General features: G+C 43.5%; 65 protein-coding genes and 2 pseudogenes (1 of these 67 only partly in view). 50 read left to right on the top strand and 17 right to left on the bottom strand.

From position 1 onward, the window contains the following. From ENTHG_RS08185 to ENTHG_RS08155, 7 genes are all read left to right on the top strand, one after another. Window positions 1–824, top strand: the 3' portion of a protein-coding gene (locus ENTHG_RS08185; protein WP_052332679.1) for a recombinase family protein. It extends 979 nt beyond the left edge of the window; 824 of the gene's 1,803 nt are visible here — the last part of the coding sequence; the start codon falls outside the window, past its left edge; the stop codon is at window positions 822–824. Between the two features lie 545 nt (window positions 825–1,369). Beyond that, on the top strand, window positions 1,370–1,729 hold the full coding sequence (locus ENTHG_RS08180) for a hypothetical protein (RefSeq protein WP_044177736.1): 360 nt from the start codon (window positions 1,370–1,372) through the stop codon (window positions 1,727–1,729). A 391-nt stretch (window positions 1,730–2,120) separates the two neighbouring features. Beyond that, complete coding sequence (locus ENTHG_RS25815) at window positions 2,121–2,273, top strand: hypothetical protein (RefSeq protein ID WP_187371639.1); 153 nt, start codon at window positions 2,121–2,123, stop codon at window positions 2,271–2,273. 70 nt (window positions 2,274–2,343) lie between these two features. Beyond that, window positions 2,344–4,404, top strand: a complete 2,061-nt coding sequence (locus tag ENTHG_RS08170; protein ID WP_044177731.1) for a DEAD/DEAH box helicase family protein — start codon at window positions 2,344–2,346, stop codon at window positions 4,402–4,404. 164 nt (window positions 4,405–4,568) lie between these two features. Next, window positions 4,569–4,961 carry a GIY-YIG nuclease family protein gene (locus ENTHG_RS08165; RefSeq protein WP_044177728.1) on the top strand — a complete coding sequence of 131 codons (393 nt, stop codon included), beginning with the start codon at window positions 4,569–4,571 and terminating at the stop codon, window positions 4,959–4,961. A gap of 48 nt (window positions 4,962–5,009) precedes the next feature. Next, window positions 5,010–5,339, top strand: a complete 330-nt coding sequence (locus ENTHG_RS08160; protein WP_044177725.1) for a hypothetical protein — start codon at window positions 5,010–5,012, stop codon at window positions 5,337–5,339. Window positions 5,340–5,368: 29 nt separating this feature from the next. Beyond that, complete coding sequence (locus ENTHG_RS08155) at window positions 5,369–5,599, top strand: hypothetical protein (protein ID WP_145973651.1); 231 nt, start codon at window positions 5,369–5,371, stop codon at window positions 5,597–5,599. Window positions 5,600–5,640: 41 nt separating this feature from the next. Here the strand turns inward: ENTHG_RS08155 and ENTHG_RS08150 are convergent, their stop codons facing one another. Continuing rightward, the gene (locus tag ENTHG_RS08150) at window positions 5,641–6,372 is read right to left on the bottom strand and encodes a hypothetical protein (RefSeq protein ID WP_044177719.1); all 732 of its coding nucleotides are present in this window, start codon (window positions 6,370–6,372) and stop codon (window positions 5,641–5,643) included. A 163-nt stretch (window positions 6,373–6,535) separates the two neighbouring features. On the opposite strand from ENTHG_RS08150, the gene ENTHG_RS25810 reads away from it, so the two are divergent. Genes ENTHG_RS25810 through ENTHG_RS08140 form a run of 3 tightly spaced genes read left to right on the top strand, consistent with a single transcriptional unit; the run spans window position 6,536 to window position 7,492 of the window. Beyond that, window positions 6,536–6,712, top strand: a complete 177-nt coding sequence (locus ENTHG_RS25810) for a hypothetical protein (protein WP_187371644.1) — start codon at window positions 6,536–6,538, stop codon at window positions 6,710–6,712. A 41-nt stretch (window positions 6,713–6,753) separates the two neighbouring features. Further along, entirely contained in the window at window positions 6,754–7,017 is a 264-nt protein-coding gene (locus tag ENTHG_RS08145) for a helix-turn-helix domain-containing protein (protein ID WP_044177717.1), read from the top strand. Window positions 7,018–7,033: 16 nt separating this feature from the next. Further along, on the top strand, window positions 7,034–7,492 hold the full coding sequence (locus tag ENTHG_RS08140; RefSeq protein WP_044177715.1) for a hypothetical protein: 459 nt from the start codon (window positions 7,034–7,036) through the stop codon (window positions 7,490–7,492). A gap of 316 nt (window positions 7,493–7,808) precedes the next feature. Here ENTHG_RS08140 and ENTHG_RS08135 read toward each other — a convergent pair whose 3' ends face one another. Beyond that, entirely contained in the window at window positions 7,809–8,123 is a 315-nt protein-coding gene (locus ENTHG_RS08135) for a hypothetical protein (RefSeq protein WP_044177713.1), read from the bottom strand. A 162-nt stretch (window positions 8,124–8,285) separates the two neighbouring features. Here ENTHG_RS08135 and ENTHG_RS25445 point away from each other — a divergent pair, with 162 nt between their 5' ends. The 22 genes from ENTHG_RS25445 to ENTHG_RS08045 all read left to right on the top strand — a co-directional run bounded on the left by ENTHG_RS25445 (window position 8,286) and on the right by ENTHG_RS08045 (window position 31,272). Next, the gene (locus ENTHG_RS25445; RefSeq protein ID WP_148380067.1) at window positions 8,286–8,855 is read left to right on the top strand and encodes an EAL domain-containing protein; all 570 of its coding nucleotides are present in this window, start codon (window positions 8,286–8,288) and stop codon (window positions 8,853–8,855) included. A gap of 396 nt (window positions 8,856–9,251) precedes the next feature. Beyond that, a complete protein-coding gene (locus tag ENTHG_RS08125; protein WP_044177711.1) occupies window positions 9,252–9,749 on the top strand; it encodes a hypothetical protein in 498 nt (165 codons plus the stop codon). 722 nt (window positions 9,750–10,471) lie between these two features. Continuing rightward, the gene (locus ENTHG_RS08115; protein ID WP_237567460.1) at window positions 10,472–11,023 is read left to right on the top strand and encodes a hypothetical protein; all 552 of its coding nucleotides are present in this window, start codon (window positions 10,472–10,474) and stop codon (window positions 11,021–11,023) included. 180 nt (window positions 11,024–11,203) lie between these two features. Then, complete coding sequence (locus tag ENTHG_RS08110) at window positions 11,204–12,853, top strand: terminase gpA endonuclease subunit (protein ID WP_237567459.1); 1,650 nt, start codon at window positions 11,204–11,206, stop codon at window positions 12,851–12,853. 10 nt (window positions 12,854–12,863) lie between these two features. Next, complete coding sequence (locus tag ENTHG_RS23710) at window positions 12,864–13,412, top strand: hypothetical protein (protein WP_052332677.1); 549 nt, start codon at window positions 12,864–12,866, stop codon at window positions 13,410–13,412. Then, window positions 13,412–14,935 (top strand): phage portal protein, encoded by a 1,524-nt coding sequence (locus ENTHG_RS08100; protein ID WP_044177705.1) that lies wholly within the window; start codon window positions 13,412–13,414, stop codon window positions 14,933–14,935. Before ENTHG_RS23710 ends, ENTHG_RS08100 begins: the two co-directional genes overlap by 1 nt. After that, window positions 14,877–16,841, top strand: a complete 1,965-nt coding sequence (locus tag ENTHG_RS08095) for a phage major capsid family protein (RefSeq protein ID WP_044177703.1) — start codon at window positions 14,877–14,879, stop codon at window positions 16,839–16,841. Before ENTHG_RS08100 ends, ENTHG_RS08095 begins: the two co-directional genes overlap by 59 nt. 5 nt (window positions 16,842–16,846) lie before the next feature. Continuing rightward, entirely contained in the window at window positions 16,847–17,167 is a 321-nt protein-coding gene (locus ENTHG_RS08090; protein WP_044177701.1) for a hypothetical protein, read from the top strand. Beyond that, window positions 17,167–17,565, top strand: coding sequence for a hypothetical protein (locus ENTHG_RS24140; RefSeq protein ID WP_071825829.1), 399 nt, complete (start codon window positions 17,167–17,169; stop codon window positions 17,563–17,565). Before ENTHG_RS08090 ends, ENTHG_RS24140 begins: the two co-directional genes overlap by 1 nt. Window position 17,566: 1 nt before the next feature. Next, the gene (locus ENTHG_RS25440) at window positions 17,567–21,115 is read left to right on the top strand and encodes a pyocin knob domain-containing protein (RefSeq protein ID WP_145973649.1); all 3,549 of its coding nucleotides are present in this window, start codon (window positions 17,567–17,569) and stop codon (window positions 21,113–21,115) included. A gap of 52 nt (window positions 21,116–21,167) precedes the next feature. After that, complete coding sequence (locus ENTHG_RS08085; protein WP_044177699.1) at window positions 21,168–21,626, top strand: phage tail tube protein; 459 nt, start codon at window positions 21,168–21,170, stop codon at window positions 21,624–21,626. 47 nt (window positions 21,627–21,673) lie between these two features. After that, a complete protein-coding gene (locus ENTHG_RS08080) occupies window positions 21,674–22,015 on the top strand; it encodes a hypothetical protein (RefSeq protein WP_044177697.1) in 342 nt (113 codons plus the stop codon). Between the two features lie 100 nt (window positions 22,016–22,115). Then, window positions 22,116–22,361, top strand: a complete 246-nt coding sequence (locus tag ENTHG_RS08075; RefSeq protein ID WP_145973648.1) for a hypothetical protein — start codon at window positions 22,116–22,118, stop codon at window positions 22,359–22,361. Next, complete coding sequence (locus ENTHG_RS08070; protein WP_052332676.1) at window positions 22,351–24,042, top strand: hypothetical protein; 1,692 nt, start codon at window positions 22,351–22,353, stop codon at window positions 24,040–24,042. Before ENTHG_RS08075 ends, ENTHG_RS08070 begins: the two co-directional genes overlap by 11 nt. 5 nt (window positions 24,043–24,047) lie before the next feature. Next, window positions 24,048–24,740 (top strand): hypothetical protein, encoded by a 693-nt coding sequence (locus ENTHG_RS23705; RefSeq protein ID WP_145973647.1) that lies wholly within the window; start codon window positions 24,048–24,050, stop codon window positions 24,738–24,740. A 57-nt stretch (window positions 24,741–24,797) separates the two neighbouring features. Beyond that, a complete protein-coding gene (locus ENTHG_RS08065; RefSeq protein WP_044177694.1) occupies window positions 24,798–25,355 on the top strand; it encodes a hypothetical protein in 558 nt (185 codons plus the stop codon). Further along, window positions 25,355–25,981, top strand: coding sequence for a hypothetical protein (locus ENTHG_RS08060; protein WP_044177692.1), 627 nt, complete (start codon window positions 25,355–25,357; stop codon window positions 25,979–25,981). The genes ENTHG_RS08065 and ENTHG_RS08060 overlap by 1 nt, the downstream gene beginning before the upstream one ends. Beyond that, window positions 25,981–26,385, top strand: a complete 405-nt coding sequence (locus ENTHG_RS08055; RefSeq protein WP_044177690.1) for a DUF6950 family protein — start codon at window positions 25,981–25,983, stop codon at window positions 26,383–26,385. Before ENTHG_RS08060 ends, ENTHG_RS08055 begins: the two co-directional genes overlap by 1 nt. Then, window positions 26,370–29,960, top strand: coding sequence for a fibronectin type III domain-containing protein (locus tag ENTHG_RS25025; RefSeq protein ID WP_044177687.1), 3,591 nt, complete (start codon window positions 26,370–26,372; stop codon window positions 29,958–29,960). Before ENTHG_RS08055 ends, ENTHG_RS25025 begins: the two co-directional genes overlap by 16 nt. Window positions 29,961–30,007: 47 nt before the next feature. Further along, window positions 30,008–30,307, top strand: a complete 300-nt coding sequence (locus ENTHG_RS25435) for a hypothetical protein (RefSeq protein ID WP_145973646.1) — start codon at window positions 30,008–30,010, stop codon at window positions 30,305–30,307. Between the two features lie 9 nt (window positions 30,308–30,316). Next, window positions 30,317–30,964, top strand: coding sequence for a hypothetical protein (locus ENTHG_RS24135; RefSeq protein ID WP_071825828.1), 648 nt, complete (start codon window positions 30,317–30,319; stop codon window positions 30,962–30,964). A 32-nt stretch (window positions 30,965–30,996) separates the two neighbouring features. Then, window positions 30,997–31,272 carry a hypothetical protein gene (locus ENTHG_RS08045; RefSeq protein WP_044177685.1) on the top strand — a complete coding sequence of 92 codons (276 nt, stop codon included), beginning with the start codon at window positions 30,997–30,999 and terminating at the stop codon, window positions 31,270–31,272. Window positions 31,273–31,281: 9 nt separating this feature from the next. Here ENTHG_RS08045 and ENTHG_RS08040 read toward each other — a convergent pair whose 3' ends face one another. After that, entirely contained in the window at window positions 31,282–31,734 is a 453-nt protein-coding gene (locus ENTHG_RS08040; protein WP_044177684.1) for a glycoside hydrolase family protein, read from the bottom strand. A gap of 41 nt (window positions 31,735–31,775) precedes the next feature. On the opposite strand from ENTHG_RS08040, the gene ENTHG_RS08035 reads away from it, so the two are divergent. The 3 genes from ENTHG_RS08035 (at window position 31,776) to ENTHG_RS08025 (ending at window position 33,383) form a co-directional block, all read left to right on the top strand. Beyond that, window positions 31,776–32,204 carry a GIY-YIG nuclease family protein gene (locus ENTHG_RS08035; protein WP_044177682.1) on the top strand — a complete coding sequence of 143 codons (429 nt, stop codon included), beginning with the start codon at window positions 31,776–31,778 and terminating at the stop codon, window positions 32,202–32,204. Window positions 32,205–32,219: 15 nt separating this feature from the next. Next, on the top strand, window positions 32,220–32,783 hold the full coding sequence (locus ENTHG_RS25805; protein WP_237567458.1) for a hypothetical protein: 564 nt from the start codon (window positions 32,220–32,222) through the stop codon (window positions 32,781–32,783). 306 nt (window positions 32,784–33,089) lie between these two features. Then, a complete protein-coding gene (locus ENTHG_RS08025) occupies window positions 33,090–33,383 on the top strand; it encodes a 3TM-type holin (RefSeq protein ID WP_044177678.1) in 294 nt (97 codons plus the stop codon). Between the two features lie 341 nt (window positions 33,384–33,724). On the opposite strand, the gene ENTHG_RS25430 is transcribed toward ENTHG_RS08025, so the two are convergent. Further along, window positions 33,725–33,934, bottom strand: coding sequence for a hypothetical protein (locus tag ENTHG_RS25430; RefSeq protein ID WP_145973645.1), 210 nt, complete (start codon window positions 33,932–33,934; stop codon window positions 33,725–33,727). A gap of 40 nt (window positions 33,935–33,974) precedes the next feature. Then, a complete protein-coding gene (locus tag ENTHG_RS24125) occupies window positions 33,975–34,223 on the bottom strand; it encodes a hypothetical protein (protein WP_071825827.1) in 249 nt (82 codons plus the stop codon). Between the two features lie 45 nt (window positions 34,224–34,268). On the opposite strand from ENTHG_RS24125, the gene ENTHG_RS08020 reads away from it, so the two are divergent. From ENTHG_RS08020 to ENTHG_RS08005, 4 genes and pseudogenes are all read left to right on the top strand, one after another. Next, window positions 34,269–34,997: a class I SAM-dependent methyltransferase gene (locus ENTHG_RS08020; RefSeq protein ID WP_044177676.1), complete on the top strand. Its 729-nt coding sequence runs from the start codon at window positions 34,269–34,271 to the stop codon at window positions 34,995–34,997. A 53-nt stretch (window positions 34,998–35,050) separates the two neighbouring features. Then, a pseudogene (locus ENTHG_RS08015) lies at window positions 35,051–35,392 on the top strand (phosphatase); the annotation flags it as partial. A 21-nt stretch (window positions 35,393–35,413) separates the two neighbouring features. Further along, window positions 35,414–35,968 (top strand): TorD/DmsD family molecular chaperone, encoded by a 555-nt coding sequence (locus ENTHG_RS08010; RefSeq protein WP_044177673.1) that lies wholly within the window; start codon window positions 35,414–35,416, stop codon window positions 35,966–35,968. A gap of 101 nt (window positions 35,969–36,069) precedes the next feature. Then, window positions 36,070–36,540, top strand: coding sequence for a DUF1097 domain-containing protein (locus ENTHG_RS08005; RefSeq protein WP_044179140.1), 471 nt, complete (start codon window positions 36,070–36,072; stop codon window positions 36,538–36,540). Between the two features lie 180 nt (window positions 36,541–36,720). Here the strand turns inward: ENTHG_RS08005 and csgG are convergent, their stop codons facing one another. From csgG to csgD, 4 genes are read right to left on the bottom strand one after another with little or no spacing between them, the layout of a single operon-like run. Next, entirely contained in the window at window positions 36,721–37,554 is an 834-nt protein-coding gene (csgG, locus tag ENTHG_RS08000; protein WP_044177671.1) for a curli production assembly/transport protein CsgG, read from the bottom strand. Between the two features lie 26 nt (window positions 37,555–37,580). Further along, complete coding sequence (gene csgF / locus ENTHG_RS07995; protein WP_044177668.1) at window positions 37,581–37,997, bottom strand: curli production assembly/transport protein CsgF; 417 nt, start codon at window positions 37,995–37,997, stop codon at window positions 37,581–37,583. Window positions 37,998–38,022: 25 nt separating this feature from the next. Beyond that, window positions 38,023–38,412: a curli production assembly/transport protein CsgE gene (gene csgE, locus ENTHG_RS07990; RefSeq protein ID WP_044177666.1), complete on the bottom strand. Its 390-nt coding sequence runs from the start codon at window positions 38,410–38,412 to the stop codon at window positions 38,023–38,025. A gap of 3 nt (window positions 38,413–38,415) precedes the next feature. Beyond that, entirely contained in the window at window positions 38,416–39,066 is a 651-nt protein-coding gene (gene csgD / locus ENTHG_RS07985) for a biofilm master transcriptional regulator CsgD (RefSeq protein WP_044177664.1), read from the bottom strand. A 490-nt stretch (window positions 39,067–39,556) separates the two neighbouring features. Here csgD and ENTHG_RS07980 point away from each other — a divergent pair, with 490 nt between their 5' ends. The 7 genes from ENTHG_RS07980 (at window position 39,557) to ENTHG_RS07950 (ending at window position 43,874) form a co-directional block, all read left to right on the top strand. Further along, a complete protein-coding gene (locus ENTHG_RS07980; protein WP_044177662.1) occupies window positions 39,557–39,823 on the top strand; it encodes a hypothetical protein in 267 nt (88 codons plus the stop codon). 4 nt (window positions 39,824–39,827) lie between these two features. Beyond that, the gene (csgB, locus tag ENTHG_RS07975) at window positions 39,828–40,283 is read left to right on the top strand and encodes a curli minor subunit CsgB (RefSeq protein WP_044177660.1); all 456 of its coding nucleotides are present in this window, start codon (window positions 39,828–39,830) and stop codon (window positions 40,281–40,283) included. 40 nt (window positions 40,284–40,323) lie between these two features. Beyond that, entirely contained in the window at window positions 40,324–40,773 is a 450-nt protein-coding gene (csgA, locus tag ENTHG_RS07970) for a curli major subunit CsgA (RefSeq protein WP_044177658.1), read from the top strand. Window positions 40,774–40,829: 56 nt separating this feature from the next. Next, entirely contained in the window at window positions 40,830–41,159 is a 330-nt protein-coding gene (csgC, locus tag ENTHG_RS07965; protein WP_044177656.1) for a curli assembly chaperone CsgC, read from the top strand. A gap of 108 nt (window positions 41,160–41,267) precedes the next feature. Then, window positions 41,268–41,630 (top strand): type 1 fimbrial protein, encoded by a 363-nt coding sequence (locus ENTHG_RS07960; protein ID WP_052332674.1) that lies wholly within the window; start codon window positions 41,268–41,270, stop codon window positions 41,628–41,630. Between the two features lie 101 nt (window positions 41,631–41,731). Continuing rightward, window positions 41,732–42,274 (top strand): O-acetyl-ADP-ribose deacetylase, encoded by a 543-nt coding sequence (gene ymdB / locus ENTHG_RS07955; protein ID WP_044177654.1) that lies wholly within the window; start codon window positions 41,732–41,734, stop codon window positions 42,272–42,274. Between the two features lie 127 nt (window positions 42,275–42,401). Beyond that, on the top strand, window positions 42,402–43,874 hold the full coding sequence (locus ENTHG_RS07950; protein WP_275404587.1) for a phospholipase D family protein: 1,473 nt from the start codon (window positions 42,402–42,404) through the stop codon (window positions 43,872–43,874). A 12-nt stretch (window positions 43,875–43,886) separates the two neighbouring features. Here the strand turns inward: ENTHG_RS07950 and mdoC are convergent, their stop codons facing one another. After that, window positions 43,887–45,035, bottom strand: a complete 1,149-nt coding sequence (gene mdoC, locus ENTHG_RS07945; RefSeq protein WP_044177652.1) for a glucans biosynthesis protein MdoC — start codon at window positions 45,033–45,035, stop codon at window positions 43,887–43,889. Between the two features lie 274 nt (window positions 45,036–45,309). Between mdoC and mdoG the strand changes: the two genes are divergently transcribed. From mdoG to ENTHG_RS07930, 3 genes are all read left to right on the top strand, one after another. Beyond that, window positions 45,310–46,845: a glucans biosynthesis protein MdoG gene (gene mdoG, locus ENTHG_RS07940; protein ID WP_106403200.1), complete on the top strand. Its 1,536-nt coding sequence runs from the start codon at window positions 45,310–45,312 to the stop codon at window positions 46,843–46,845. Continuing rightward, on the top strand, window positions 46,838–49,366 hold the full coding sequence (mdoH, locus tag ENTHG_RS07935) for a glucans biosynthesis glucosyltransferase MdoH (RefSeq protein WP_044177648.1): 2,529 nt from the start codon (window positions 46,838–46,840) through the stop codon (window positions 49,364–49,366). Before mdoG ends, mdoH begins: the two co-directional genes overlap by 8 nt. A gap of 68 nt (window positions 49,367–49,434) precedes the next feature. Continuing rightward, window positions 49,435–49,665 carry a YceK/YidQ family lipoprotein gene (locus tag ENTHG_RS07930; RefSeq protein WP_421957877.1) on the top strand — a complete coding sequence of 77 codons (231 nt, stop codon included), beginning with the start codon at window positions 49,435–49,437 and terminating at the stop codon, window positions 49,663–49,665. Here the strand turns inward: ENTHG_RS07930 and ENTHG_RS07925 are convergent, their stop codons facing one another. The 3 genes from ENTHG_RS07925 to ENTHG_RS07915 all read right to left on the bottom strand — a co-directional run bounded on the left by ENTHG_RS07925 (window position 49,666) and on the right by ENTHG_RS07915 (window position 52,528). Further along, the gene (locus ENTHG_RS07925; RefSeq protein ID WP_044177646.1) at window positions 49,666–50,040 is read right to left on the bottom strand and encodes a MysB family protein; all 375 of its coding nucleotides are present in this window, start codon (window positions 50,038–50,040) and stop codon (window positions 49,666–49,668) included. A gap of 81 nt (window positions 50,041–50,121) precedes the next feature. Then, window positions 50,122–51,372, bottom strand: coding sequence for a multidrug efflux MFS transporter MdtG (gene mdtG, locus ENTHG_RS07920; protein WP_044177644.1), 1,251 nt, complete (start codon window positions 51,370–51,372; stop codon window positions 50,122–50,124). A gap of 235 nt (window positions 51,373–51,607) precedes the next feature. Then, the gene (locus ENTHG_RS07915) at window positions 51,608–52,528 is read right to left on the bottom strand and encodes a Kdo(2)-lipid IV(A) acyltransferase (protein WP_044177642.1); all 921 of its coding nucleotides are present in this window, start codon (window positions 52,526–52,528) and stop codon (window positions 51,608–51,610) included. 217 nt (window positions 52,529–52,745) lie between these two features. Here ENTHG_RS07915 and trhO point away from each other — a divergent pair, with 217 nt between their 5' ends. Next, entirely contained in the window at window positions 52,746–53,795 is a 1,050-nt protein-coding gene (trhO, locus tag ENTHG_RS07910; RefSeq protein WP_044177638.1) for an oxygen-dependent tRNA uridine(34) hydroxylase TrhO, read from the top strand. 37 nt (window positions 53,796–53,832) lie between these two features. On the opposite strand, the gene ENTHG_RS07905 is transcribed toward trhO, so the two are convergent. The 4 genes and pseudogenes from ENTHG_RS07905 to solA form a co-directional block, all read right to left on the bottom strand. Next, on the bottom strand, window positions 53,833–54,408 hold the full coding sequence (locus ENTHG_RS07905) for a YceI family protein (protein WP_044177636.1): 576 nt from the start codon (window positions 54,406–54,408) through the stop codon (window positions 53,833–53,835). Between the two features lie 2 nt (window positions 54,409–54,410). After that, complete coding sequence (locus ENTHG_RS07900) at window positions 54,411–54,977, bottom strand: cytochrome b (RefSeq protein ID WP_044177634.1); 567 nt, start codon at window positions 54,975–54,977, stop codon at window positions 54,411–54,413. A gap of 269 nt (window positions 54,978–55,246) precedes the next feature. Then, window positions 55,247–55,360, bottom strand: coding sequence for a YceO family protein (locus ENTHG_RS07895; protein WP_044177633.1), 114 nt, complete (start codon window positions 55,358–55,360; stop codon window positions 55,247–55,249). Window positions 55,361–55,469: 109 nt separating this feature from the next. Continuing rightward, window positions 55,470–56,269, bottom strand: a pseudogene (gene solA, locus ENTHG_RS07890) (N-methyl-L-tryptophan oxidase). Window positions 56,270–56,318: the final 49 nt, after the last annotated feature.

Below are 56,318 nucleotides of genomic sequence, written 5' to 3'. Positions count from 1 at the left end.
GTCATTGTGGCGGTACAATGATGGCTATGCGTCACGGTGATACTATTCGTTATCTTTGTGAGAAAGGTAGAGGATACCATCACGATTGTAAAACTTGGTCATTGCCAGGTATCTTAGTTGAACATACTTTAATGCTAGTAACTACTATTGCCTATATCGAACTACAACAAAAAGGGCAGGGTGCTAAAGCTGATTACACACAGCAGATTAACGCAATGGAAAGTACTATCAATGGTTATAGTACTCAGATCAATAAAGCAACTAAATTAGCTATTGCTCTTGATGATGTTGACGTTGATGAATTGGCAGAAACTATTAAGGAACTTAAAGCTAAAAGAGACAATGCCATAATTGAACTTGAAGTACTTCAGCGTAAACAATTGTTAGCAAATGATAGTACCTTTGAAACAATCATGATGGACTTCTTTACTTATGCTCAGTATGGAGTACTTCAAAATCCCGTACATGAATACCGTAGTAAGTTACGCGATGTTGTATATAGTGCCATAAGTGATGTACGAGCGTGGAAGCATGATAGAAGACTATTCATCAGTTTTCAGATCAAAGGGAATGACGAATATTATAACTTCTCCGCAGGTAACACACCTTATGAATGGGGGTGTTATGTAGGTGCTCTACCGTTCTCACAGCAAGAGCTTGAAGTAGCTGATGGGGATGTACCAGAGGAAGTATTAGAACGCGTTAGAGAGCGGTACGCAGAGCTACATGCAGCCAATATGATGATGTTACACCAAGCGAAAGAATTGCTATCGCATGTGGGTTATCCAGAACTTGATAGTAAAATGTTTTGGCCTAGAAAATAGCTAACTTCATCTACTTCACATTTGAAAGTATATTTTCAGCCTCGTAGGATTGCCCCTGCGAGGTTTTTTTATATGTAGTAATGCGGGTTGAATGGGTTAGGGCTTGAACTGCTTAGAAAGCGTTACAGGAGGAATTATAAAGTTTAGCATTGGGAAGGTTTTGTGATTGTTCAATTATCAACCATCTAGTGGGGGGTGAAGAAAAGCAAAACAGAATTATAACTACTAAAAAGTACCGTACAGAGTGTTTTATACTTTTTTTAGAATCACACATCATGCCAAAAGTCAAGATATAAAATTAGTATAACGTACCCGGTGGGCTAAAGTGTTCAGATTCGCATAGTAAAAGCTACAGGCGAAATAGTAAAGATAATTTAGTTTAGGGATCGTAATCGATATGAAAATTGCTTTAGTAAAGGAATCTGAAGGTCTACATCATGACTGCTAAATGTCAAATCAGCCTAAAAGCGGGTTTTTGACGGCATGTTATACAACCAGTACTATTGATTCCATTGTTTGGGCTGGTAGTGAAAAGGGGATTAAAAATGTCAAAAAAAGAATGTTCGATCAGTCAGTACTTTCCAGATGGATACAATTTCACGACAAATACTAAAGAAAAACCTCAATTGACGATTTTCACAAAAATTCAAGATTCGATTAACGAGCAGATTTATACGTATCAGTTTGAGCATGGGATGATCGTTGCTACCAGGCTATTTGTTGATACTTCGGAAGTACTAACTAAAACGTTTCCCATCTCTGATTTAGGGTGCCAGGCTTGTAGTGCAGTTTTCAACCCTCATAAAATTACAATGGAACTTATTAAAGCTATTCAAGAGATGAATTGTAGTGTAACTGGTACTGTTAAATATACATCGTTTGGTTTCGGTAGTTTTTGGAGCTAAATCTATAAATACTTCTATAAAGGGGTGTTTATGAAAAATTTAGCTTTATTAACAATTATATTGATAATTACAATCATAACGGGTCTATTCAAGTGCTTTGTGATAGGCACGTGTATACTTGTGCCAGTACTGATACTTTCCCATATGTTGTTTCCTGTTTCAGTACAGAAAAATGAAACATAAATAAATATAATGGTATAATATGCAAGAGTTATTTTTCATTTAGCTATAAATAAATGAAACGAAAAAACTTATTGTGGTATAATCATAGTATAAACCTTTTAACGTCAGGTCAGTACGTTAGCATTATAAACTCCAATCCTATTGTATAAGAATAGCCCCGCAATGGGGCTACCTTTTGTATAAAATTTATCGAGAAAAGCATGACAAAATGAAAAAAGAAAATAAAGACATTCGTGTGTCTGTACGCCTTAGCGAATCACAGGTGCAAGCATTACAAAAACAATTAATAGATACAGGAAAAGCCAAAGGGCAATCTGCCGCAATTCAATATCTAATCAATGAAATGATGATCAAGGGGTAAATGCTACTGGCCTTACAAGTAGTAGCAACGCGATTACAGGAAGTAACGCGATAATATAAGGATATACAAAATGGAAGAGGAACTATTACTACCGCGTGTAGTAGACCGTGCAGCACTTAAAGAAGAGGCAGATAAATTACGTCAGGCTGTGATGAATGGTACGGTGGTTGATAGAGTACTATCAAATGCTCTCAGAGAGGAACTAGCGGGAAATTCATCAATTTATGATCGTGAATGGAACTTAGAAGAGAATCAATACATTAGTGACATTTATAGCAGTATGGATCTTTCTTATGGTGTAAATCTTATTAACTCATCAGTGGGAACTGGTAAGACTACACAGTTTATTGAGACTAAAGAAAATGAGAGTAGGGCAAAACCAGGTTACATCGTATTAGTACCGTTAACATCAATCCGCTTATCATTCAATGGTGATAATGATGTATTCAGTACTGGGATTTGTACATGGAACCAGATAGAAACTATTCTACGCCATGATAATCAAGAGTACTTTTCTGATAAGACACTAGTAATTGATGAAGTTCACGGATTCTTCTTAGACTATGGTTATAAGGCTAACGTTATTAACCGTCTAATTGCCGCTTTCCCATTGTTTAGAAGTGTAATTATGATGTCAGGGACGGCTTCACCTGATGATTTTTCTGGTATTCAGTTTAACAAAGTATACAAGGTCTATAAAGCGAGTAAGGCACGTAAAGTACTTAGTACTGTAGTAGCCTCAAAGGTTCAGGATCTAGTACTAACTCAATTGAATACAAGTAAACGCAAAACCATAGTATTACTAAATGATAAAGCACAGTGTGAAGCACTAAATCAAATGTGTACCCGTACTGGCTTAGTTGTAAACGCTGATAAGAAAAATGATGATGATGTAGTAGATTTATATGTCAGTGGTGAAATGAAGTTTGAAGTGCTTTATGGTACGTACAGTATCGTTGAAGGACTATCAATTGAAAACCAATTAGATGAAGTAGATGTAATTATCGTTGGTGATGAACATCCCGCACGAATTGAACAATTCACCAACCGTTTCCGTAAGATCACAAACCTAAAGAGCGTTACTTACTACGTGAACAGAAAAGAAGTGGTGGAAGTTGGTTTATTTAATCGTGCTGAAGTAGTTGCGGATGCTAAAGTAATGAAAGAACTTCTACAAACTACATATGAAGCCCTTCAAACAGATGAAGCAAAGTATTCATTTACTAGTCAGTACCGTAAAGATATTGCTGGGAGTATGGTGTACTTCCATGAAGGAAAGTTTGAAGTATCATTTACTGGTATTGATTACGCATACTCTGAACACAGAACACGTGAGTACGCTAATGATTTCTCACTCCTTAGCACAGAACTGAAAAAATATGATTTCGTCGTTCAACCGCTACGATTTGAAGATGGTGATGGAGACAACAACGCAGTCATTACCGATACTGCTAAGAAGCTGAAAGACGCCGCTATAGACGCAGAGAACGCGATTATAGAAGAGTACCTATCTGATGCCATCAACGGGAACGTGAAGCCCGTAGAAGAGGCTACAGAGCTTTATACAGCGGTTGATCAGAGTGCTGAGAAACTACTAGCACGTGGTCTACATAAGGATGATTTTGAAGCACTAGTGAAAGGGTTCATTGATGATCGTACCTTTTTCTATCGTGCTCACATGGACGCAGATTACTTCCCAACAGGTAACACTATTCGTGAACTGATCGTAGGGATGGTAGCGGATAGAACGAATCTAGACGCTTTCGCGATCCGTGACATTGCAGATGCCGTGATCCAGAAAGTACTACATGAGTACTTTGCGGGTAATACAGCGTTGATGTTGAAACATCCTATGTGGTCAAAATGCGTAACGATGGGGAGTACTGGGTTAGAAAGCAACTCATCTAAGGGGGCTAAAGCGATTCTAGAGCGTTACATTACTCTTAGTAAGGGTAAGAACGCAAAGGTGAACGGTAGCGTTATCAAGGTATGTGAGGTGATCCACCTATCGCTAACAGGCTTACGTTTCACTAAGCCAGCCTTCACGTCATACGTAGGTGCTACCGAACACGTGGAAGCAAGGCAATCTCTGGAAGGGATCAAAGCGAAACTAAATCAGTTACGTATGTAAGTATAAAAGGTAGCGGTTAGTAATTAAGTATTTTATATAATAGATATCCTAACCGCTACCTCTACTAAAAAGCAGTACTAAAAAACAAAAGGCGATAAAAAAGGCAGCCCGAAGGCCGCCCAGTGTTAGCGTACTATTTATCGCCTCAGAAATGAGGATAAAAAATGGAGAAAGAGCAATTCATTTATATGTGTAATGTAAGGAATATTCATACTGGTTCTTGCTATGTAAAACTAGGATATACCAGTGATATACTGAAACGTATGGATCAACTAGAAAAAAGGAACGTACATTATGAGTACTCACACTTTCGTTTATTCAAGCATGACGTAAAATCTATTGGTTACATTCATGATGAGCAGAAAATACATAATGCTAATCTAAAGTACCGGGCTGCTGTTAAACGTGACTCAATGCCAGAGGGTTATACTGAATGCTATGAATATGGGTTTACAGATGATCTAGTACGTCAACTATCTAAACTAAATTATAAATGTGTATTTGACCATGAGGTTTATCAGCAAGAGAAAGTACAACCCATGTTTGAATGGGTCTAACTAGATAAACATACCGTCATAACTATAAATATCTGTAGAGGTAAATCTATGGATATAGAAAAATATAACTACTCATTTGGTACAGAGTACCGGGTGTTCAAAGATAAAGTACTGATTGGCATTGTCCTCCAGGTAGGTGATACCAGTTACTACTGGAATAAGCAGTACACACGAATCAAAAACAGCTTTCATGAGTTCGATATGATTTACAGTGACGTATTCGGGTTACGTTTCCTGTCAGATGAACAGGAGTATGGTAAAGAAGCACTAAAGATACTGTTCCTACAGGGCATGAAAGCTAATCACAATATTGAATCATATGATTTAGAATATGCAGAAATAACACATAAACTATTTAAAAGGGATCAAGTACTATAATTTTTAGTACTCCAAGACAAATAAAAAATATGAAATTAGGATTTAGTGTTAACGGAATTGAAGTGCCAGCCGAACAAGATGTACGCCACATTAATGAACATATTGATGTAGCCAATCCAGAAGTTAAGGCATACGTTGAGAACCTTGAGGATTGCTTAGACTGGGCGTATCGTGAACTACTCAAGTACGAGCCGGATAACGATTTTGTACTTGAGCAGTTAGAATTGAATAAAGAAAGGGATAAACGCACACGAAAATAATTAACTAAAATGACGTGCTAAAAAATGTCCGCTCTAATGATTCATTTCTTGACCGAAATAATAAACTCTTCAACAGGTTTATTATCAGCAGCAATTTTACGAGCAAACTCATTGAATGAATTACTTAAATCTATAGTTCGGACTTTGAGAGACATTATAGTATCTAAATGTTTCTGAGAGTCTGTTTCGTCGGATAGATCAAAATCTATTGCATCTAAAGTACTAAACAAAATTTCTGAATCTAATGTATTGTAATTAGAGGCAATCTCAATTAATTTGTTATATATAATAAGTGTATATTCAGTAAATTCAAATTGATTTCTTTTTATTGTTCGTAGTTCATTCTTCATTGATGTTGCTAACGTAAATAACTCATTAAATGTATTATCGAGCTTTGACCGGTTTTCTTTTAACATCTGATCATTTATTACCTTTCCATTTAATGAATCTACCAGTTGTCTGTTTATCAAAAAGTATCTGGTTTTATACTGCGAGCAAAGCTTGCTTAGCTTTGGTAAGTCATTAAATATAGTTTCATTAATAATATAACTCGCAACTTCATAACGTTTTTGAAGTAGCCAGTCAGGAGCCTTAATAAAAGCACCATATGCTACGAGTAAAGTACCGAAAGTACTTAATGAACTTAACCAATCACTGACATTCCCCCATTCAAAATTATCTTTGTTGTAATAGTATATAATCCCTACAGATGCGATAAAGGCAAGCATAGAGCAGAATACAATTAATATTGGTTTTTTATATTCAATTTTCATTTATTGCAACTCTCATTATTTTTTTAAACATGATGATACATAAAGGAAGTTTACAGTAAAGGAATTTTGATTAAATTATCCTTTGCAATGTAGCACCAAAGGGGCTATATTATCTGTACAGGGTAGCGAATAGTCGCAGCCCGACAACCCGAAAGGAAGAACGATGAGTACTAACGAAATGACACAGGCAGAGTTAGCGAAAATCAATGCTGAGATTGCCAAGCTGATCGCAGAGACGAGTAAACTCAACAGAGAATCATCCTGGTATCCGATCCTTGTTAGTACATCTTTGATTGCGTCAGTAAGTACCATAACTGCACTACTCATAAAATTTATCTAACATGAAGCCCCGCAAGGGGCTTTTTGCTTTGTAGGGAACATATGCGACTGATTGACCAATACACGCCTCCCAGTACTGACGATCTTAACGAACTGAAAACTAAGCTGGGTTACACGGGAAACCAGATGGCCGATCTTGCTGGGGTATCGGGTAACAATCAGTGGCGTAAGTACACTGGCGGTACAGCTCCCCGCGATATGTCCCTACACATACTGTTCTACCTGGCAGCACAGCTAGCACTATCACCAGAGGAACTCGCTAAGGTGCTGGATAAGATGAAAGAGATTGGGGCAGAAATCAAATAGGGGTAGGGTGCTATAAATGGAAGTATTCAATTATTTTAAAGATTCTACAGCCATAATAATTTCGATTATATCTCTTATTGTAGCTGCAAAATCATTGAATGTAGCTAAACAAGCGGTCACTGAAGATAGAGCTATACTTAAAATAAATTCACGCTTAGTATTTCATAGTCATTCTGACCGAGCTTTATACATAGAGATAATAGTAACGAATGTTGGAAGGCGTGACGCAGTACTTGAAGGAGTTTTGCGACATTATGAAGAAGGCCATACAAGCTATGAAGTTGAAGAAAATGGTATAACTCTAAGAGAAAAGAACAGGGTTAAATTTAAAATCAGTTTGCACGATTTTATATTGAGTGGCGATGAAGGCGAAGTTTATGCATTAGAGGATTTGACAATTCTAGATGAAGAAAATAAAGAGCATGAAATTCCTAATTCTCAAGAATTAATTAAAAGATTCAGAGAAAATAATTAATAAGCATTGTCTAGATTGAGTACTTTAGTTAGAATGCATTTGTGCCACCCTCAAGCCTAATGGGTAGGTTTGTTGGTGGCTTGAGGGTGGTTACGTGGATCTCTTTTTCCATATCATTAACAAAATTAACAATCATGCTCCAGTACTGTACCTACTGATGGCCTACGTTTACTTCAAATATTCGGTAGAAGCATTTTTACTTAGCGGTGTAGTAGGTGGGGTAACAATAATCGTTTATTACCCCTTAGAAATTGCAGCCTGGATTGTTGGTAGTCTTATGGCTGCACCGTGTTTGTACGGGTTTCTACGGATAATATTAAAACGGTAGTTCTCCCTGATCACAGAACCAATCATCCTGTTCTGCTAACTCTTTCATCCTCTCTACCTGCCCATCATACCCCAGGGCATCAAGCACAGTACTGAACGCTTCCTCTCCAATGAACATAAAGCAATCACGCTCAATAATACCGATCCAGTACTTACCCGCCTGGTTTTGAAAAAGTACCTTCTCGCCTATTCTCACATGCTCCAGCCCTGACCCGTAGAAGCAAATCCTATAGTACCGATCCAGGTGCTGGAACGCCTGTACACCACATGTCTGTGATGGATCAAATCCTACCTTGCTTGTCATTCTGTATCCCTCCTTATCACTGTATGTATGTACAGTATTAATTAATTCCTTTTGCTTGTCACTCATGGACCATTAGATCTGGTGGTCCAGCGTGATAAAGGTTGACTCAGTACAGATAAAAAATGATCTATATCAGTAACTTAAGTGCAAGTGAGAAAGGAAATGATAGTTGATCATTGGGCATTACCGATTACATCTACGGATGGAAAACTTCTAGGTATGGAGATGAGAACAAGGGCGAACATCAACGGCTGCCCGGTGATCATAGGTAAGGGGCGAGAATCCAAACACATGTTAGAGGAAGTACATACTCAGCAGGTACGCGAGATTGAACGTAAGGCCGATTGGTTCCAGGAGCATAACTTGTTCTGTGTGCTAACTACTCAGACCGATTCGAGAGCTTACAAACTACCGTTCGTAAAGTACTTCACTACTGACAATAACTCTTCAGAAAAGATCTGGCTCGATGCTGTGGGTGGTGATCTATCAAGTACTTTACCGTTAGTGGCTGGCGTGGTAGAAGTCGCCCGTCTGGATCGTAGGTTTACTGATGAACACATCAACCGGGATATCTTCCCGATCATCCTTAAGAACCTTCTCCAGTACTGTGAGAAGGTCATAGTGCCAGTACAGGACAGATACTATCTATCAGCACTACGTAGAGCAGGTGTATGGGCGATACAAGGCGAGTACAGGCCAATTTGCTTCTCTCAGGTACATACGCTGATATAACTCAAAATAATGATTTACAAAATGTCGAATTTAGGGAGGTAGGTAAGTAAAAACAGAGTTTTGTACTAGGGAAGGGAAGTAAAACAGATTAGATCTTAATGATTCTTATCAAGCTCAAGATGGTTTGTCAAGGGAAGTTAGCTAAATTCCCGCACCCTCTTGGGCTTTTTTGTTTCGTGCAAGCATCTTATCAAACGGCGAGTATAATTGTCAAAAATGGCACTTAAATCATACGAATTATATAAGTGCTTATATAAAATTTTAGATTCGTCGGAAAAAGTCATGTCAAATCGGCCAGATAAAAAGGCCAGCATAAACCACTTGGACAAAATCATTACCAAATTATATCGTTTTCCTCAGCTATAACAAATTTGAAAATTTAGAGGAAAGCATCATATGTTTAATCAAAATGTATTAAAAGAAAGGTTTAAATGCACAACTACCGAAACAGGGCTTGATATACGGTTTGATGGTGACTTGTACAAATATGACGAAGATAAAGATGTCATTACTTTTACAGAAGAAGATAATGTATATACTTTATTCGATAATGGTGAGGTGGATTCTCTATTGAAAGGACATGGGAGTAATTTACCACTGATCTGGGAACTTTATAAAAATGGTTTATGCCTCTTTGAACTTAAATCTAAATACCCGTTGGGGATAAAGGATGAAAGTCTAGTGCATAATGATCCAGACGGTTTTTGTTATTACGTAGCAAGTAATATCTTAGCTCATATAAATCGTAAATGGCTAGGCGTAATTTGGATCAATGATAATGATGAAAACTTTGAATTTATGGTGAATAGTCCTAACGATTTTACAAAAATAGATAATGATAAAGATAGGGCAATTGTTGAAAAACTAATGAAAGAGATTGAACCTTACTTCTAATTCCATTAGCTCACTGTGTTAATGGGTCTAAATACCTCATAGGCTAAACAACTATGGGGTATTTTATGGAAATCTTCAAACACTATTCAAATGGAACATCACACATTGATAGCGATGGTCAATACCACGGCTATAGCCCATCACGTAATGAACTGATCCTATCAGTACACATACAGACTGATGATTACCAGATCCACATATACCCCGATGGAATCTCAGTACAGTACAAGTACATCCGAGTACAACCAACATACTACACGATAGGCCGCTGGCGATACCACGTAGACGCTCTACAAGGCTCAACATTCAACGAAAAGAAACGAGTAGTACACATGTACGGCATTCTTCAAGAGATGCTCTTAGAACAGCGTATAGGTGGCCTAGCGATCAATGATTGGTCAGTGATCAAAGTCATTCAATCACACGCTTAAGAGACTAAATAGATGTGAATCACTACCAGTACTACCAGCAATGAACAACACTATGAACAGTACTGATAGTGAATTAATATTCAATAAAGTGAATGGAACTGATCAGTACTGAACAGATGAGAATTAACATCGGAAACCAATAAATTCTTATATTTCAATAGGTTCCCCTATACCCCTCAGTACAGAGCGAGTTTTCGGCAGCACTTTATTTTAAATATATATCAAGAATAAATATAAAAACGAACTGAATATTTATTCAGCTACGGATTATTTTAATGAATAGGAATTTAAATGAGTAAAAAACTAAGTATGTTACAGCTATCAAAAGATTATGGCTATAACGAAACTACTGTAAGGAATATATGGGTTCCTGCTGGTTTGGATATGAACTGGCCTGAAGCACAGATACGCAAATGGGTGGCAGATAATGTTATTACACCATTACGCAATACAAATATTAAAGAACAAATAGAAAAAGAACGTTTAGCAAAACTAACTGCCGAACGGAAACTAAGTGAACTTGAATTAATGGAAAAAGAGAACTTAGTAATAAATAGTGAGTACGTAGAGACAGTACTGACTGCATATCTACACCAAATTAAAACTACAATACGTTCAATTCCAAATAAGATTTATCTTGAGTTATTTGCCATGACAGATTCAAAAGATCTACGCGATAAACTACGAGAAGTTATTGATACATCACTTTATCAATTAGGTGAAATGGAATTTGAATTACCTAACGATGAAGAGATACTAGAGGATGAGCAACAAGAAGAAACTAACGACATTATTGAAGAAAGTACTTCCGACGATCAAACCGCCGAAGATTCAGAAAACTAGTGATTGGATTAAAGCTGGTGGTGTAATGAAGTTGGTTGATGGGCCGGGTATGGGTTTAGACTTTGTACCGTTTGCCTTTCAATGTGAACCGATGGATATTGCCCAAGATAGAAGTACTAAAAAATAGTGATTCAGGCATGTTCCCAGCTCCTAAAAACTCAAGTTATGACTGCAATAGCCATGAACATGATGGCAAACAATCCGGCCAACTTTGCTTTCGCATCATCCAGTGCTGATGAAATCAAAAAATTTCGACTTGGTAAATTCATGCCAGTAGTTGAAAGTAGTCCAGTACTTAAACCATTAGTTACCGACAAGGCAGATAAGAACGCAGCCAATAACGCAAAACAAACAGAACTAAAGAATGGCACATTCATTTACTGGCTAAACCTTAATACACCCGGAAACCTTCGTGGGATCACGTGTAGTACTGTACTACTGGATGAAGTATCAAACGTAGAGATTGGGGAAGAAGGTAATCCAATTAAATTAGCAGAGGCCAGAACGTCCACATTTGGTTCAGATGCCCTTGTCGTAGTTGCCAGTACCCCACTGTTTAAGAATGACTTAATCAACGCAGAATTTAACCTATCAGATCAACGGTACTGGTACGTTACACATACTTGTGGACATGAATATAAATTTGAATGGGAACAAGTTAAGTTTCAATTCAAACAACTTGAGAATGGTCGTGCTATTCCAGATGCCACTACCGCAAAATTAATATGTCCACATTGTGAAAATGAAATTGATGAACATACACGTCACCAGATGGTAGACAATGGTAGATGGATTGCCACTAATCCAAATGGTGAAAAGGGTGTAGTAGGTTATCAAATCAGCCGTATGTACTCACCGCTTGGTACTATTGAAGAAATGGTATCACATTATGCTGATGCCCTGTATTCATTCAATCTTCAAACTTTCTATAATAATGAATTGGGTGAAGTATATGAAAACGAGTATGAAAAAGAACTTGATATTATTCAGCTTGAGCAAACGCGTGATGACAGTTTTCATATTCATAACATTCCAGAACAGGCATTGGGAATTTGTATTAGTGCCGATCAGCAACTTGATAGACTTGAAGCAACTGTAACTGCCTTTGATGAAAAGAATGTATGGGTACTTGGTCATGAATTCTTCTATTCACATGACTGTACTAAGTTAGAAGCACCTGCCTGGAATGAACTTGATAAGTTCTGCCGTCAGCAATTTAAGACGCCATCACAACGCATAGTTCCAACTCTCGCAGTGTTTGTAGATAGTTCGAATGGCAATGCTACTGAAACAGTTAAACGCTTTACAGGACGTTGGGCGAAGTATCATCCCATTAAAGGTAGTTCATCAACCACAAGCCCACTATTCAAGAAATCAACTGAGGCTGGTTATAAACTTCAAGTACTGAACGTTCATGAAGGTAAATTAACTATTCGTAAATTACTAAATCACATGCTTAGTGATACTCCAGAGTTAGCACCAACGCAATTACATTTTAGTAGTTCATTACCACATGATTACTTTGAGCAACTTACCGCAGAAGAATTAAAACCAAAGGGTGGTAAATTACAGTGGAGATTAAAACAAGGACAGAAACGTAATGAAGCATTGGACTGTTTAAACTACTGCCTAATAGCACGTGAATATGCTGTAAGTAAACTTGGTACTAATCAGCCATATAGAAAGTTACGTGAACATAAATCTGAACTTAAGGAAGAAATAAATAATCCTCCAGTGATAAATAAAGAAGAAACAAAACCAATTCCAGTACAGACGCGTAAGAATATACTACGTAAACCACGTGTAGGTAATAATTGGTTCGGCAAATAAGGAAATAAACATGGCAAATGTATTACCAGAGAAAATCTATATGACCATGAACCCATATGATTTTTATGTACGTATGCCTCCACACTCAACACTAATTGTTAACTATCTATCAACTGGTAATAGTACAACAATTGATAACTTTGCAAGTACTGAGGAAGCAACTCTAATTACTTTCCAGATTGATTCACCTAATGATAAGTTATTCTGTATTCTCTTTGATAACGCAAAGGGAACTAATAGTAACTTCGTAAGTGAATTGATTAATCCGGCAAAGTATACAAGTGAATATGCTCAACTAATCACATTGATTAAAGAAATTGATGACGTTATTGCAGCTAAAGTTGCTGGTGGTGGAGTATATAGTACAACAATTAATAATAAAACGTTAGTGTCAGAATCGTTAACTAATCTTGAAAACATGCGTATCCGTTATATCAAACGTGCTAATGCTCTTTGGGCATCCATGAATGATCAACCAGTAAATGGTAATGGTAAGCCATTTAAATCAGTAACTGTTTTTCGTGACCCTAACTATCCGAACAGATGGGGGACACGATAATGTTTTGGAAGAAACCAAAAGAAGAAAAACCAGTACTACAACCACAGGCAAGCAAGAAACGTTTTATCGATTCTCCACAAAAGAACTTGAAGCGTGACCTACAGGCAGTACGTGGAATGAGTACACCAGTAATTAGCTTTGGATTCACTAGCGGTACTGGTTCATCAAACATCAATAACATCATCCGTTGGTTCTTACCTGAATGGCGTAACGCAAGCCGTGATGCAGTAATGAAAACTCCCATTGGACGTAAGTACATGAACTTGTCCGTAGATGGCGTAGTAGGTGCTGAGGGTGTTTACGTTAAGCCAGCTCCAGAACTTGATGATATGGATGCTGATGAACTTCATGAACTAAGTAAGAAACTTGAAAAACGTTTTGATCGTTGGGCTTATGACGCAGACCGCTTTAGCCTTGATGGTTCCATGACTCTTGATACATTCCAACAGACAGTTGAAAAGATTCGTGTAACTGATGGTGAATGCTTCATTCGTATTCACAACGTTAACGGTACTGTCAAAATTGAGATTATCGACGCTGCACGATTAACGCAATTGAATAACCAGTGGCTTGATAATGGGAATTACATTTCAAATGGTGTGGAATGGGATAAAAATCATAAACCAGTTAATTACTATTTCTGTATCTATAACCCAATTACATATACCTATGACGCAACAGCATTTGACATTATTCCAGCAAGTGAAATTTGTCACTATATGATTAGTGATTCAATGGGACAGGAACGCGGTATTCCAGATATGATTAGTACTACTAAGACAATGGAAGACCTAAAGAACTTCACTGAGGCAACATTAATAGCTAAACGAGTATCCGCAAGTACTACCGCCTTTATTACTAATAACAATAATGATACCGATCAGGTTGAGTTAGTTGCAGGTGAAGATAACACTACTGCTACCTACACTGAATACCTTGAGGCAGGGGCAGTATTTGAACTTGGTAAGAATCAGGACATTAAGACAGTTAACCCACAATCGGGTGTAGATCGTATTGGTGAATTTACTGATGAACTAATGAATCAAATCAGTATGGGATTAAACGTTACTAAGCAATCACTAATGGGTAGTACCGCTGATGCTTCATTCAGTGCTGCTAAATTGGCAGAACGTCTACAGGCAACAACTTTCCGTACTCGTACTAATACCCTAATCAGTAAAGTACTTAAGCCAATTTATCGTGAATGGCTAAAGAATGAAATGATAAATAACAATAGTCTTAATCTTTCTTTCTCAGATTTTGATGAATTAATTTGTGCTCGTTATATTCCAGTAAAACCAATCTCACTTGATCCAGTGAAGGATATTCAAGCGGAGATTATGCTACTTGATGCAGGACTTAAATCTAAAACACAAATCATTAGTGAAATGGGTGGTGATCCACGCATTACGCTTGAGGAAATTGCTAAGGAGAAAGACATACAAAATAAGGAAATGAATTCAAATGGATTTGAAACTAAAGAATCAGAAGAGGGAACTAACGATTCCAGTTCGGGCGATTGATGAAACAGCCCGTACTATTGAAGTTGCTTTTTGTTCTGAAACTCCAGTAAGCCGTATCATTGATGACAATCTATATTACGAAATCCTTCTTTGTGGTGATGAAAACGTAGACCTACACCGCCTTAATAACAAGGGGGCAGTACTTTTTAATCATGACAGAGATAAGCTAATTGGTGCTGTAGTTGATGCACGAATGGATGCGGATCGTGTTGGTCGTGCAACATTAAAAATTAGTAATGTAGGACTTGGTTCAACTATGTGGGGAATGATTCAGGAAGGAATCTTATCACATGTAAGTATCGGATATAACATCTTTGATTATCGCATGGATGGTAACAATATTATTGTTACTGACTTTGAAATATATGAAATCTCATTAGTAACTGTACCCGCAGATGAAACAGTTGGTATTGGTCGCTCACTTGGTGGTGATCCATCTAGTGCTATGCGTGAAGTACTACAAGATGAATTAGAAGAAGCCCATGAAGATGAATCACTAAATAGTAGTAATGAAACTACTACAGAGGAAAGACTCATGGAAGAACAAGAAGGCATGGAAGAAACCCGCCTAGATAATGAATCATATGACATTAAAGAAACTCTAATTGATAATGATGAAAATGGTGGTGTAGCTAACATTGAACTTAGTGATGGTGAATTAGAAGAGATGCTATCTAAGCGTCCAGACCTATTAGCTAAACTACAAAATAAAGGTGTTGAACCTGAAACACTAAATAGTAATGAACCAACTGAACAAGAAGATAAACGCGATATTGGCGAATTCTCTGATGCTGATGGAAACGCAGAACATCCAGAAGAAATGGAAGATGATGCAGAAAAAGCAGAACAAGAACGTAAACGCGAACTTACTTCAATTGGTAAAGTACTAAACGTGGATGTATCAGAAGCAATTGCTAAAGGAATTAGCATTTCTGATTTCAAACGTTCACTAAATAAAGAAAACAAAAATCCTATTAACGTTAAGGAAAACAAAATGGAAAAATCCGTAATTAATGGTCTAATTCGTGCTGCTGCTGAAGGTAAACCATTTGATGGTGCTCGTGTTGAAGTACCTGTAAACCAACTTCGTGCTACATCTACTGCTCCGGCTACTGGTGGTGCGTTAGTTAAAGAAGTTTATGTAGATTCATACATTGATGTACTTCGTGCTAATTCAATCTTTGCTCAACTACCTGTACAAACCTTTAGTGGTCTTGAGGGTGAAGGTGATTTGGTAATTCCAAAATTGGTAAGTGATTTTACTAATATGTTCGCATTCATTGCCGAAGGTGCTAATTCACCAGAAGTTGATGCTTCATTTGAACGTTTAGTTCTTAAACCACAAACTTTCTCCGGTTCTGTACCAATTACCCGTACTCTAATTAAGAGTGCTGACACTGCTGAACGTTATGTACAAGATGCTATGGTTCGTGGTGCTGGCTTGAAACTAGAACGTGAAATTCTAACTTCTATCGTAACTGCTGCTCCATCCGATACTTTAACTGCTGCTCCTACTCAGGCTGATATCCAATCTGCTCTATCTGTACTTGCTGCTCAGAATGTCCGTGTAGATAACGTAGTTGCTGTAGTTCATCCAACAACTGCTGCTGTATTGCGTAGTACTCTTGTTGGGGCTAACACCGCTGCTAAGTTCATGATCGAAGGTTATCGTTTTGAAGCATATCTATGTGATTCAGTACGTGTAATCGAATCTACTCAAGTTGCTGCTGGTCAAATCATCTTTGGTGACTTCTCCAATGTAGTACTTGCATCATGGGGTGGCTTAACTGTAGATCGTGATGATACTACTCTACGTGCATCACAAGGCATTGTACTACGTACTTTCGCATACATTGATCATGCTGTAGCTCATGAAGAAGCATTCTACGTAGTTAAATTGGCGTAATCACTATGAGAGCATTTACAAGTAGTGAAATAAACATCTTTCTAAATGCTTTCGGTGAATCAGTACAAACGAATATGGGAACTACTTTCAAGGCCATACTTGAAATGGTTCCCATTTCTATTTCTACCGGTACTGGTGATTTCATTGAAGGTTATGAAGAATTTTGTTCAGCCAAGAAAAGCGATATTACTGATATTACAATTGGTACTGTATTAGTGATTAGGGGAGTAAATAACATAGTATATAACATTGTTGATGATCTATCTGGTGTAGTTGATATCTATTACCGCACGGAGGAAGGGCAACACTTTGCGGAGGACTATTAATGAGTCAACTAGTAACAAAAACAAGAAAAACATTAAAAGAATTAATTAAAGCTACTAAGGAATTAACAGTAAGTCGTGATGCTGATGTATTTGCAGAAGTGGCTTTTAATTTTGATTGTGAATCACTTAATTATGGGGCAGTACAGAGGCAAGCAGGTAACTTTACAATTCAATATGCAGTTAGTCCAAATCCCAATTCTGGTAATACTGCTCCATCAGTAACATATGATGATGTTATTAGTACTTTCGATCAATTAAAAGGACAGGCATTTGTTGATGCTGGTCTAATTTTACTTTCATATAGCTATGAACAAAGTGATGTTGTAACCGATCCTAAAACTGGTTCTGTTTCTATTGCCTTTTCCATAAATATAACAGTAACTGAGAAAAGGAACTAATATGAGTAACATTTTAACCGGGAATTTATTTAAACTTTCCTATAGTGAAGATCCAGCAAATAACTTACCAATTGGTATTGGTGTAATAGACTTTACAAATATTGCCGCAATGCCAACATTACAGATTGATAGTCAACAATTAGATTATGAAACATATGATAGCGAATACAAGACAGTACTACTATCTAGCATGAGTATTCAGCCATTCGATATTGTTGTTAACTATGTACCAGATGAAGCAAGTACAGTATTTCTTGATTCAAAGGCTAAAAGCCGTAATGAATTTCAGGTAATACTTAATTATGAACAAAATAATAATAGTGTTTCATATGCAATCGTATCTGGAACAATCACGGCAACATCTACTGCTGGTTCAAAGGATTCAGTAGTACAGAAAACATATACATTCACCCCCTATGAAGAGGTAGTAAGTCTAAGATCTATGGCAACATTAAACCCACTATATGAGGGAAATTATGGTGTTGGTTCTAATGGTGTAGCAGTACCGCAGTATGAACCAGTAACACCTACTGGAAACAGTTTTATTAAAGTACCCGCAAGTCAATCAGGTAATCCGGCAAGTGCTGATATGATGGGTATTGGTCTAATCGATGGTAGTACATTCTCATCCATCGCAATGACTAAAACCGGAACATTAAACATCTATGCTAAGAATGGAAGTACAGCATGGACACGTATTTTAACTTCAAGCCAAATCGCAAGCCAATATTTACCACTAACAGGTGGTACTGTAACTGGTGCTCTAACTGTTACTAGTGCTCTTACACTTGGTTCACCACTTTCAATTGCGAATGGTGGTACTGGTAATACAACTGGACTTGCGGCAAGTGCTACTAAGTTGGCAACAAGTCGTACATTCATAACTAACCTTGCGAGTACTACAGCTACTGGTTTTGATGGTACTGCTAATAACAGTCATGGTGTAACTGGCGTATTGCCTGTAACCAATGGCGGTACTGGTTCAAATGCGGCAATTACCGCAGCGTATAACATTGGTGCTCAACCTATCAGGGGTGGTATTCCAACTGCCGGTATTAACTTTGATACCTATGGCCCAACAGCGGCATACCTTGGACAGTGGGCGATTATATCATCTTCACAATACAACGGTTCTACAAACATCCCAGAAGCGATTACAGGCATTCTTGATGTTATGGCGGCTGGTGCCTTTGCTGGTACTCAACGCTACACTACATCCGCTGGTACTGTATATGTACGTACACTTGGTGCTACATGGGATGCTGCTAATCCAGTATGGCGTGAGTGGAATCAGGTTGGATACGTAACAGCGGCATCCTCTGGTAACTTCTCAGGCGATGTGAATACATTAACCTCAGTAGGTAGATTTAACATCGCTACCGCAGCAACAAATATACCAGTACAACAACCTGGTTTACTTCTTGTTGAACGTTTTGCTGTATCAGGTACTCAAGTACTACAAACATTTAAAACACTTGTTACCAACGCATCATACGCAAACCGTACATTCACACGTACCTTAAACGGCGGTGTATGGACAAGCTGGAATGAACTTGGAAATGTTGGTGATAACTCAGCATTAAACTATGTGCGTAACAATAGATTCCTAAGTGGTGGTTACTTACCATCAGTAGGAAATCCAGGAAACGTAACATTTACATATCTTGATAGCTCAGATAGTTCAGTACCAGTTGGTTGTACTGGTCAACGTGTGGCAGTCATTACTAAGAACTCAGGGGCAAACCTTCATAACTTAGTATTTGGTGTTAATAATGACGATAACAGTAATAACATTCCAGTTATGCCAGGTGATATTATTGATTATCAAGTTGGATTAGCGGCAACTGGTCTTACTGATACAGCACAATTGCGTGTAGTACTCTCAGTATATAATGGTAATACCCTACTAAGTAACGTCCGTGTATCTGCTTATGATCCAACTGTTTCAGGTTGGCGTATCAACTCAGGTTCATATACTGTACCAGCAAATGCTACACGTATTAATGCGGGTGTATGGCTTGAAACTACAGCACCAGTTAACTGTAAGGTATTTATAACTGAACCAGTAATAATGAAACGTTTACCACAATATGCTGGTACTGGTGTTAATACTGATATTAAACAGATTACAGGATTAACTACACCATTAGCCCCAAATATGGGTGGTACTGGTGGTACTGGTGGTGCTTTAACATTACCTATTGCTAACTTTAATGGTGATGCGAATAACGCAATTACCGCAGGTATATATAGTGTATCTAGCTCTACATCAAACCTTCCATTAGTAGCAAATGGTATAATGATAGTAACTACTATCGCATCAGGTACGGCAATTATTCAGGACTTTAGTTCTGTAGCATTAGGTTCAGGTACTGTAAGCCGTGCATGGCGTAGACAGGGTAACGTATCATCAGGTGTAACAACCTGGAAAGCTTGGATGTCAATTACTCAACTACCAACTGAAGGTGCTACTGGCGATCTAAATACATTCACAAATCCGGGCACATATTACGGTGGTTCATATACAAATGGTCCAAGTGCTATGGGTAACGCTTCATGTATGCTAATTGTCCAATCTACCGGTGCGGGTGGTAATATGACTCAATTGGCACAATATACAAGTTCAAACAGAACGTTTACACGTACTTATGCGGGTGGTACATGGAATGATTGGCTTGAAATAGCTAATGAAAGTAACTCAATGTCAGCTCCAACTACAGCATTAGGTACTACAGATTTGAATATATATGGCGGTACTATTAATGCTGTTTATTATCAAACATCTGATGCTAACGCAACTGTAGCACGTAATTATCCAGAGGCATCGGCAGGTGGTACTCTATTTGTAACCCGTTCTACATGGGGTGGACAACAAATGTATGTAACACGTAAAGGTACTATGTATCTACGTGCGAATACTGGAACATGGACAGGTTCTGGACCGTGGTCAGCATGGGCTAAGGTATATACCGCAGCAAATACTACTGTAGATGCAAACGGATTCATTAAGACCGCAAGCCCAATTGTTAAACTATTCAGTACGGGTGATAGTGAACTTAATGAAGAATCAATGGGTGCTACCAGTACACGTATCAGTGAGGGTGTATATAAGATTGAAGGCGTCTTAGGACTTAATTCAGATACATCATGGTCTGGTACTGATGGTGGCTTTGAAATCCCAATTGATCGTAACAAACAGCCTCGCTTGTGGATTGATTATGAAGTTGAAGAAGACGGTTCGATAGTAGTTAAAACCTTCCATCGTACACATCCAAATTCACCAGAGTTTGCACAAAACAATATTGATGGTTATTCAAATGGTGATCCAATTGATATACCAGTTGATAGCTTTATTTCAGTACGTGTTGAAATGCCCGTTAGTGATAAAGATGAACCAATTGATACTGATGATTCAGTACCAGAAGATTTACCAGAAGATGATGTAATTATTGATGAACCAGTTGAACCACTACCAGATTATGAATATGTTCCAGTAGTGATTGAACCAGAACAACCACAATATTATGAATCAACGGATGATAAATATTGATAAATAATTGTGGGGAATGAATGCCCCACCAAACTTATATAAGGAAATAAAAATGGCAATGGATATTTTTGCTGGCTCGCATATTAAAGTGTTTGTAGCTGAAAATAGTACAACTGTAGCAACTACCTGGCAAGAAGTACCCGAAGTGGCAAGCTTCGTTGTAGGTTCAACTGAGAGTACTGTTATCGAAGTTGTTACATATAATCAGAAGTTTAATCGCAAACTTTTAGGTACTCAATCAATCCCAAATATTGATTTACAAGTAAACCTATTACCAGATAACGCAGTACATGAACTATTGAAAACTCATGCGGAAGATCAAACTCGCCTTCAAGTTAAAATTGAAGTTTATGAGAATGCTACTATGACTACTGGTTTTTATGACATTTATCGTATCTTCATCAGTACTAATACTGTAGCAGGTTCTAAAGATGAAGTAGTTACCGCAACCTTTACACTTGCTGTAGATGGTGCTCCACTAGAAAGTGGTTTACTACCAAAAAAACCATAATAATAAGGGGGAGAAATCCCCCAAGCTAATATAAAGGATTATGTAAAATGAATTATTTAGATAAAATTAAAAACGCAATGCGTCCACAATTATGCGAAGTTGTAGTAAATGATGTACCTTTCTGGATTCATCGCCCATCAGTACAAGATATTGATAAATGTGATAGTGTAACTAATACTCTAATCTATTGTGTAAAAGATGAAAACGGTGATCCAATCTTCTCTAATAGTGATATTGAAGGGCGTGTTAATGTCTCCACTATGGATTTCAAATTCGCACAAGAATTATATGCGGAAGTAGCGAAACTACTTGAAGTTACTAACTCAGTGGATGAAGTAGAAAAAAATAATAGCTTCTCCAGAATTACGCTACTACCTAAAGATGATTAATAAGCGTGGGCTAACACCAGAAGAATTCAATCAAGTTGATAATGAACTATTCCAGTACTTAATGGTATTTGATAGTTTCATTGAACCAACTGGAATCAAAATGGATATGTTATTCCATGCTAATTTATGTCAAAACCTCATGCTTAATAATCCAAATATGACAAAGGATATTGCCAAGAAGATTAAGACTAAAGATTATGACTTCTTAGGTATTTTGGATGAAGGTACTACTAAAGAGCGTAAAGAGAATAGAGAGAAATCCAGTAAGGCAACTGAAAAGGAAAACAATCAAAACTTCTTCGCTAGTCGTTATAAACAATTAAAGGATAAAAAGGATGGCAAATAATAATAATATCCGTATAGATATTGAAGGTGATGTATCTGGACTACAGAAAGCATTACAGACTGGTGAAAAGTCACTTGATGGATTTGGTAAGAAAGCTGGCGGTGTTGCTGGTGATTTTTCAAGTTCAATGGCAACTGGTCTTGGTCGTGTCAGTACTGCCTTTACTGGAGTAGCTGGTGCGGCATCAGTTGCTGCTCTAAGTCTTGTTGGTACTTTTGCTAAGGTACAGGAAGCAAGTGAAAGGGCATTTGAAGTATTCCAGGCGGCATCACTTAGTCAAACTGGTATTACTCAAGTACAACAAATGGCGAATATGTATGCCAAAGTTGGTCTAACTATGGATCAAATAGCCGATCATAGTAAAGACATTAAGGACAGGTTAGGGGATGCTCTAACAAACAATGCTGGTTCAATGTACACTGATGTAATTCAGCCATTGAAATTAAACATACTTGAATTACAACGTATGGCAGATGCTGGTGAAGATGTTTATGCCAAAATCTATTTCTCAGCAAAACAACAAGGTTTCAGTACAAGCCAGATAGTTAATATGTTTGAAACTATGGGTAATGATGCTACCAAATACCTTACAGTACTTAAAGATTTTAACTCAGAACAAGATTACTATAATACGCTTTCAAAACAGACTATTCAGTTAACAGAAGAACAAAGTAAACAATTTGAGGCATTTCGTGATGCTACTCGTGAATTAAGTAATACATGGGCGTCATGGGAAAATCAAGTACTTGCACCAATTGCCGGTACTCTTGCCGATATACTAGGGTTAATGAATAAGATTGTAAATAGCCATCCAATCGAAGATGCTACTATGGGTATAGTTGGTTGGGCTGTTAAGGCGTTTCCACAAATAGCCAATGATGATAAGTTTATTGAAAATGCTCAGATGCTTAAAAATCTTCAATCGGCTTTAGATATTGCTAAGGCGACTAAGAAGACATTAGATGATTCAAAGAAAGAATTTGATAATGGAATTGAGAAAGGTACTATTGATGCTGCAATGAAACCATTCTTAAGTGAACAGCAAAAGACACAAAAACAAATTGACGCACTTGATACAAGTTATAAACAAACACGTGAATCAATTCAGAAGTCATTACTAAAAGGATATAAGGGAAATCAGGAAGCATTAAATGCTGACTTAAAAATCCTTGATGATAACTATACAAAGTCGCGTGCTGATTTAGTAACTAAACTTACTGCTAAAGAAGATAAAGAACGTGAAGCAAAGAAAAAGAAAGATGAGGCCGCAGCAAAGGCAGCATTAGCTCTACAAAAGAAAAATGATGCAGAACGCATTAAGGCACAAGCTACAATTGATAAAGCATTAAGTGATATGACAATTGATAGTAACTTACGCCAGCTTGCTGAATTCGACAGACAACAGAATGAATTAGTAAAATCAATTAATGAAAGTGCTAAGAAACTTGGTATTGATCCTGCTGAATTACTTGGAAAACAGAAAGCAAGTGCTACGGCAAAAAGAAATGAAATGGTAAACAATATGATTGGCTATCAAGATCCTAATCAGGGCTTGAAAGACACTAATTCATTACTTGCCAGTGGTAATCTAAGTAAAAACAAAACGGATTCTTACTATATCAACAAAGACAACGTACAAGCGGTTCAAATCCATTTAGTGATGCGTTTGGTAAAAATGTAACTAAGTTGCAAAATGAAAATACTGAGGCAATGAATCTTGAATTGAAACAAAATGAAATGTTAATTCAAAGTCATGAAGATTATGAAAAGGCAAAACTTGATATTACTAATAAGTATAATGCACAGGCACGTGATATTGCAATTCAACAGACACAAGCCCAAATGCAACTAATCGGTAATATGGCAGGTGATCTTGGTACTATCATGGCAGGTGCATTTGGTGAAGGTTCTAAGGCCGCACAAGCAGCTTTCGCAGTACAGAAAGGTATTACCATTGCTCAAACAGTTCTATCAATACAGAGTGCTCTTGCACAGGCTCTTGCAACGCCGTTCCCGGCAAGTCTTGCTGCCTATGCTCAAGTACTATCACTTGGTGCAAGTATTATTACAACTGCAAAGGGTGCGGCAAGTGGACAGTTCCACGGTGGTATAGATTCACTACCTGATGATATGAATAATAAATCATTCCTATTGAAATCAGGTGAGCGTGTAGTACAACCAGAAGCAAATAAAAAGCTAACTTCATTCCTTGATGATCAAGCTAAGAATAGAAGTAATTCAGGTGGTGATATTACTATCAACAGTCCACTAATTGTTAAAGGTAACGTTGATGATCCTGAAATGTGGAACAAGATGTTGAAGAAGAATCAAAACAATGTCGTACAGGCAATGCGATCAAGTCAAAAAAGAAATACATAATCCAAAGGGGCTACGGCTCCCTTTTTTATAAATATATTAAAATGAGAGGGATCTTAAATGACTATTTTTTCAAATAATATAAAAGTTTCGGACGTACAACTATCAAGTACTATTCCGCAATATTCACAAAGGGCTTGGACTGGTACAGAATTACGCCGTTCAGTTGGTATGCAATGGTATTCAATACAGTTTACCTTAAACTTTGAAGTTAAGAATCGGCAGGAATTACAGGCATTCATTGCCGAATATCAACAGGGTAAACCATTCACACTTAATCTTGGACATTTATCAGTATACCAGGGTAATCAAACCGGGGCAGTTAACGCAACAGCGGCAGCGGCTAAGGGTTCAATGATTGTCAGTACTAATACCAATAACTTACAGAAAGGTGACATTATTCAGTTCACTGGACATAAGAAGCTATACCAAATCATGGATAAGACAACTACCAGTATTACTGTATTTCCCCAATTAAGACAGGCAGTAGGTGTTAATGAAGTAATTAACTATAACAACCTTCAAATTGAAGCAACATTGGACGTAGATCAGGACTTCGCAATGAATATCGCTAACGTTACAAGTGTTCAATTTAACGCGACGGAGAATCTACGATAATGAATGAAGCAATACTAACTAATGCTAATTTGCTTAAGTATTGGGCTTTAATTCGTGGTGAGACAAAAACAAGATTAACAATTACAGACGTAATGAGTATGGGTGTACACGTTATCGGTTTTGATTTATTACCACGTTCATCAAGTGCCATATACTGGACAGATGGCTTTGTACCAATTCAACTTAATGGTGCTGTATATCAACCATTCCCCGATTTAATACAGGATTCACTACCTTCATTCAGTGAAGATAAGGGGATCAATAATGACTCAATTGACTTTACTGTAAGTAATGTTGATAACGCAACACGTATTGCTGCTATGGGTGGTTTGTTCGATAAGGCAAAAATGAATATCACACTAATTATTCTTAATCCATTTGATAGTACTCCAATATATCAGCAACGTATGTTTACTGGTTATATTGAAAACTTTGAATGTATTGTTAACCCATTTAGTGAAGTTAATGAAATGAAGATTACAGTAAATAGTGTTTATAAACGTCTTGATGTTAGCCCAAAGACACTTGCGGCAAATTCAGTATATCAATCCTACTATCCAGGCGATGCGATTATGTCACTACTTGGACAAGTTAACCGAAACCAGATTTGGAGATTTAACAAATAATGGATATGAATAAAGTTTATGAACTATGTATGAATTCCCTTGAGAATGAATTTAAGAGTGGTACTAATGATTGTAATATCAATGTAATTAAACTTGTTGATTTAATTGCTGGTTCTGAATTAGCCAATCAATTTACTTATAAGACGGTGAAGGGTGGAATCAGGCAACTTAAGGCACTTGGGTTCAATAATACATTTGAAATGATTTCCCCATATTTGGAGGAAGTAACAGTAACAATTGATGGTGATATTTGGATGCATCCAACAGTAGAGCATTCTTTCGCCATTGTAATTAGTGGTTATCTACTTGCCGTTAATGAAGAACATACAGAATTTAAATTAGTGCCAAAAAGGAATGATGGCACTTACTATAGAATAAGGGAAAAAGAATGGGTGGTGGAATAGGAAAGGTAGTTGGTTCGCTAATTACCGCAGTAGTAGTTGCCGTAGCAGTATATGCCACTGGTGGTACAGCACTTGCGGCTCTTGCGTGGGGGGCTGCTGCTGGTGCTGTATCATTAGTTGCTACCAGTATGCTAAGTCAAATTGGTCAAACGCCATATGGTGATGTAACAGATACCCTAAGCCGAAGTACATCGGCGGCAACGGGTTTACCAGTAATCTATGGTGGTCAATTACCACATAAGAATGGTGTCAGTAATGGCTCCTTCATTATGACTGGTACTATTAATAACTGGTATAATGTACCTGATGGTTCATCTAAGTACTTCTTTAGTAGTCAAGTCGTGGCAATGGCAGGTGTTGAACCATATATAGAACAAATCTATTTTGATAACGTTGCAGTACTATCAGCACCAATTAAAGTAGATGGTGTTGTAGACAGTAATCTTATTGCTGCACGTTTCAGACCATATCTACAGCTTGAAGTAAAATTTGGTGGGGATTATACCAGTACGCCAACGCTTGCTAAGCACTATGCTGGTACTAAGTGGACAGATAAGTTTCTTGGAAAGGGTGTAGTTTCAATTTATTCAGTAATCAGGCAAACACAATCAAGTCTTGAAAATAACATTTTAACAAATGATAACTTCACTATGACCGTGGAAATGAAAGGTCAGAAAATCTATGATTTCACTACTGGTACTAACATAGTTTCATCTTGTCCTGTAAGTCAGATTTATGACTACATGACTAATACAATTTATGGTATGGGTCTTGATGTTTCATTGATTAATGTCGATACATTCCAGGAATGTGCTGCCTATTGTAACGCAATGAAATTGTACTCAAATGGTGCAATTAGTTATCAGGATACTTATAAGAAAAACATTGAAAGTATTCTACAGACATTTGCAGGTATTACTTATGTTCATGCTGGTCAGATTTGCCTAACAGTTGACCGTAAAACATTACCAGTACAGACATTCAATGAAAGTAACATGGTTGGTGACTTGAAAGTTATCACAAGTGGTAATCAGGATTATTACAACACCCTTGATTGTAAATTCACATCAGTTGAAAACTCATATGCTACTGATATTATCCGTATTCCAAGTGATATTTCTGCTGATGAAGTAATAAGGTCAGATGGTCAGGTAATCCCACTTAGCCGTGATTTCACATGGATTTATGATAAAGATACTGTAACAAAAATGGCGAACAGTGAACTACGTAAGGCACGATTCGCATTGAAGACTATTCAGTTTACAACAAGTGAAGCATGGGACCTTAAAGTATGGGATTCAATCACTGTAACAAATACTGAACTTGGTATTAATGGTAAGTTTAAAGTGCTGTCTAAGTCAGTGGCTACAGATCAACAGAACGTGGGTTACTGTCAGATTTCCGCAATTGAATACCCTGATGCTATCTTTGATGGTGGTGATTCTCTCGTATTTCCTCCTGCTGGAACAATCAGCGGTGGGGCAGGTGATGTACTAACTGTACTTCCTCCAACAAATCTACAGGTATTTAAAAAGGGTTCCATCACTACTGGCAACGTGGTTACAGTTGATTGGGATGCATCAGAAGATCCTAACTTACGTGGTTACTATATCTATTATAAATTGAGTAGTACTAACTCATGGACATATGCTGGACAGACTTCAACATTACAGACTGAATTTGATATATATGATCTTGTGGATGACGCAAGCTATGATTTTGCGGTTGAAGCATATAACATACTTAATCGTCGTTCAGATAAGCTAACATTAACGGGTATTACACCCCAATTTAACTTTAAACTACCTGCTGTAACTGGTGTTGTATTAGCTAACAATACTGAATCAGTTTATGTAACAGACTCAGGCGATTTTAATATTCGTTGGGATAACCAGAAGTCACTACGTGTAAATGGTCGTTCGTTCATTGAATATTTCCGTTATTACATTATCAATATCTATAATGGTAATGCACTTATTGAGACTTTCTATACTCAGGATAACTTCTTCAACTATACACTTGCTCTTAATGAATCTAAGATTCGTAAACCAACTATTGGTATTATCGCACAAGGTTATAGTACAGGAACATATTCAGAGGAAGTAAGGATTACAGTTGAGAATAAACAATGTAAGCAGGCAACCGGATTAACGGTAACAGGTGGTTTTGGAAGTCTATTTGTTAGTTGGGATAAATCAATAGAGCGTGACTATGCCGGATGTGTAGTATCAATGACAAGTGGGATTGTTAATCGCATATTCATCTCCAATAAACCAGAGTTTGATACTATCCCAGATGTAGTTGATGGTGAATATAAAATTAAGATTGGTTTCTTTGATATCTTCGGTCAGGATAATGTACTTTACACTCCTGAACTGACAGTTGATATTAATTCCAAGTATGAATTCTCAGAACAGGATGTGGAAGAAATTGAAAACCTAATTGGTCTAAGTGATAAGTTAACTGAAACATTAGCCGATGCCAATACATATGCCAATCAGCAAATGCAGAATGCAATCAATGAGGCAAATGCGAATACTAATACTGTAGTAACGCAGACGAAGACAGAAATCACAAACGAGACGAATACTAAGATTACTGCCAGTGAAACTAAGATGACTACTCAGTACACAAATGCTGATAAGGCATTACAGCAAAACATTGATACTGTCACTGCTGCTACTGGTAAGAATACCGCAGATATTACGGCATTAACTAAAGTTGTGAGTGATAATGATACTGCACAAAGTCAAAGTATTACTCAGTTAACGGCAAAGGTTAATACTAACACTACCAACATCGGTAAAAACACTACTGATATTAATACTAACAAATCTACAATTACTACTCTAAGTGATGCCGTTGCAACGCAGAATACTGCAAACGCCAGTAGGTTCACTACTATTGAATCTAATGTGAATACTAACAATGCGTCTATTAGTTCATTACAGGCTACAGTAGCAGATAATAACGCGGCACAAACTAATTTAGTTACTCAATTACGTAGTGATGTGAATGGACAAATCGCCACTGTTAATACCAGTATGAATACCAAGGCAGATAAGAGTACTGTAGATAGTCAATATTCACTTTCAGTAAATGCGAATGGTACAGTTGCCGGTATTCGTCTTTTAGCAAGTCAGGGAACCAGTAATAACAGTGCTATCTACTTTGCTGCTGATAAGTTCATTATTAGTGGAAGTACTACACCAACAGTAGGCGGTTCAGCACCATTTGCAGTAGTTAATGGTACTACATTCTTGAAAACAGCAATGATTCAACAAGGTAGTATTGGTACTGCCTATATTGCAGACGGTGCCATTAGTAATGCCAAGATTGCAAATGCGAGTATTAATGCAGCTAAGATTATAGATGGTGAAATAACTAACGCCAAGATAGGGAATGTTATTCAAAGTAATGATTATGTACCTAATACTACAGGATGGATAATAAATAAGAATGGTGATATCGCTATTAATGGTTCTGGTGGTACTGGAAGAATGTTAATCAATAATAATATGATATTAATATATGATAATAATAACTTTCTACGTGTACGCATGGGACTTTGGTAATAAATAATATGGGGTGAGATTGTTCACCCCTTTTTAGAGGATTTAATATGGCACAAGGTTTAGAATGCTGGAATGCACAAGGGGTACAAGTAGTTGAACTTGGTGATTATAACATCCGTTATATGGGTGCTGTAAGTCTTAATGTCACTGCTGGTACTACAACGGCATGGACAGTACCATTTGCTAACATGCGTCCTAATGGATGGTTAGCAATACTACGTACTACACAATGGTGGAATGACTTTTATTGTATTCCCGGTACTGATGGGTTTACGGTTCAATATCTACCAACGCGAGGTACATATAGCGGTACTTTAACATTTGATGTTTATAAGTATGAGAATTAAGGGGGCATAATGTCAGGTTTTCAATTATATAATTCGGCAGGTGCTCTAACTATTGACTCAACAAATAAATCAATTGTTGCCAGTCAATTAAAATCAATGGGTAATTTATCAGATACTGGGTTTTATCAGATTAACAGTGCCTTTGGTAATGGTAGTACGCTTGGTTTTCTCGGTGATACTTTCTTTCCCGGTGATGGTCTAAGATGGTTTCAATTACAGGTTGATGGTAAGTACTGTTTCCCAGGATCAAGTATGTATGAAGCTGGAAGCGGGCAATTTATGCTATCTTCCAATTCAATTGGCATATCATCAGGGTATCTTGATGTATTTGATGCCGAAGGTACTTTAATATGGTCTGCTGTAGGGGCATCCTCAATGCCTCGCATTATGGATTTTTTTACAGTTCCGGCATCACATGATCTTAGTACTGCTCTTACACTAAATACTACATTTACTAATCCGTGGATATGTATCAGTCAATGTCCTGGTAATTTAAGTGATGATGGAAGTACTACTGGTTATTCTGGTGTTTTAATTAGACGTAATAATGCTACTTCCTTTACGTTACAGTACGTAAATCGTAATCAGAAATCTTATACTCAGGCAATGGGTAGTAATGGTTTTCGTATTGCACTGGCAAGGTTCACTGGTTACTAAATACAATAATAATAAATTAGAAGGTAAATCATATGGGGTTAGAAAGCATAATTGCTCTCGTGATTTCAGGTGTCGCTTTGATATGGACAATATTTAGGGATAAATCTGGGGATAATGATGAATTAATAAATCGAATTAGCATGCTTGAAGGTAAAGTAAGTAATCAGGCATCAGATATAGATAGACTGGAAAGGGGTCAGGATGAATTAGAAAAATCTATGGCAAGTTTACAGGAGCAAATCCACAAACTTGACATTAAGATTGAAAGAATTCTAACGATTCTTGAGGAAAACAAAAAGGGGCAATAAGCCCCTTTTTTATTTCCAGTCTAATTGATTATTCATATCATCAACACGATTCTTTGTCTGTCTGTACCATAATGAATCACGTGATTCACGTCGCATACCTTCACGATCTCCCGCCTTAGCTGCTGCCAGTAGTTTCTTAAACTTACTAGTACCAGTTAGACCTAATTGGAAAATCATAATTATTAGATAATCTTCAATATCACGTGGTAACGTACCTAAGTTTAGTGTACGTAAACTTGTTTTTGCTTTTTCAATATCTTTTGCTAGTAGTATCTCTGCTTCAATCGGTGTTAAGCCATTAGTGAAGTCTTCACCTTTAAGTACTAAATGACCATAACCTATAGTGTCATATCCCATGCTATCCTTATAAGTCCAGAACTTACCATTCTTATAATATCCCTTGTGCTTTTGATATTCTAATGTACCTTCGTATATTCGTAATCTCTCTTTTATGTCTGCCATTAATAAATACTCCATATTAATTGTTATATGGAAATATTTATATGGAATGGAATTACACACCTGATTGGTCAGAAGAAGAGTTACTAAATGGTAGTTATATTGGTTTTGTCTATTTGTTTGAATTCAATGATGGTAGTACTTATATAGGTTCGAAACAGATGTACAAAAGAGTCAAAGACGTTAAGAAACTTAAACCGGACTCAGTTGAAAACAATTGGCGTGAATACACCAGTAGTAGCAAAGTAGTGAATGGAAAGATTGCCGATGGTGAACAGTACAGGAAAACTATCCTTTGGGCTTTTCCCACAATGCGAGACACATTATTAATTGAGGCCGCATTGATACTGACAGAAGGATTAAAACCTAATTGTCTTAACCTTGCATTAATGCACAAAGCAAGATTACCAAAGGGTGAAGATAAGAAACGAATACATGGCATCCTACAGGAATTGCTTTCATACTTTAACTAAATACAAGGAATGCATATGAGAATAGATATTAATGGATTAGGAACCGCAAAATCATACATAAACAAAAGGGGAAAGGAACTTGGTAAGGACTTTCAAAAAACACTAATCAGAGAAACGCGTGACCTATCAATAAAAATGCAAAAAGAATTAAATGAAAGTATTGATAAGGGTGCTGTACCCTTCACCAGTAGAGCAATACTATTCACCTATAAACTTACTGGTACTGGTGTAAGTACTTCAATTCTTGTTAAGGATCTACAGGCTAAGTATCTATATGATGTATTAGTAAAACCAAAGGCAATTGAAAAGTTTATACCTACTAGTGCGGCAAGACTTACTAAGCAAGGTAACATTACTGGACTACGCAACAACCTACGTAAAGGACGTTATAAGATAGTTAATAAGGGCGGCAAGGAACGATTGATTGATACAGCCCAAAGAAAGCAAGACCGTAGAGTAATCGGGCTTCGGGAAGATAAGAGACGTAAGCTAATCTATGACTTCTATGAAAAGGGTGAGCAAGGGGCAATATTAATAGTAAGTAATATCCGTGGTAGATTTAAGGTTAAGAAACAATGAACGAATTAGAACAACATTTTGACGGTGAAACACCATACATTACATTGAATGGTGAAACACCAATGGCTAATGGGATGCCTACCCATGTGTGCTTTTTAAATAAAAAATAGGTAAAAAACTAAAACAATCTGGCTATAACTGTACTCAATATATGAATGTTGTGTTTGATCGTAAGAAAGCACTACGTACTGGTGATACATACACATGGAAACTACGTGAAATGGAATTCAATGTAGTACTACTGGATAAAACTGAACTATTCGTAAAGGGGATGCGGGTTTATGCCTACATAGTAGGAATCATTGAATGATAACTCTTTTATTAAATATTTTAAAAAATGGAATGGACTTCTTTATCAAGAAACAAACAATTGAAAAGGATGTTCATCAGGAAAACGCCGAAGGGCAGATTGAAGTAAACAAGGTTGAGATTGAGAAGAATACACTTCATTGGAGAAATTTTCTCGGTTTCGTTCTTACACTTATCATCCTATACAACTGGATCATTGTTCCGGTACTTGATGCTTTCGGTATCGTGGTAATCCAGGTTCCGTTAGGTCAACTCTTACAAGTACTATTGATTATGGTTGGTGGAAGTTAACTATAAACATGTTACTATAATCTGCGTAACTTACTATTATCGAGGTGTTTACATGTTACGCATGACTATAGTTATGTTCTTATTAATTACGTCAATCGTTGTACATGCTTCTACTATGAATTATTCATGTGATAAAGGTTATGACCATACAGTAGAAAGTATAGCTGTCTCTGACTTCTATACCTTGATTACTAAGAATACGATTCTATCTAAACCGTCAGAAAATTCAAAGTTGCTCATTAGTCTATCGGGGCAGCGTTCATTTCTAGTTAATTGTAAGTTAACACTTGATTTATCTGATATTGATTTTTCAAAATAAAGCCCCTTCATGGGGCTTTTTTTTACCAGTCCCAAGAGGCCGTGGTTTTAAGTGGTCGGTGGCTTGTATGCTCGGTATACGTTGCTGTTAGAACTTTTTCGCCGGTTTCCTTTGAAACAATGTCATAAACATCAATTTCAGTTTCACACATAGGTCCTTTAGTCCTACTGCTTTTATGAACATAGTTGTACTGCTCTGGGGGATAGTTACGTTTGAAATCTTCGTCAGTCATGTTATTAATCCTCAATAATATAAAATATATCCGTTATAGATTATTCACACTTCCATACAGTATTTTGTACACCACTACCTTTAGGTAAATGGGGATTCATGTTAGCACTATGAACATATGTTGCCTTTTCTTTTCCATACTGCTGACATGCTTCATTAGCTGTTTTTTGTAAACTATCTAAACCATACCAACCGTCAGACTGAATACTAACAGTTTTACCATCATTATATTGTACTGCTGCACATCCCGATAAAGCTAAAGGGATAAGAATCATTATTAGGCTTTTCATTATTATTTCCTAAATACCCGTACAACAACTGTACAAGGGTATTTTATGGCAAGAATTACAAAAAAGGAATCAGCATTACACATTCAAGTAATGGATCTCATCCACTCAGATAAGCAACTAACTCAAGACGATAAAGAGTTTATCTTTAACAACTACAAAGGCGATGGTATAGGGGCTACTGGTGCTTTCTTCACACCTGAAATGCTCGCATGGGATTTCATACTTGATGCTGGTTGTACTGGTCAATGTATTGAACTTTGTGCGGGTATAGGTCGCCTCAGCTACTACCAGTACTTGAGAAACAAGCCAACACACATTACCTGTGTTGAGCTGAATCCAGAGTACGTAATGATCGGGAAGAGGGTACTACCAGAGGCAGAATGGATCATTGGTGACGCTCTCCAGTACTCACCAGACCGTTTCTACGATGTTGCTTATGGCAATCCACCTTTCGGTAAAATCAACACATCAGAAGCGTATACAGGCCGTTATACAGGCTCAGAGTTTGAATACAAGGTGATTGAACATGCCAGTAACTTTTCATCCTTTGGGGCATGGATCGTACCGCAAGGTTCCGCAGGGTTTAAGTACTCAGGGCATACGTACTATGACGCGACGATACAAACACAGAAGTATAAAAAGTTTGTGTCTGATACTGGTTTTGAATTCTTCCCAGGAGTAGGGATAGATACGAGCATTTACAAGGATGAATGGAACGGTACAAAGGTGATATGTGAAAGCGTGCTTGTAGACTATGATGGTACTAATCTTTGACGGATTAGGGGCTAAACGCTATGATTCCAAATAGATGTGTAGAAAATGCTTTCGGGAACCCCAAATATCCGGTCGATATTCCCGCCATTGCCCAGGCGGCGGCAAAATATAATGTCGCGCTGGAGATTAATAACTCCTCTTTTGTTCACTCCCGTAAAGGCAGTGAGGCAAACTGCCGGGCGATCGCCGCTGCCGTGCGTGATGCCGGAGGCTGGGTGGCGCTGGGGTCAGACTCCCATACCGCTTTTTCGCTGGGGGACTTTACCGAGTGCCGCAAGGTGCTGGATGATGTTAACTTCCCCGAGGATCGTATTCTGAACGTGACGCCGCGCCGTCTACTCGATTTCCTTGAAGCGCGCGGTATGCCCGCTATTGCCGAATTTGCTGACTTTTAATTTTTGTTACTGGAACCATGCATGAACGAATTTTCCATCCTTTGCCGCGTGTTGGGCTCTCTTTTTTACCGTCAGCCCCAGGACCCGCTGCTGGTGCCGCTCTATACCCTGATCCGCGAGGGGAAACTGGCGGAAAGCTGGCCTCTGGAGCAGGACGAGATGCTTGCGCGCCTGCAGAAGAGCTGCGACGCGCAGGCGCTGGCCGCGGATTACAATGCGCTGTTTGTGGGCGATGAGTGCCGCGTCTCGCCGTTTCGCAGCGCCTGGGTCGAAGGGGCTACCGAAGCAGAAGTGCGCGCCTTTCTCTCTTCCCGTGGTATGCCGTTAACCGATCAGCCTGCGGATCATTTTGGCACCTTACTGCTGGCGGCCTCATGGCTTGAGGACAACAGTGCGGAAGACGAAAGCGAAGCCCTGGAAACGCTTTTTGCCGACTATCTGCTCCCCTGGTGCGGCACCTTCCTGGGGAAAGTGGAAGCCCATGCCACTACCCCTTTCTGGCGTACCCTGGCACCGCTGGCCAGAGATGCCATCGCGGTAATGTGGGATGAGTTGCAGGAAGCAGAAGAAGAGTAATGTGATGAAAGTCACTTTATTTATGTAACGGTAACTGCATCCGATAATTTTTTGTAATTTGCCTCACATTAATATGGCGGGTATCTGCTAAGATGCCCGCCATGAACACACTTATCGCTATTGCATTAACAACGGGTATTCTGTCCGGGCTCTGGGGCTGGGTTGCGGTGTCGCTCGGTCTTATTGGCTGGGCGGGCTTTCTCGGCTGCACCGCCTATTTCGCCTGCCCACAGGGCGGGCTGAAAGGGCTGTTAATTTCGGCATGTACGCTGTTAAGCGGCGTGGCATGGGCGCAAATCATTATCCATACCAGCGCGCTGGCTCCCCACTTGCAAATGGTGGGATACATGGTCACCGGCGTGGTGGCTTTTTTGATGTGCGTTCAGGCAAAAAGCATTTTGCTCTCGTTTGTGCCAGGCACCTTTATTGGCGCCTGCGCAACGTTTGCAGGTAGTGGCGACTGGCAGCTGGTTATCGCTTCATTACTGCCGGGCCTGCTGTTTGGCTACGCCATGAAAAACAGCGGTTTATGGCTGGCGGCTCGCGGCCAACAGGCTGTGCCTGAGGAATAAAATAGCCGCTCGCGCGGCTTGAGGTTGTCGAAAAACTTGTGAGTGAAGAATAAGTGCCACGATGACGGTAGCCCGGATAAGGCGTGTCGCCGCATCCGGGAGTCCCGGGTGCGCTGCGCTTACCCGGGCTACGCTGTTCCATCAATTCCTGTTGGCTTTGTCAAAATCAAAATACCGCTATCAGGACTCCGGCGGCGCTGCCATATTCCGGTATCGCACCAGCACCTCATTATTATTGTCCGCTTTGTTTTGCAAATCCCACAGGCCTCTGTCGATCCCGTCATTGATAAGCAGAATCACGCCTGTCTCAATCGCCGACATCAGGCAGAGCATCACGGGCTCGTTAGCGGTGTAGCCAATTTCACCTTCCAGCAGCCGCTGGTAATCAACGAAGCGGAATACCCCGGCCTGCACCTCATAAGAGAGGATCGTTTTGCTGGTGTTAACAGAGGAGAGAATCTCGCCGGTGCTGACGTTGACTACCCGCAGGTTGACGGCGATTTGATCGAGCTGATACTGCGTATCGGCGCCGATGCCGAAATAACGCGCCCCCACGCCCCCCGACTTGACGTTACTTTCATAGCCAATGATCGAGCCTTCTACCATGACGTTGGCCGCGGTGAGCGACTGTAACGGGAAGCGGTTATTAATAGCGACGGTGCCGTTTTCCTGCGCGGCGCGAATGATTTTGCGCTCGTTAAGCAGGTTTTGCAGGCCCTGACGCTCCAGCGGCACAAACCAGCGTGAATCTTTGAGCGCGGTGACCAGCATTGACGTGGCGCTTTGCGGTACGGCTGTTGAAAAGTTACTGGCCGGGTAGGGCTTAAACTGCCCGGTTTCGTCCTGAATATTGTAAACCGAAACAAAAATCTTACCCGTGGGCAGCGGCAGGTGGGTCAGGTCGCTGTAGCTTTGCGCACGGGGCAGCAGTGTAGGTTTTGCGGCCTGTCTTGGCGGCGCGGTTAAGCATCCGCTTAATAAACACACGGCCAGAAGAATAAATAAGCGCGGCATAATTATTGTCCTTTGAATAGCGATGCTTAAAAATCGGTTGAACCGTTTTGTAAACCCGAAACCTCAATAGTTGAGGTCCTGCCCGTTTTTCTGTCGGTGACATTGAGCTGTAGTTGCCCGTCCCGGTTAGCTATATCAACAATAAAATCGCTGGTGACCATACGGCCAGGCTTTCCAGAGTTGATATTGGTCAACAGGCCGCCCAGGATTTGCGACTGTATGGCCTGAGTGAAATTATCCAGTGCGGTAGGGGTTTCGATACTGTAATCGTCGTTATAACTCGGGTCTTTATAGGAGTTTTGCGCCTGAGCGCTGTTTAATAAAAACGAGCCGTTATTTGGGTTTCCTCCAAAATTAGGATTACGGAACTGGAAAGTCATATTTCCCGCCCAGCTAAGGGGGGCTATCAGCATTAACGAAATGACGGCGTATGCGATACGCATGGGAGCCTCCGGAAATTATCGTATTTTAGAATTCGTCTCTCGCCAGATCGCCAGTACTCAGTAGCGCCTGGTTAATTTGTTGGCGTTCGATCGCTTCTTGTGTTTGTGCCAGCGCCAGTTCGACGTTCTTTTCAAAATCGCGTCTGGTGGGAAACATAAATGTCTGGTAAATGACATTCTGATTCACCGTGATGGTTATCCAGCTTCCCCATCGGGCGCTTGGCCGTTCGTTAATCGTCAAATTCCCTGTCCACCTACTTTCCCATTTATCACTAAAAGCCCGATAAAAATCGTGTCCGACAGAAGAAACGGTATGATCGGTTAACAACCCGGGGATCTCCACTTCGACGGCGCGCAGATCCCCGGCGGCGAAAAGCAAACCTGCCGCTGCGAGGCCTAACAGTGTATTTTTCATGGCTTAACGCCTGAGATTATCGTTCGCCCAGGAGACCGCCTGCGTCCGGTTTTTAACGGCTATCTTCTTGAAAAGATTATAAAGATGCGTTTTCACCGTATTTTCACTGATAAACAGAGAGCGCGCGATTTCATTGTTAGAAGCGCCAATGCGCAACTTATTTAAAATCTCTTTCTCCCGGTGCGTCAGTAACGCAGATTCGGAACTGTTATAGCGATAGTTTCCGGAGTGGGTGATTAAGTAGCTGGCAAGCTTCTGCGAAAAGTAGCATTCCCCGCGCAAAATCCCTTGTAGCCCCTCCACCATCCGGCGTTCATCTTCCGACACGTAAAAAACGCCGTTGATGTGCGGCCAGTTTTCAATGTCACGGAAGGGATACTCGTCTGGCGTATTCATTAACAATACTTTTAATGCATTGTTTTTTCGGGACAAGACGTCCTGCCAGTAGTGAATGGCTTTTTTGTCTGCTTCCATCATATCGAATAATACAACGCTGCTGCTGGCAATATCGTCAAGAGAACGTTGAATATTATGCAATTTTCCGGTCAGCGACAGGGATTGCTTAAGATGCTGCAACAATGCAGTTGCCTGTAGAGATGGTTTGGTAATTAACAATAACGAGTACTGATGCGAACTTTGGACTTCATTAAACATGATGAAACCCCGCGTTTATACATCCGCAGCTTTCCCCGCCCGTAGAAGGGGAAACCAGAGGTGCTGACAGATGCTGTGTTGCTGTGTGTAGTAATAAATGCTCAACCCGTAATGGGAAATTAATAAATCTACATGAGTACTGCTGATTTCAATCTAGTCATTACTAATCTTAAATCAAGTGTTAAACATGTAACAGAATGTAAAATTAAATATTAATTTGTTAAAATGGCATTTTTTGAAAGTAAATAAATGCCTGTGAAGTTGTACAAGAAAAACCCTTTGCACAAATTTTGTTAGGGTGAATAAAAGATGTAATCTATTGATTTATAATTATAATTAATTTTATTAATGCAATATTCTATTTGCCGATATAGGAAATATCCTCCTCAAGACCCTTATACGAAGCGGTGACGAAAAAAATGAGAGAACCGTGCAGCGTTAAGGAAAAAGTGTTATCTCCTTCTCATATCCCTGGTGCACGGAAGGTCATATGCTGAAGTTTGTTATAAGCATGTGCTGTAACCGCAATAGCAAAAAAATCTTTTCTATTATAGGCAAAAACAAGATTTCTAATTTTTTAATACTTTGGGGTGAAGATAAATATAAAAAATACGACTGCCGGGTGAGATATTTTATTTTGCTGGATGGTCATACTGATTTCCGTAACGCGATGTTAACAAATTATTTAAAAGTGTTAATTGAGCGCGGGGCAGTATTTAAGATTTACTCTTTAACGTATGAGCCAGGTCCAGGGTGACAACATGAAAAACAAGCTGTTATTTATGATGTTAACAATGCTGGGTGCGCCTGGGTTTGCAACCGCAGCAGGTTATGATTTAGCAAGTTCGGAATATAACCTCGCGGTAAATGAATTAAGTGTCGCCTCTTATAATAAGGCGGCAATTATTGGTCAGTCCGGCGTAAGTAATAATGCGCAGCTGCGCCAGGAAGGCTCGAAATTATTGTCAGTGATTTCCCAGGACGGCGGTAGGAATTCAGCAAAAATTGACCAGTCAGGGGCACATAACCTTGCTTATATCGCTCAGGCGGGTAACTCCAATGACGCGAGTATTACGCAAGGGGCTTACGGCAATACCGCGATGATTATCCAGAAAGGATCGGGTAACAAAGCGAACATTACGCAATACGGTTCACAGAAAACAGCAGTTGTTGTGCAAAGACAGTCGCAAATGGCGATACGCGTCATTCAACGTTGATGGCTTTGCGGCTTTTAAATCAATCCGATGGGGGTTTACCATGAACTTTTTCAAAGTGGCAACTTTAGCAGCAGTCGTTGTTTCCGCCAGCGCATTTGCAGGCAGCGTTCCGCAGTATCCTGGTCACGGTGGTGGTAACGGCAATAATAATGGTCCGGATTCAACCCTGAGCATTTACCAGACCGGTAGCAGCAACTCCGCTCTGGCGCTGCAAACAGATGCCCGTGATTCAGAAATCACTGTCCGTCAGAATGGCTCAAGCAACGGCGCTGACGTTGGACAGGGTTCTGACGACAGCACCATCAGCCTGTCACAAAATGGTTTCCGCAACAGCGCGACCATCGATCAGTGGAACAGCCGTGACTCTGAAATCACTGTGAGCCAGTACGGCGGCGGCAACGGCGCGCTGGTTAACCAGACCGCATCCGGCTCGTCTGTTAACGTACAGCAGGTTGGTTTCGGCAACAACGCGACGGCTAACCAGTACTAATCGAAAGATTCAAAAAAGAGACAGGGCTTCGGCCCTGTTTCTTTATTGGAGGCACCATGCATACCCTTATTCTTCTTGCCGCGCTCTCCAGCCATATAACGTTCAATACCACCCGTGACGGCGAGCTATACACTATCACGCCACAGGTTCTGCTTGCCGAGGATTGCCTGTGCCAGGTTCAGATCCTTGCCAAACGCCGTGGCCAGTCCGGCGACAGCACCACGCAACAGCGCAAAACCTACCACTTTGTTGCCAATAAACCGACCGATTTGATGCGTTTAACCCTTAATATCGCGCCCCGAGATAGTGTGGATATCCAGGTAACAGTCAGTGATGGTCAGGCACTGCACCTCTCCCAGCGCTGGACTTCGACGGAAATGTTATGAATTATTCATTAAATGAATGAATAATAAAAAATTAATAATGTTTAAATGATGTTAACAACAATGATTTAATGTATATATACTGCTGACGTCTGCCCACAGAAAGGCGTTGTGCAGCGCCGCTCCAGGCCTGCGCAAATAAAGATACTCATTCTTGAGGTAAATATGTCAGTCCCTAAAAAGTTGCTTCTTACCGTCGCTTTGTTATGCGCTGGTGTGAGCACTCATGTCGCCGCGGAATCCGGAGGAACGATTCATTTCGTCGGCATGATTGTTGAACCACCGTGTGACGTTAACGTCGATTATCGCCATGTTGTTATGGCATGTGACCGCCAGGGAGAGGCACAAACACAACAATTCTCATTGGATGAGTTAGCGCAAGGGCAGGGTGGATACGATAATCTCGCCACCATGCAGCTCAGCTACGTCAACCCGCAGCACACGTTGGCCGTACTGAACGTCAATTACAATTAAATCCTGTTCTCAGGCCCGCAGTAACAGTGTTGCTGACGGGCCTGCTTATTTTCGCCAGCACCTGCGCTACACTAAAAAGAAACAGCATCAGGAGGCAGTACATGCAACCACAAATGCAGGTAATTCAGGGCGATATCACCACACTCACTGTGGACGTCATTGTTAACGCGGCCAATTCTTCACTTTTAGGCGGCGGCGGCGTTGACGGCGCAATCCACCGGGCCGCGGGGCCATCGCTGCTTGAGGATTGCAAGCGGGTGCGTCAGCAGCAGGGGGAATGCCCGGCCGGGCATGCGGTGATTACCGGGGCCGGGAATCTTCCGGCAAAGGCGGTAATTCATACTGTTGGGCCCGTCTGGCGCGGCGGCAACGAGCATGAGGAGCGGCTGCTTGAGGATGCGTACCGCAACAGTCTGCGACTGGCTGATGACAATAATTTCACATCCATTGCTTTTCCCGCCATCAGCACAGGCATCTATGGCTATCCTAAAGCCGCCGCCGCTGAAATCGCGGTCAACACCGTAGCGGCCTATTTGCGCGGATATACCCGGCTGGAAAAGGTGATTTTCGTCTGCTTTGACAGCGACAATGCGGCCCTTTATCAGCGTCTGCTGGCCCAGCGCGGCACGCCAACGGGCGAATAACGGTTTTTCACCTGCCTGCGTTTCTGCAAGGATGACCCCCGATAGTCAGATTTATCGTGCCTTTCAGATTAACCCACCCACCTGATGGCGAACCGGCAGATATACTTGAGCTGCTATGACAATAAAAATGCCCGAAGAATCGACCTGGCTTTCAGATGAGATGCCGACTCCGCCGCCGCGAACGCGGCTGGAGCGTGCCGTTACGCCGCTCTGCGATGCGCACCCTGACCTCTGCGGACTGGTGGCGCTTGACGATAGCCTTGACGCTTTCGTCGCCCGTTACCGGCTGGCGGAAATGGCCCAGCGTACGCTGGATGTGCAGTATTACATCTGGGAGGATGACATGTCCGGGCGCCTGCTGCTGCTGGCGCTGCTGGAGGCCGCCGACCGTGGGGTGCAGGTGCGTCTGCTGCTGGATGATAACAACACTAACGGTATGGACGACACGCTGCGCCAGCTCAACGCTCATCCGCGTATTGAGGTGCGGTTGTTCAATCCTTTCTCTTTTCGTACCCTGCGCGCGCTTGGCTACCTGACCGACTTTGCCCGTCTCAACCGCCGCATGCACAATAAAAGTTTTACCGTAGATGGCGTGGTGACCCTGGTCGGCGGGCGCAATATTGGCGACGCCTACTTTGGCGCGGGCGAAGAGCCCCTGTTTACCGACCTTGATGTCATGGCTATCGGACCGGTGGTCAACGAGGTCAGCGAGGATTTTGAACGCTACTGGGAGAGCGAGTGCGTCTCTGCGCTGCAAAATGTGCTGGATATTGCCGGCGATGAGATTGCCGGGCGCATTCGTATGCCCGACCACTGGTATGAAGATATCACCGCCGCGCGCTACAAAAACAAACTTGATTCAACCGCCTTTGCCAGCCAGCTTGAAGAGGGCACGTTGCCGATTATCTGGGCGAAAACGCGCCTGTTAAGCGACGATCCGCGTAAAGGACAGGGGAAGGCCCGTCTGCACACGCTTCTTCCGCAACGTCTGAGTAATGTGATGGGCATGCCGGAACGGCAGGTTGATCTTATCGCCTCCTATTTTGTTCCTGGCCGTGCGGGGGTAGCGCAGCTACTGCGGCTGGTACGAAAAGGGGTAAAAATCGCCATTCTCACTAATTCCCTGGCGGCTAACGATGTCGCGGTTGTCCACGCGGGCTACGCGCGCTGGCGGAAAAAACTGCTGCGTCACGGTATCGCCCTTTACGAGCTTAAGCCCACCAATGAAGGCGTTCACCCGGTGCATGACCGCGGCCTGACCGGTAACTCCGGCTCCAGTCTGCACGCAAAGACCTTTAGCATTGACGGCGAAAAAGTCTTCATCGGCTCGTTCAACTTTGACCCGCGTTCGGCAACGCTGAACACCGAAATGGGTTTTGTCATCGACAGCGCGCCGCTGGCACAGCAAATTCATCACCGCTTTCTGCGCAGCCAGCGGGCCGCGGCATGGCGGCTGCAGCTCGACAGGTGGGGCCGAATTAACTGGATTGAGCTTCGTGACGGCCAGGAGATCGTGCACAAAAAGGAACCGAGAACGCGTCTGAGCCAGCGACTGCTGGTGCGTCTCGCCTCCTGGCTGCCGGTGGAATGGCTGCTCTGAGCCGACGGCTGATTATCGTGTTGGCGCGGGTGCGTCGACGTTTTTACTCTGCGGCTTGCCGGAAAAGAGGAAGCGCAGCAGCGGAATGCGTAAATGCGCTTCATACAGCACAAGGGCCGAGCCAACGACAAACACCAGCCCGGTAATAAAGCCAAGCAGGTTTGAATGGATAAGCGGGGTAATCCACGCGCCAAACAGCAGCGTCAGCGGATGATGCACCAGGTAAATAAACAACGAGGCGTTAACAAAATAGCTTACCCGCGCCGACTGGAAATTGAGCAGGCGGTGACCCAGCGAAAAGACCACGTTGACCATCCACAGCCCCAGTACCATGGTAATGACCGACTCCGTTTCATACATCCAGCCATCGCCGCTGCCGTAGCGCTGATTCAAAAGATACGCGATAAAGGCCAGCAGCGAGCCGACGAAGCAGGCCGGGGAGGGGGTGGTAAACAGCGCTTTGAGGCGTGGGCTGATAAAGGTCAGCGCCCCGAGGAGGAAAAAGGGAATGTAAAACAGCGTCTGCATAACGGTGAAATTAAACAGGCCGTCGCGCAGGATATCCGGATAGACGAGAAAAACCGTTCGCCGGAACGCCGCATAGGCCAGCCCCAGCAGCAGAAAGGCAACGGAAAGCTTGCCGAGGGTGATGTTATCCAGGAAACGGTCGGCATTATTTTTAATGGTTTTAAACAGCCACACGCTGACGGTGGTCAACACCACCAGCACCAGCAGGAACCATAAATGTGAAACAAGCTCCCACACCAGCGTATTGTATTTGTCATAGGCGGACAGGGTGTGCCACTTATCCGCCCGGCCATTCACATACTGCAACATCAAAAACTGCGGCAGCGTAAGCAGCGGAATCGCGGTTAACATCGGAATACCCACCCGCTCAACGCGAACTTTCCACCAGCGTTTTATGGGGTAGCGCAAATAGAGCATGTAAGAAAAGTAACCGGATATGACAAAAAACACCTGCATACGAAAGGCGTGAATAGCGTCATTGAATAGCGTCAACCACCAGGATGGGTGGCTACTGTTTACATGCCACATATGGCTGGAATAGATCAGGGAAAGATGAAAAGGTATCCCCAGCAACATTAACCACGCGCGGATGGAATCGAGGAAATATTCACGTTGTGCGGCTACCGGTTTCATATAACTCCGTTGTTAATTCTCAGACTTTTCGTCTTAATCCATAAGACAAATAATGATTACATTCGAAAGTAACCCTACACTATGTCCGTCAGACTGTCTCCAGGATAAGCACGCAAAACGATACGGCCTGTTTCAGTTGCTTAATCGCTGAGCCGCGATAAGAACAAAGCGGGGATTCAGTTGTCGGAATGCCTGAGTTTCCATTAAAATGGATCGGATCGATTTAAGCACACAAAGGGGGAAGTGCTTAGTTATTATGAAACCTAAATTACGAATGATGAAGATGCGCTGGTTAGGTGCTGCAGTCCTGTTATCACTTTATACGTCATCGGGCTGGGCTTTTTCCATTGACGATGTCGCAAAACAGGCACAATCCTTAGCTGAAAAAGGGTACGAAGCGCCAAAAAGCAATCTGCCCTCTGTCTTTCGCGAGATGAAATACGCGGATTACCAGCAGATCCAGTTCAATCACGACAAGGCATACTGGAGCACCACCAAGACCCCGTTCAAGCTTGAATTTTACCATCAGGGAATGTACTTCGACACGCCAGTCGCCATTAACGAAGTGACTGCCACTGCTGTCCACAAAATTAAATACAGCCCGGACTATTTCAATTTCGGCAAAGTTCAGCACGATAAAGACACGGTCAAGGACCTCGGTTTCGCCGGTTTCAAAGTTCTCTACCCCATTAACAGCAAAGATAAAAACGACGAAATCGTCAGCATGCTCGGCGCCAGCTACTTCCGCGTCATCGGCGCCGGCCAGGTTTATGGGCTTTCCGCGCGTGGTCTGGCTATTGATACCGCCCTGCCGTCCGGTGAAGAGTTTCCGCGTTTTAAAGAGTTCTGGATTGAACGTCCGAAACCCACCGACAAGCGCCTGACCATCTATGCGCTGCTGGATTCACCGCGCGCCACCGGCGCTTACCGCTTTGTGATTATTCCAGGGCGCGACACCGTTGTTGACGTACAGTCTAAGCTCTACCTGCGCGATAAAGTCGGCAAGCTGGGCGTAGCGCCGCTGACCAGTATGTTCCTCTTTGGTCCGTCTCAGCCGTCCCCGGCCTCCAACTATCGTCCTGAGCTGCACGACTCCAACGGCCTGTCGATGCTTGCCGGCAACGGCGAGTGGATCTGGCGTCCGCTTAACAATCCGAAGCACCTGGCCGTAAGCAGCTACGCAATGGAAAACCCGCAGGGCTTTGGTCTGTTGCAGCGTGGCCGCCAGTTCTCGCGCTTCGAGGATATCGACGATCGTTACGATCTGCGCCCGAGCGCCTGGATTACGCCGAAAGGGGAGTGGGGTAAAGGGAAAGTCGAACTGGTAGAGATCCCGACCAACGATGAAACCAACGATAACATCGTCGCCTACTGGACGCCGGACCAGTTGCCGGAACCCGGCAAAGAGATGAACTTCAAATACACCATCACCTTTAGCCGTGATGAAGACAAGCTGCATGCGCCGGACAACGCCTGGGTTATGCAGACGCGTCGTTCTCTTGGCGATGTGAAGCAGTCTAATCTTATTCGTCAGCCTGACGGCACCATCGCCTTCGTGGTGGATTATACCGGCCAGGATATGAAACAGCTCCCGCCGGATACTCCTGTCACTGCACAGGCCAGCATCGGCGACAACGGTGAAATCGTAGAAAATGCGGTGCGCTATAATCCCGTTACGCAAGGCTGGCGTTTAATGCTGCGCGTGAAGGTTAAAGATCCGAAGAAAACAACCGATATGCGTGCCGCTCTGGTAAATGCAGACCAGACCCTGAGTGAAACCTGGAGCTATCAGCTACCTGCCAATGAATAAGACAACTGACTATATCGACGCGCTGCCGCTTTCCGACGCGGAAAAAGCAGCGCTGCCGAAAGACAGCCTTCGTGCCGTGCATGAAGCGCTGGACGCGGAAGGCCATCACTGGAGCCGGGACGATGATTCGCCGCTGGGTTCGGTGAAGGCGCGTCTTGAACAGAGCTGGCCTGACTCTCTGGGGAAGGGCCAGCTTATTAAAGACGATGAAGGGCGTACGCAGCTGGAGGCCATGCCGAAAGCGAAGCGCTCCTCAATGTTCCCTGACCCGTGGCGCACCAACCCCATTGGTCGTTTCTGGGATCGCCTGCGTGGACGCAATGTCCAGCCGCGCTATATGGCCCGGCTGACGAAAGACCAGCAGGCCAGCGAACAAAAATGGCGTACCGTTGGCACTATTCGCCGTTATATTCTGCTGCTTCTGACCCTGGCGCAGACCGTCGTCGCCACCTGGTATATGAAAACCATTCTGCCCTATCAGGGCTGGGCGCTGATCAACCCGGTGGATATGATGGGACAGAATCTTTGGGTCTCGTTTATGCAGCTCCTGCCTTACGTGCTGCAGACCGGCATCCTTATCCTGTTCGCTATCCTCTTCTGCTGGGTTTCCGCCGGTTTCTGGACCGCGCTGATGGGCTTTTTACAGCTTCTGATAGGGCGGGATAAATACAGTATCTCGGCATCAACCGTCGGGGACGAGCCGCTAAATCCGGCCCATCGCACCGCGCTCATCATGCCTATCTGTAACGAAGACGTCGATCGCGTTTTCGCGGGCCTGCGCGCCACCTGGGAATCGGTGAAAGCTACCGGTAACGGCGAGCACTTCGATGTCTATATCCTGAGTGACAGCTACAACCCGGATATTTGCGTCGCCGAACAGAAAGCGTGGATGGAGCTCATCGCAGAAGTACAGGGCGAAGGGCAAATTTTCTATCGCCGCCGCCGTCGCCGCGTGAAGCGTAAAAGCGGCAACATCGATGACTTCTGCCGTCGCTGGGGTAGCCAGTACAGCTATATGGTGGTGCTGGACGCCGACTCCGTGATGTCCGGCGACTGTCTGTGCGGGCTGGTGCGTCTGATGGAAGCGAACCCCAACGCGGGTATCATTCAGTCGTCTCCAAAAGCCTCCGGTATGGATACGCTTTACGCGCGCTGCCAGCAGTTCGCTACCCGCGTTTACGGGCCGCTCTTTACCGCGGGCCTGCACTTCTGGCAGTTGGGTGAATCCCACTACTGGGGGCATAACGCCATCATCCGCGTGAAGCCGTTTATCGAGCACTGCGCGCTGGCGCCGCTGCCGGGCGAAGGCTCGTTTGCAGGCTCTATTTTGTCGCACGACTTCGTAGAAGCGGCGCTGATGCGTCGCGCAGGGTGGGGCGTCTGGATCGCCTACGACTTACCCGGCTCCTATGAAGAGCTGCCGCCGAACCTGCTGGATGAACTTAAACGCGACCGCCGCTGGTGTCACGGCAACCTGATGAACTTCCGCTTGTTCCTGGTGAAAGGGATGCACCCGGTGCACCGCGCGGTGTTCCTCACGGGGGTGATGTCCTATCTCTCCGCGCCGCTGTGGTTTATGTTCCTGGCGTTGTCGACCGCATTGCAGGTCGTGCACGCGCTTACCGAGCCGCAGTACTTCCTGCAGCCGCGTCAGCTTTTCCCTGTCTGGCCGCAGTGGCGGCCCGAGCTGGCGATTGCGCTGTTTGCGTCCACCATGGTGCTGCTGTTCTTACCGAAGCTGCTGAGCATTATCCTCGTGTGGTGCAAAGGGCCGAAAGAGTATGGCGGTTTCCTGCGGGTTACCCTTTCACTCCTGCTGGAAGTGCTGTTCTCCGTGCTTCTCGCGCCGGTGCGTATGCTGTTCCACACCGTGTTTGTGGTCAGCGCTTTCCTCGGCTGGGAAGTGGTCTGGAACTCGCCGCAGCGTGATGACGACTCCACCCCGTGGGGAGAGGCGTTTATGCGCCACGGTTCGCAGCTGCTGCTGGGTCTGGTATGGGCGGTAGGGATGGCGTGGCTGGATCTGCGCTTCCTCTTCTGGCTGGCGCCGATCGTCTTTTCACTGATACTGTCGCCGTTCGTGTCGGTTATCTCCAGCCGTTCGACGGTGGGGCTGCGTACCAAGCGCTGGAAGCTTTTCCTGATCCCGGAAGAGTACTCTCCGCCGCAGGTGCTGGTGGATACCGATAAGTATCTGGAGCTCAACCGTAGCCGCTCGCTGGAAGATGGCTTTATGCACGCGGTGTTTAACCCGTCGTTTAACGCCCTGGCTACCGCCATGGCGACGGCCCGCCACCGTGCGAGCCACATCCTGGAAATCGCCCGCGATCGTCATGTGGAGCAGGCCCTGAATGAAACGCCGGAAAAACTCAACCGCGACCGTCGCCTGGTGCTGCTGAGCGATCCGGTCACCATGGCGCGCCTGCATTATCGCGTCTGGTCTGCGCCTGAGAAGTATCTCTCCTGGGTGAGTCATTACCAGGAAAAGAAAATGAACCCGCTGGCGCTAAAGGCGAAATAAGCCGACACTAAAGAAAATACCGGCCTGAGCGCCGGTATTTTTTTAAGCGGATAATGGCAGGTAACAGTATGGTGAAAATAGCGGTTGTGACGCTGATGGCGTTACTGTTGAGCGGCTGTGGCAGTATCATCAGCCGCACCATTCCCGGGCAGGGGCACGGGAATCAGTATTATCCCGGCGTGCAGTGGGACGTGCGCGATTCCGCCTGGCGCTACGTTACCGTGCTGGATTTACCCTTCTCGCTGGTGTTCGATACGCTTCTGCTGCCAGTCGACGCTCACCACGGGCCGTACGAGTAATCAGCGCTCGTCCCACTCATCTGCCGCCGCCTGGCCCTCTTCGGTATCCAGCGGCGGCTCAAGCTGAAACTCGCCCTCATCCCATTCGTGCAGGGTATTCTCCTCCTGCCACTCCTGGCGCAGTTCGATTTCGTCAAATTCGCCGTCAAACACGCTTTGCGCGGCTTCGCCGCTCAGCAGAGGCAGACATTCGCCGTCATCGCCCTCATCAGCAAAGAATTCGGCCTGCCACATGATGTCGCCATCCTGCATGACATATTTCTGGATATTGAATTGCTGCACGTTCGCGTCTTCTTCGTTCACGGACGGATTATTCGCCAGGAACTCTTCACGAGCGGCATCAATCGCTTCTTCGAGCGTCGCGTACATAGTCATCGGTGTCTCCCTGTGTTTTGACGTGATGTTCAGGGAAAGAATAGTTGAATATGACGTTTTGCAAGCGCCCGGCGAAAAAAATCAGTCATCCGGGTTAATCGTCGGGCTTTGCGAAAGCGGCGCGCTGACCCGCCGCGCCGGGCGTTGCAGGCTTATCCATGAATAAACGGCATTAAACAGCACGACCCCTGCGGTGACGCAGAATACCGCGCGGAAGCCGTAGTTCGCCGACACCGCCGCGCCCAGCAGCGGGCCGGTGACGTTGCCGATATCACGAAACGACTGGTTATAGCTGAACACCCGTCCGGCTATCTGATTGGTTGAGTTGTAAACCAGCAGCGTCTGCACGGCGGGCAGCAGCGCGCCGTCAGCGGCGCCCAGCAGGAAGCGCAGAACGGCAAGCTGCCACGGCGTCTGGACCATTGACATCGGCACCAGCAGCAGGGCAGAGACCACCAGCGCGGCAATCAGGATTTTTTCCGGCCCGATACGGTCGCCCAGTTTGCCAAGACGCGGCGCGCTCATCAGCGCGGCGACGCCGGGCACCGAGGCTATCATGCCGCTAATAAAGGCAATATTGCTGATATTGCCCGCCAGTTCGCGCACGTAGAGCGTCAGAATCGGGGCAATAGAGCCGGTGGCGACCTGGATAATCAGCGTGGTAACAAACAGGCTCAGCACCAGACGCGGGCTTTTTAGCGAGGCGAAAACCTCCCGTGCGTGCAGCATCTCTTTTTTGGCTACCGGAACAAAATTTTCGCGGATGCAGAACAGCGTCAGTAAAAAGCAGAGAAACAGAACGGTAGCGGTAATAAAAAAGACCATCCGCAGGCTGTAGGCGTCCGCCAGCAGCCCCCCGGCGAGCGGCCCCAGCAGCGCGCCCGCCACACCGCCCGTAGAGAGCGTGCCCAGCGCCCAGCCGCTGCGATGGCGCGGCATCTGGGTGGCGATGAGCGCATTGGCATTCGGGATGAAGCCGCCAAGCAGCCCCAGCAGCGCGCGTAACACCAGGAACTGCCAGACATTCTGCACCAGGCCCATTAACCCCATTACCACGGCCATACCCAGCGCGGAGCGCAGCAGCATAATTTTACGCCCTTTGCGGTCAGCCAGGCCGCCCCAGAACGGTGAGGCAATGGCGGAGAACAAAAAGGTGATGCTAAAGACCAGACCGGACCACATATTCAGGGCGCTGTGGCCCGTGACGCCCAGCGACTCGACATACAGCGGCAGAAAGGGCATAACGAGGCTAAATGCCGCGCCAGTGAGAAAACAGCCAATCCACGCAACGGTAAGGTTACGTTTCCAGTTTATGGGAGCAGAAGATGACATGATGGTTCACGCTACGCGCGCAGGCGCGAAATTATTCAGAGAAAAATTAATGAGCCTGCTAATTATGCGCCTGCGTGATGATTGCTGCAACGGTAAGCATGTGTCATTTTGCTACAAAAAGCGGCCCCGGTAGAGCCGCTTGAGGATGTTGACAAACCCAGGGGTGACAAAAGAGCGGCATAATGACGGTAGCCCGGATAAGGCGTTTCGCCGCATCCGGGAACGGCTTTGCGCATCAGTAACGTGAAGGGACGCCCTGCGGACGGGTTTTAAAGCGGCGGTGCAGCCACATGTACTGCTCCGGGGCCATTAAAATGCAGCGCTCCACCACTTTGTTCATCCAGGCGGCGGTCTCTTCGGCGCTCTCCAGCGGCGGCGAGGTTTCGCCTTCCAGCATGATCAGTTCATAGCCTTTGCCGTCTGGCTTGCGACGCGGCACGAAAGGCACGAGGCAGGCTTTTGACATCCGGGCCAGCATCCAGGTCCCGGACGTGGTCGCAGTCTGCTCGACGGCGAAAAACGGCACGAATACGCTGGCGCGCGGGCCGTAGTCATGGTCCGGCGCATACCACACCACGTCGCCATTCTTAAGCGCTCTTACCATGCCTTTGAGATCTTTGCGATCGATCATGGTCTTATTGGAGCGTAACCGCCCCCAGGTTTGCAGCCAGTCCAGCAGCGGGTTGTCGTTAGGGCGGTAGACGCCAATGCCGGGAATATGCATCCCGAACACGCGGGCCCCCAGCTCCAGGGTCAGGAAATGAACGCCGATCAACAAAATGCCTTTACCCTCGGCGAAATGCATTTTGGTGTTGTCCATACCCTGCACATCCACCCAGCGGGCGATACGCTTGTCCGGCCAGAACCATGCCATGCCGGTTTCCATAACGCCCATTCCCACCGAGGCGAAGTTTTTTTCCACCAGTTGCTGCCGTTCATTTTCCGGCATATCGGGAAAACAGAGCTCAAGGTTACGGTGGGCAATACGCACCCGGCGCTTCATAAAGCGCATCGCCAGACGGCCAATGCCGCAGCCCAGGCGGTAGATAACGGGGTAAGGAAGTTGAACCACCAGCCATAGCAGCCCGATACCGCACCAGGTCAGCCAGTAGCGCGGATGCAGCAGTGCGGCGGAAAACTTAGGTAAATGCGTCATGTCGTTCCTTTACTCAACAAAAATCCCCGGCATTGTCGCACTTTTTATCCGGCGAACCAAAATTACGGTTAACCGAATGCGTAATCTCCAGGCTGTTGTTATTCAAAGATGATTTTAATGAGGCAAATGTAGCGCAAAATGTATGGATGTAAATTGCTGTTAATTGCTTTATGATGCCGCCCGATTTTAACCACGCTAATTGCAGGACACGTACACCATGCCAGTGTTACATAACCGCATTTCCAACGACGCGTTGAAAGCGCGCATGCTTGCCGAAACCGAGCCGCGTAAGACCGTCTCTTTCTATAAGTATTTTACCATTGCCGATCCGCAGGCGACGCGCGACGCGCTCTATACCGCCTTTACAAAGCTGAATGTTTTTGGCCGCGTCTATCTCGCCCGCGAGGGGATTAACGCCCAGATCAGCGTGCCGGAGAGTCAGTTTGCCGCCTTCCGCGAGACGCTTTATACCTTCGATCCGGCGCTGGACGGGCTGCGTCTGAATATCGCCATAGACGATGACGGTAAATCATTCTGGGTGCTGCGCATGAAGGTTCGCGACCGCATTGTGGCCGACGGCATCGAGGACGCGACGTTTGACGCCAGCAACGTGGGTGACTATCTCAAGGCGGCGGAAGTTAACGCCATGCTGGACGATCCTGACGCGGTTTTTATCGATATGCGCAACCACTACGAATATGAAGTGGGCCATTTTGAAGGGGCGATGGAGATCCCGGCGGACACCTTCCGTGAACAGCTGCCGAAAGCGGTTGAGATGATGCAGGCGCATAAAGATAAAAAAATCGTCATGTACTGCACCGGCGGGATCCGCTGCGAAAAAGCCAGCGCCTTTATGAAGCATAACGGTTTCAATAAAGTGTGGCATATCGAAGGCGGCATTATTGAGTACGCCCGTCGCGCCCGTGAACAGGGGCTGCCGGTGCGCTTCATTGGCAAAAACTTTGTCTTTGATGAGCGGATGGGGGAGCGGATTTCCGATGAGATCATCGCGCACTGCCACCAGTGCGGCGCGCCGTGCGACAGCCATACCAACTGCCGTAACGACGGCTGCCACCTGCTGTTTATCCAGTGCCCGAGCTGCGCTGAAAAATACCAGGGCTGCTGTAGCGAAGCCTGTCTTGAAGAGAGCCTGCTTCCCGAAGAGGAGCAGCGCAAGCGGCGCGCCGGACGTGAAAACGGCAACAAGATTTTCAATAAATCCCGTGGCCGCCTGAATACCCGTCTGGGCATACCTGACCCGGAATAACCGCGACCCGCCGGGTTCAACCCGGCGGGCTGGCGCATTATTTCTGCTGTACGCCTTCTACCGAAATAATCAGATCCACTTCCTGCGAAGCGGGTCCAAGATCGGTGGTGATATTAAAATCTTTCAGACGAATTTTGCCCTCAGCTTCAAATCCGGCGCGTTTGCCACCCCACGGATCGTCCCCCTGACCAGTCAGCTCTGCCTCCAGCTTCACCGGTTTTGTTACCCCGTTCAGCGTCAGATTACCGGTGATATCCAGATCGTTACCGTCTTTTTTGACTTCGGTTGAGGTAAAGGTCGCCTGCGGGAATTTCGCAACGTTCAGGAAATCCGCGCTGCGCAGGTGTTTGTCACGCTCGGCATGGTTGGTGTCGATGCTGTTGGTATTGATCGTGACGTTAACTTTATCATTGGCCGGGTTTTTCTCATCAAAAGAGAAGGTGCCGTCGAAGTCTTTAAAGGTGCCGTACAGCCAGCTGTAGCCCAGATGCTTGATACGGAAGTTCACAAAGGCGTGTTGTCCCTCCTTATCAATCTTATAGTCTGCCGCAAGGGCGGAGCCGGTTGTAAACAGTAAGGTTGCGATAGCTAATCCAGACAGGCGTTTCTTCATTTTTATACTCCAGAGTCAGAAGACGATTTTCCCAGCATGCGTCTGAGGGTGTCGTCTTTATCAATAAAATGGTGTTTGAAAGCGGCAAGCGCGTGCAGGACTGACAGGATAACCACGGTCCACGCCAGCCAGAGATGGATATCGCCCGCCAGATCGGCCTGCGAACCGGCGTCTGTTAAGGTGGCGGGAACCGCAAAAAGCCCGAAAACGCTGATGGGTTTACCATCGGCGGTGGAGATGAGGTAGCCACTGAAAATAATGCCGAACAGCAAAAGATACAGGGCAATATGGGCAACAACCGCGCTGATGTGCGTCAGACGTGAATAGCTTTTTAACGCGCCGGGCGCAGGCGAAATGCGTCGCCAGATAAGCCGGATGACCAGGGTGAGCATTAACAGAATGCCGATGCTTTTGTGGATCTCCGGCGCCTGGTGATACCAGCCATCGTAATAGCTGAGCGTCACCATCCACAGACCCAACGCGAACATCCCGTAGACCGTCAGCGCGACAATCCAGTGCAGCGCCACGGAAATAACCCCATAACCGGATGAAGAGTTACGTAATTGCATAATGCTAACCACGAATATGAATAAGTGGAATTAAAATGGCGTGGAAGAAATAAGATTGCAACTTAAAAATAACATTAAGGATTATTATTTTTTCTATATCAGAAAGTTTGAATGAAAAGGTGGGGTAGCTGTCAACTTCTTCGAGAAATGTTGGCCTGAACAGGCATTCTGGCGGGACGATAAAGGGGGAGGGGGTAGGGAGGTTCTCTTTCAAATATTCTGTCGCAATAAGGCTGTTTTTTAAATTACTGTAAATAAATGTCAATATCTCAGGACCAGAGAATATAAATTAAATCGATAAGCGCAAGAATTGACCACAGCACAATATAAACCATTAAATGCTCACGCACGTTATTAATAATGAAATGGAACAGGCGGCGCATGCTATCTCCAGAAGCCAGCGAATAAAGGCAACGCCCGGATAAGTCGGTAAGCCACATCCGGGAGCCCGGGCGCGCTACCCGGGCGACAGTCAGGGTGTTAACCCGACGATTATCCGTTAAAACGAGACAGCGAGAAGGGTGCTAAATCAAACTCGCTCTGTTTGCCCACGGCAAACTGCGCGGCCACCTCGCCCAGCGCCGGGGCGAATTTGAAACCGTGGCCGCTGAGCCCTGTTACCAGCAGCACGTTGGGGTTATCCGGCAGCGTATCGATAATAAAATCTTCATCGGGCGAATTGTCATAGGTGCAGGCCGCGCCGTAGAGGCACCCGCCGACGCCGGGTAAAAACTGGCGCAAAAAGGGGAAGCACTCTGAACCGTCAGAGGCGACGCTGGCAAACGGCGTGCGTTCCTCAGGTTTACTGATAGGCTGGCCGCCATTATGTCGGCCGATTTTCAGCGCATCATCCTCTGCCGGAAAACCATAAAAATGGGTTCCGTCCGGCATTTCGCCGGTAAAAGCGGGGAAGCGGTTTTTACGCTGAACCGGCCATCGGCCTGGAACCAGGCGAAGACTTTGCGCACCGGTTGCACCGGCAGCGTGGGCACCAGTTCCTTAACCCAGGTGCCCGCGCTGAGCAGTGCTTTTTTAGCGCTGTATTCGCCGTCCGCCGTCACCACCGTCACGCCATCCGCTTCGTTGCGTATTGCCGTGACCGGGCAGTTGAACAGTTGCGCGCAGCCGGCTTCTCTGGCGAGGCGAACCCATGTTTCTACCGCCAGTTCGCTACGCAGAATCCCGGAGTCCGCTTCAAAGAGGCCGATATAATTTTCAGGAACGGTGATTTCCGGCCAGCGGGCCATTAACGCCGCGGCGTCCAGCTTTTCAACGGGCAGGTTCCAGCGCATGGCGCTCCGGGCAACGTTGGCCAGAAAGGCGGAGTCAGCCGGGCCCATA

The organism is Phytobacter massiliensis JC163, assembly GCF_000321045.1.
GTDB classification, from domain to species: domain Bacteria; phylum Pseudomonadota; class Gammaproteobacteria; order Enterobacterales; family Enterobacteriaceae; genus Phytobacter_A; species Phytobacter_A massiliensis.
Note: the sequence above shows the minus strand (reverse complement) of the source record. Positions and strands in the feature narration are given on the sequence as shown.

Excerpts from the sequence above, each read along its gene's own strand:
- ENTHG_RS08180 (WP_044177736.1), top strand. The coding sequence starts at position 1,370 with ATGTCAAAAAAAGAATGTTCGATCAGTCAGTACTTTCCAGATGGATAC.
- ENTHG_RS25815 (WP_187371639.1), top strand. The coding sequence starts at position 2,121 with ATGAAAAAAGAAAATAAAGACATTCGTGTGTCTGTACGCCTTAGCGAA.
- ENTHG_RS08170 (WP_044177731.1), top strand. The coding sequence starts at position 2,344 with ATGGAAGAGGAACTATTACTACCGCGTGTAGTAGACCGTGCAGCACTT.
- ENTHG_RS08165 (WP_044177728.1), top strand. The coding sequence starts at position 4,569 with ATGGAGAAAGAGCAATTCATTTATATGTGTAATGTAAGGAATATTCAT.
- ENTHG_RS08160 (WP_044177725.1), top strand. The coding sequence starts at position 5,010 with ATGGATATAGAAAAATATAACTACTCATTTGGTACAGAGTACCGGGTG.
- ENTHG_RS08155 (WP_145973651.1), top strand. The coding sequence starts at position 5,369 with ATGAAATTAGGATTTAGTGTTAACGGAATTGAAGTGCCAGCCGAACAA.
- ENTHG_RS08150 (WP_044177719.1), bottom strand. The coding sequence starts at position 6,372 with ATGAAAATTGAATATAAAAAACCAATATTAATTGTATTCTGCTCTATG.
- ENTHG_RS25810 (WP_187371644.1), top strand. The coding sequence starts at position 6,536 with ATGAGTACTAACGAAATGACACAGGCAGAGTTAGCGAAAATCAATGCT.
- ENTHG_RS08145 (WP_044177717.1), top strand. The coding sequence starts at position 6,754 with ATGCGACTGATTGACCAATACACGCCTCCCAGTACTGACGATCTTAAC.
- ENTHG_RS08140 (WP_044177715.1), top strand. The coding sequence starts at position 7,034 with ATGGAAGTATTCAATTATTTTAAAGATTCTACAGCCATAATAATTTCG.
- ENTHG_RS08135 (WP_044177713.1), bottom strand. The coding sequence starts at position 8,123 with ATGACAAGCAAGGTAGGATTTGATCCATCACAGACATGTGGTGTACAG.
- ENTHG_RS25445 (WP_148380067.1), top strand. The coding sequence starts at position 8,286 with ATGATAGTTGATCATTGGGCATTACCGATTACATCTACGGATGGAAAA.
- ENTHG_RS08125 (WP_044177711.1), top strand. The coding sequence starts at position 9,252 with ATGTTTAATCAAAATGTATTAAAAGAAAGGTTTAAATGCACAACTACC.
- ENTHG_RS08115 (WP_237567460.1), top strand. The coding sequence starts at position 10,472 with ATGAGTAAAAAACTAAGTATGTTACAGCTATCAAAAGATTATGGCTAT.
- ENTHG_RS08110 (WP_237567459.1), top strand. The coding sequence starts at position 11,204 with ATGAACATGATGGCAAACAATCCGGCCAACTTTGCTTTCGCATCATCC.
- ENTHG_RS23710 (WP_052332677.1), top strand. The coding sequence starts at position 12,864 with ATGGCAAATGTATTACCAGAGAAAATCTATATGACCATGAACCCATAT.
- ENTHG_RS08100 (WP_044177705.1), top strand. The coding sequence starts at position 13,412 with ATGTTTTGGAAGAAACCAAAAGAAGAAAAACCAGTACTACAACCACAG.
- ENTHG_RS08095 (WP_044177703.1), top strand. The coding sequence starts at position 14,877 with ATGGATTTGAAACTAAAGAATCAGAAGAGGGAACTAACGATTCCAGTT.
- ENTHG_RS08090 (WP_044177701.1), top strand. The coding sequence starts at position 16,847 with ATGAGAGCATTTACAAGTAGTGAAATAAACATCTTTCTAAATGCTTTC.
- ENTHG_RS24140 (WP_071825829.1), top strand. The coding sequence starts at position 17,167 with ATGAGTCAACTAGTAACAAAAACAAGAAAAACATTAAAAGAATTAATT.
- ENTHG_RS25440 (WP_145973649.1), top strand. The coding sequence starts at position 17,567 with ATGAGTAACATTTTAACCGGGAATTTATTTAAACTTTCCTATAGTGAA.
- ENTHG_RS08085 (WP_044177699.1), top strand. The coding sequence starts at position 21,168 with ATGGCAATGGATATTTTTGCTGGCTCGCATATTAAAGTGTTTGTAGCT.
- ENTHG_RS08080 (WP_044177697.1), top strand. The coding sequence starts at position 21,674 with ATGAATTATTTAGATAAAATTAAAAACGCAATGCGTCCACAATTATGC.
- ENTHG_RS08075 (WP_145973648.1), top strand. The coding sequence starts at position 22,116 with ATGGATATGTTATTCCATGCTAATTTATGTCAAAACCTCATGCTTAAT.
- ENTHG_RS08070 (WP_052332676.1), top strand. The coding sequence starts at position 22,351 with ATGGCAAATAATAATAATATCCGTATAGATATTGAAGGTGATGTATCT.
- ENTHG_RS08065 (WP_044177694.1), top strand. The coding sequence starts at position 24,798 with ATGACTATTTTTTCAAATAATATAAAAGTTTCGGACGTACAACTATCA.
- ENTHG_RS08060 (WP_044177692.1), top strand. The coding sequence starts at position 25,355 with ATGAATGAAGCAATACTAACTAATGCTAATTTGCTTAAGTATTGGGCT.
- ENTHG_RS08055 (WP_044177690.1), top strand. The coding sequence starts at position 25,981 with ATGGATATGAATAAAGTTTATGAACTATGTATGAATTCCCTTGAGAAT.
- ENTHG_RS25025 (WP_044177687.1), top strand. The coding sequence starts at position 26,370 with ATGGGTGGTGGAATAGGAAAGGTAGTTGGTTCGCTAATTACCGCAGTA.
- ENTHG_RS25435 (WP_145973646.1), top strand. The coding sequence starts at position 30,008 with ATGGCACAAGGTTTAGAATGCTGGAATGCACAAGGGGTACAAGTAGTT.
- ENTHG_RS24135 (WP_071825828.1), top strand. The coding sequence starts at position 30,317 with ATGTCAGGTTTTCAATTATATAATTCGGCAGGTGCTCTAACTATTGAC.
- ENTHG_RS08045 (WP_044177685.1), top strand. The coding sequence starts at position 30,997 with ATGGGGTTAGAAAGCATAATTGCTCTCGTGATTTCAGGTGTCGCTTTG.
- ENTHG_RS08040 (WP_044177684.1), bottom strand. The coding sequence starts at position 31,734 with ATGGCAGACATAAAAGAGAGATTACGAATATACGAAGGTACATTAGAA.
- ENTHG_RS08035 (WP_044177682.1), top strand. The coding sequence starts at position 31,776 with ATGGAATGGAATTACACACCTGATTGGTCAGAAGAAGAGTTACTAAAT.
- ENTHG_RS25805 (WP_237567458.1), top strand. The coding sequence starts at position 32,220 with ATGAGAATAGATATTAATGGATTAGGAACCGCAAAATCATACATAAAC.
- ENTHG_RS08025 (WP_044177678.1), top strand. The coding sequence starts at position 33,090 with ATGATAACTCTTTTATTAAATATTTTAAAAAATGGAATGGACTTCTTT.
- ENTHG_RS25430 (WP_145973645.1), bottom strand. The coding sequence starts at position 33,934 with ATGACTGACGAAGATTTCAAACGTAACTATCCCCCAGAGCAGTACAAC.
- ENTHG_RS24125 (WP_071825827.1), bottom strand. The coding sequence starts at position 34,223 with ATGAAAAGCCTAATAATGATTCTTATCCCTTTAGCTTTATCGGGATGT.
- ENTHG_RS08020 (WP_044177676.1), top strand. The coding sequence starts at position 34,269 with ATGGCAAGAATTACAAAAAAGGAATCAGCATTACACATTCAAGTAATG.
- ENTHG_RS08010 (WP_044177673.1), top strand. The coding sequence starts at position 35,414 with ATGAACGAATTTTCCATCCTTTGCCGCGTGTTGGGCTCTCTTTTTTAC.
- ENTHG_RS08005 (WP_044179140.1), top strand. The coding sequence starts at position 36,070 with ATGAACACACTTATCGCTATTGCATTAACAACGGGTATTCTGTCCGGG.
- csgG (WP_044177671.1), bottom strand. The coding sequence starts at position 37,554 with ATGCCGCGCTTATTTATTCTTCTGGCCGTGTGTTTATTAAGCGGATGC.
- csgF (WP_044177668.1), bottom strand. The coding sequence starts at position 37,997 with ATGCGTATCGCATACGCCGTCATTTCGTTAATGCTGATAGCCCCCCTT.
- csgE (WP_044177666.1), bottom strand. The coding sequence starts at position 38,412 with ATGAAAAATACACTGTTAGGCCTCGCAGCGGCAGGTTTGCTTTTCGCC.
- csgD (WP_044177664.1), bottom strand. The coding sequence starts at position 39,066 with ATGTTTAATGAAGTCCAAAGTTCGCATCAGTACTCGTTATTGTTAATT.
- ENTHG_RS07980 (WP_044177662.1), top strand. The coding sequence starts at position 39,557 with ATGCTGAAGTTTGTTATAAGCATGTGCTGTAACCGCAATAGCAAAAAA.
- csgB (WP_044177660.1), top strand. The coding sequence starts at position 39,828 with ATGAAAAACAAGCTGTTATTTATGATGTTAACAATGCTGGGTGCGCCT.
- csgA (WP_044177658.1), top strand. The coding sequence starts at position 40,324 with ATGAACTTTTTCAAAGTGGCAACTTTAGCAGCAGTCGTTGTTTCCGCC.
- csgC (WP_044177656.1), top strand. The coding sequence starts at position 40,830 with ATGCATACCCTTATTCTTCTTGCCGCGCTCTCCAGCCATATAACGTTC.
- ymdB (WP_044177654.1), top strand. The coding sequence starts at position 41,732 with ATGCAACCACAAATGCAGGTAATTCAGGGCGATATCACCACACTCACT.
- ENTHG_RS07950 (WP_275404587.1), top strand. The coding sequence starts at position 42,402 with ATGCCCGAAGAATCGACCTGGCTTTCAGATGAGATGCCGACTCCGCCG.
- mdoC (WP_044177652.1), bottom strand. The coding sequence starts at position 45,035 with ATGAAACCGGTAGCCGCACAACGTGAATATTTCCTCGATTCCATCCGC.
- mdoG (WP_106403200.1), top strand. The coding sequence starts at position 45,310 with ATGATGAAGATGCGCTGGTTAGGTGCTGCAGTCCTGTTATCACTTTAT.
- mdoH (WP_044177648.1), top strand. The coding sequence starts at position 46,838 with ATGAATAAGACAACTGACTATATCGACGCGCTGCCGCTTTCCGACGCG.
- ENTHG_RS07930 (WP_421957877.1), top strand. The coding sequence starts at position 49,435 with ATGGTGAAAATAGCGGTTGTGACGCTGATGGCGTTACTGTTGAGCGGC.
- ENTHG_RS07925 (WP_044177646.1), bottom strand. The coding sequence starts at position 50,040 with ATGACTATGTACGCGACGCTCGAAGAAGCGATTGATGCCGCTCGTGAA.
- mdtG (WP_044177644.1), bottom strand. The coding sequence starts at position 51,372 with ATGTCATCTTCTGCTCCCATAAACTGGAAACGTAACCTTACCGTTGCG.
- ENTHG_RS07915 (WP_044177642.1), bottom strand. The coding sequence starts at position 52,528 with ATGACGCATTTACCTAAGTTTTCCGCCGCACTGCTGCATCCGCGCTAC.
- trhO (WP_044177638.1), top strand. The coding sequence starts at position 52,746 with ATGCCAGTGTTACATAACCGCATTTCCAACGACGCGTTGAAAGCGCGC.
- ENTHG_RS07905 (WP_044177636.1), bottom strand. The coding sequence starts at position 54,408 with ATGAAGAAACGCCTGTCTGGATTAGCTATCGCAACCTTACTGTTTACA.
- ENTHG_RS07900 (WP_044177634.1), bottom strand. The coding sequence starts at position 54,977 with ATGCAATTACGTAACTCTTCATCCGGTTATGGGGTTATTTCCGTGGCG.
- ENTHG_RS07895 (WP_044177633.1), bottom strand. The coding sequence starts at position 55,360 with ATGCGCCGCCTGTTCCATTTCATTATTAATAACGTGCGTGAGCATTTA.